The organism is Variovorax sp. GW821-FHT09A10 (genome assembly GCF_059418385.1).
Genome location: NZ_JBWKPT010000001.1, coordinates 1,271,888 through 1,327,505, shown reverse-complemented (window position 1 = coordinate 1,327,505; position 55,618 = coordinate 1,271,888). Strand labels below are relative to the sequence as shown.

Genomic DNA, 55,618 nt, shown 5'->3' with positions numbered 1-55,618 from the left:
GATGCGCCCCATCCGCGGCCGCAAGATCGGCGCGATCTTCCAGGATCCGCTGACCTCGCTGAACCCGCTGTACACGGTGGGCCGCCAGCTCATCGAGACCATCCGCACCCACCTGCCGGTGACCGAGTCGGAGGCGCGCAAGCGTGCCATCGGCCTGCTGCAGGACACCGGCATTCCCGCCGCCGAACAGCGCATCGACCACTTCCCGCACCAGTTCTCGGGCGGCATGCGCCAGCGCGTGGTGATTGCGCTCGCACTCGCCGCCGAGCCCAAGCTCATCGTGGCCGACGAGCCGACCACCGCGCTCGATGTGTCGATCCAGGCGCAGATCATCCAGCTGCTCAAGCAGGTCTGCAAAGAGCGTGGTGCGGCAGTGATGCTCATCACGCACGACATGGGCGTGATCGCCGAGACCTGCGACCGCGTGGCCGTGATGTATGCGGGCCGCATCGCCGAAATCGGCCCGGTGCACGAGGTGATCCACCAGCCCGCGCACCCCTACACCTCGGGCCTGATGGCGTCGATCCCCGACATGACGAGCGACCGCGAACGGCTCAACCAGATCGACGGCGCCATGCCGCGGCTCAATGCCATTCCGACCGGCTGCGCCTACAACCCGCGCTGCCCGCGCACCTTCGCACGCTGCCTGACCGAACGGCCCGAGCTGATGCATGCAGGCGCCACGCGCGCCGCCTGCTGGCTGCACGACGCCGCCGACCCGCATGCGGGCCGAGCTGAGATCGCCGCCCAGCACCACGACGCCCTGGCGGCCGGCGAGCGCGCCACGCCCGAGGCGGCCGAACCCCTCGCGGAGGTGACCCGATGAGCGCCGTGATCGAACCCCGCAAGGACGCCGCGGCAGCAAAGACCGGCGAGCCGCTCGTGGTCGCGCACGACCTCGCGCGCACCTTCGACGTCTCGCCGCCCTGGCTCAACCGCGTGCTCGAACGCAAGCCGCGCGTGCTGCTGCACGCGGTCGACGGCGTGAGCTTCTCGATCGAGCGCGGCAAGACGCTCGCGCTGGTCGGCGAATCGGGCTGTGGCAAGAGCACCGTGGCACGCCTGCTGGTCGGCCTCTATGCGCCGACCCGCGGCGGCCTGCAGTTCGACGGGCAGGACGCGCACGCCGCGTTCAAGACGCCCGAAGGCCGGCAGCTGCGCCGCCGCATCCAGATGATCTTCCAGGACCCCTACGCGAGCCTCAACCCGCGCTGGATCGTCGAGGACATCATCGGCGAGCCGCTGCGCGAGCACGGCATCCTGAGCGACAAGGACGCGCTGCGCCAGCGTGTGGGCGAGCTGCTGCAGTCGGTCGGTCTCTCGCCGCTGGACATGAGCAAGTACCCGCACCAGTTCTCGGGCGGCCAGCGCCAGCGCATTTCGATTGCGCGCGCGCTCGCCACGCAGCCCGAGTTCCTGGTGTGCGACGAGCCCACCTCCGCGCTCGACGTGAGCGTGCAGGCGCAGGTGCTCAACATCATGAAGGACCTGCAGCGCGAGCAGGGCCTGACGTACCTGTTCATCTCGCACAACCTCGCCGTGGTGCGCCACGTGGCCGACCAGGTCGGCGTGATGTACCTGGGCCGGCTGGTCGAGGTGGCGGACAAGCAGAAGCTCTTCGCCGAGCCGCAGCATCCGTACACCCGCATGCTGCTCGACGCGATCCCGCAGATGAAGCACACCGGCCGTGCGCGCACGCCGGTGCAGGGCGAGGTGCCGAATCCGCTGAACCCGCCGACGGGGTGTGCCTTTCATCCGCGCTGCCCGCATGCCAATGCGCGCTGCTCGTCGGAGCGACCGTCGCTGCTGAGCTTGAAGGGCGTGCAGGTGGCCTGCCACGCGGTGGAGGAAGGCCGTTTGTGAGTGAAGGCGGCAGTCCGCAGGGTTGGCCGGCGGACTTTCCGTACCGGCCGCACCTGCGCTTCTGCTCGTTGGGCAATGAGAACGTGCAGGAGGTGATGGAGGGCTTTCGCCTCGCCTGCGAACGCCTCGGCTACACCACAAGCATCGCGCCAGGGCCGGGTGTCGACAACGACGACATCAATCTCTTCTTCTTCGCGATGGGCCTGAGCCTGCCCTCGGACGACGAGCTGCCGCCGAACGCGATCGTCGTCAACTTCGAGCCGGCCCTGCCTGCGTTGCTCGCGGAGATGCCCGGCTACCAGCGGCTGCTGCAGCGCGCCCACGTGTGGGAGTACAGCCTCGAGAACATGGTGCACCACCCGGCGCTGGGCATCCATCGATCCGACTACGTGGGCCCGGGCTTCGAGCCGCTGGCCACGCCGCTGGTGCCGGCGTCCGAAGTGCTGGACGATGCGCAGCAGGACATCGACGTCATCTTCTTCGGCGAGACGACGCCCCGGCGGCTGCAGGTGCTGGAAGCGCTGACGGCCGCCGGATTGCGCGTGGCCTATCCCTTCGGCAAGGCATGGACGCCAGCGCAGCGCGACGCCTTGCTGCCGCGCGCCAAGGTCGGACTGAACATGCGCAAGGCCGATCACTCCAGCACCGTCGAGCTGCCGCGCCTGTCGATCCTGCTGCGGCATCGCAAGGCCGTGGTGTCGGAGCTGTATCCGCATTCCGAGATTCCGCAGGTGCTGCGCGACGCGGTCGAAGGGTGCACGAAGGACGAGCTGGTCGAGCGTGTGCGCGCACTGGTGGCCGATGCGCCACGGCGGCGCGCACTGGAAATCGCCGGGCCGCGGGCGCTGCAGTCCTTGCCGCCGCAGCATGAGGTGCTGGCGGGTGCGATGCAGCGCTATCTCGCGGCGGCTCGGCAGCGATGGGTGGGGCAGCAGGCGCTGAACGATGGTGGACCTGCTTCGCAGGTGTCGGTCTTGATGGTGACGCGCGACGACGAAGCGAACGTTGCAGAGGCCCTGGCATCGATCGCCGAGCAAGGCCTCGCACCGCACCAGATCATCGTTGTGGACGACGGCTCCACCGACGCCACTGTCGACGTGGTTCGCGCGCGCATGGTCGCCGATCCGCGGCTGGCCGGGTTGCTGCTGTTGCAGGCGTCCGTCCCGATGGGTTGGGCGGCGGCCGCGCAATGGGGGCTGATGCAGGCGTGCGGCGATGCGCTGGCCTTGTGGTCGCCGACTGTGTGCTATGCGCCCGAGCGCTTGCAGGTGCAGTCCGCGTTCCTGCGGACGTCGCCGGAGGTCGGGGCGGTCGGTGCCTGGTACACCCGCGATGGCGGCGCAGAACCGCCGATGCAGCGGCTGCCGGAGATGCATGACCAGATCATGGCCGCGCTGCTGGCCCACTTGCCGCACGAACAACCGTTGCTGATGGGCGGCCTGATGCTGTCGCTGCCCCGCATCCAGCAACGCGGGCTCGGCTTCGACGCCACGCTCGGCCGGTTCGCATGGCTCGGCCTGCTGCTGGAACTGGTGCGCGGCGGTGCGCGGCTCGCCAACCTCGGCATGAGTCTGAATCATCCGGCGAGCCGTCATGTCACGGGCCTCGCGGAAACCGATGTGATGGCGCTGGCCCATGTGCGCGAACGCCTGCTGCCGCTGGTCTTCCCCGACGTGCCGTCCGCCGATGCGCAGCGGCTGGCCCGGCTCTACGGCCAGCAATGGGCGCCCGATGCCGACGATGCCACGGCGCTGCTGCGCGACATGGCGAGCGCCTGCGAGCGGCAGGGCGACGTCCACGCGACCACCGTGCTGTGCGGCGAGAGCCTGCGCGTGCTGGCGGTGTATGCGGAGAACGGGCGACTGGCGCCGGGCTACCTGGACACGCTGATGCGCGAGCCCTTGCTGCGCGATTTCCTGGCGCCGCTGGGCGAGCGCCTGCGTGCATTCGTGCCGTGAACCAGGGACCTTGCGCCGCACGGTGTGCGTAAACGCACTTTCCCAGCCTTCACTCTGTTGCACAGTCCCGGGTTGGCCCCGAATCCACACCCCCTGACACGATGATCTCCACCCCGATGACCCGCCTGCTCGGCCGCCGCGGCTTTCTCATGGGCTCGGCGCTGGGCGCCACCGCCGCGCTCGCGTCGATGACCGGGATCGCGCACGCGGCCGGCGCAGCATCGGCGCGCCGCATGCCCGTCATCTTCATCGGCCACGGCTCGCCGATGAACGCGCTCGCGGACAACGCCTTCACGCGCCGCCTTGCGGCCTGGGGCCGCGAACTGCCGCGCCCCACGGCGATCCTCAGCGTGTCGGCGCACTGGCTTAGCCAGGGGGCGACCGGGGTCACGATGCAGACGCGGCCCAAGACGATCCACGATTTCGGCGGCTTCCCGCAGGCGCTGTTCGACATCGAGTACCCCGCGGCCGGTCATCCTGCACTGGCGCGCGAAGCGATCGGTGCCGTCAAGCAGACGCCCGTGATCGCCACCGAGCAGTGGGGGCTGGACCACGGCACCTGGAGCGTGCTGAAGCACCTGTACCCGAAGGCCGACGTGCCGGTCTTCCAGCTCAGCATCGACTACGACAAGCCGGCGGCGTTCCATCATGCGGTGGGGCGCGACCTGTCAGCCTTGCGCGACCAGGGTGTGCTCGTGATGGGCAGCGGCAACGTGGTGCACAACCTGCGCGCCACCGACCGTGGCACGCCCGACGGGCCCAAGGCGAGCCGCCCGTGGGCGCAGTCGTTCGACGATGCGGTGAAGGCCGCGCTGGCCGGCCGGGACGACCGTGCGCTGATCGGCTACGAGAAACTGGAGGGGGCGTCGACCGCCGTGGCCACGCCGGACCACTACTTCCCCTTCCTGTATGCCCTGGGCGCTGCGGCGCCGGGCGAGCGCGCAAAGACGGTCTACGAAGGCTTCCAGTCGGGCACGCTCGGCATGCGCTGCCTTCAGTTCGGCTGAAGGAAGGCCGCGCAGCCTTGCTGCGTTACTGCTCCTCGCCCCAGGCGAAGCCGTCGCGCGCGATCATGGCGCTCGACGCGCTGGGGCCCCAGGTGCCGGCTGCATAGGGGCGCGGGCCGCCGTCGGACTCCCACGAGTCGATGAGCGGCTCGACCCAGCGCCAGGCTTCTTCCTGCTCGTCGCTGCGCACGAACAGGTTCAGGCGCCCGTCGATCACGTCGAGCAGCAGGCGCTCGTAGGCGCCCACGCGTTCGGCGCCGAAGCGCTTGTCGAAGTCCAGGTCGAGCTGCACCGGCGCCAGTTGGGCGGCGCTGGCGTGGCCGTTGCCGCCGCGCTGGCGGTTGTCCTGCGCTTGCGCGAGCATGTGCAGTTCCAGTCCGTCCTTCGGCTGCAGGTTGATCACCAGCTTGTTCACGTTGCCCGCCGGCGCGCGGTAGATGGCGTGCGGCGTGGGGCGAAAGTTGACCTCGATGCGCGCGTCGCGCGAGGCCAGCCGCTTGCCGGTGCGGATGTAGAAGGGCACACCGGCCCAGCGCCAGTTGGCGATCTCGGTGCGCAGCGCCACGAAGGTCTCGGTGCGGCTGTCGGGGTTCACGCCCGGCTCGTCGCGGTAGCCCTGCACCCGCTCGCCGTAGGCCGTGCCGGCCGTGTACTGGCCGCGCACCGCGTGCAGGCCGAGCGTCTCGGGCGTCCAGGGCTTGAGGGCGCGCAGCACCTTGAGCTTTTCGTCGCGGATGGCGTCGGCGTGCGCGTTGATGGGCGGCTCCATGGCCACGGCGCACAGCAGCTGCAGCGCGTGGTTCTGCACCATGTCGCGCAGCGCGCCGGTCTGGTCGTAGAAGGCGCCGCGCTTTTCCACGCCCAGGTCCTCGGCCATGGTGATCTGGATGTTGGCGATGTGCTCGCGGCGCCAGATGGGCTCGAACAGCGCATTGCCGAAGCGCATCGCGAACAGGTTCTGCACCGAAGGCTTGCCCAGGTAGTGGTCGATGCGAAAGACCTGCTTTTCCTCGAGCACCTTGCCCACCGCGGCGTTGATGGCGCGGTTGGAGGCCAGGTCGTGGCCCAGCGGCTTCTCGAGCACGACGCGGGTGCGCGGGCCGTTGAGCCCGGCGGCGGCGATCTGCTCGACCACCTGCGTGAAGAGCGCGGGCGCCGTGGCCACGTACATCACGACCGTCTTGGCGTCGCGCTGCTTGAGCAGGTCGGCCAGGCTGGCGTAGTCGGCGGGCTTGGACAGGTCCATGCGCAGGTAGTGCAGCATGGAGGCGAACTTCTTGAACTCTTCGGGGGAGGGGCGCTTGGCGCCTTCGACGGCGCTGAAGCGCGACTGGATCAGCTCGCGGTACTGGTCGTCGGACAGGTCGTCGCGTGCCACGCCGACGATGCGCCCGTCCTGCGGCAGGCTGCCGTGCCTGAAGGCCTGGAACAGCGCAGGCATCAGTTTGCGCCACGCAAGGTCGCCAGTACCGCCGAACAGAACGAGATCGAAGCTCATGAGAAAACTTTCCTTTTGTCTGGATGCAGAGCAGGCCGTGTGCCAGTCGCGATGGTACTTCTACCGATTCGGCACACCTGTACTAAAGCTACGCTGACCCAAGGCCGCAAGGCCTTTTTTTATTGCCGAGGCAGGGGAATACCAATGAAGAAGCTTTTCACGGCAGCCGCGCTGCTGGGTCTGTCGGCCGCAGCGTCGGCGCAAACCGTCAACGTCATCTGCTCGGTCCAGGCCGAGTGGTGCAACGTGATCTCCACCGTCTACGCCCGCACCACGGGCGTGCGCATCAACATGGCGCTCAAGGGCTCTGGCGAGGCGCTGGCCCAGCTCATCGCCGAGAAGGACAACCCCAAGACCGACGTCTGGTTCGGCGGCACGGGCGACCCGCACCTGCAGGCGGCCGAGCAGGGGCTTACGCTCGAATACAAGTCGCCCACGCTCACGCAGCTGCATCCCTGGGCCCAGCAGCAGGCCAAGCAGTCGGGCTACAAGACCGTGGGCATCTACTCGGGCCCGCTGGGCTTCGGCTACAACCCCGAGCTGCTGGCCAAGAAGAAGCTGCCCGTGCCCAAGACCTGGGGCGACCTGCTCAAGCCCGAGTACAAGGGCGACATCCAGGTGGCCAACCCCGCATCGAGCGGCACGGCCTACACCATGATCGCCACGCTGGTGCAGCTCATGGGCGAGGACAAGGCCTTCGACTACCTCAAGGCGCTGCACAAGAACGTGGGCCAGTACACGCGCTCGGGCACCGGCCCGATCAAAGCGGTGGCGCGCGGCGAGACCGCGATCTCCATCAGCTTCGTGCACGACGGCCCCGGCGAGAAGATGCAGGGCTTCCCCGTCGAAACCATCACGCCCAGCGACGGCACGGGCGCCGAGATCGGCTCCATGAGCATCATCAAGGGCGCGCGCAACCTCGATGCGGCCAAGAAGTTCTACGAATGGGCGCTCACGCCCGCCGCGCAGGAGCTGGGGGCCGCCAACAAGCAGTTCCAACTGCCCAGCAACGCGAGCGCCAAGCTCGACCCGCGCATTCCTGACTTCAAGAAGATCAAGTTCATCAACTACGACTACGCCAAGTACGGCGCCAGCGCCGAGCGCCGCCGCCTGATCGCGCGCTGGGAAAAAGACGTCAACTCGCTGCCGCGCTAAGTGCAGGCGCGTTCCAACGAAGGCGCGCCGGCCAACCCGGCGTCCCTGGCCGCCGCCCGGCGCGCGCGGCGCTGGATCTGGGCCTGGGTCGCGCTGGGCCTGGCGGCTTACCTCGTGCTGCCCTGGTATGCGATCCAGGATTCGACCTGGTACGAAGCCGTTCCGCAGGTGTTCGGCAGTGCAGAAGGTGCCAACGGCCTGATGCAGGCGGCCACGCAGGGCCGCAGCTGGCTCTTCATCGGGCTGGCCGGGCTGCTGCTGTGCGCCGTCGGTGCGGCCTTGCCGGCCGGCAAGGCGCAGGGGCGCTGGCTGCTGGCGGGCGGCGCGATCGGCGCCGTCGGCCTGGCCGTGGCGGGTTTCACCATCGGCGCGCGCGGCTGGAGCGTCGCGGCGCTCAACACCCAGTTCGGCGAGTTGGCGGTCAACCAGTTCGGCATCGGCGCGGGCGGCTTCGTGGCGCTCACGGCGCTGGTGCTGCTGGCGGCCTTCGGCATGGCGCGGCTCGGCCTGTTCAAGGGCGACCTGTTCGTGGCTGCCTCGGTCGTTGGCTGCGGCGTGCTGATGGCGCTGTTCATCGCCTACCCGGTGAGCCGGGCGCTGTCGGGCGCCTTCTTCAACGAAGACGGGCAGTGGTCGATCACGGCCTTCGCGGCGCGCGTGTTCACCGAGCGCATCTGGGGCCTGGGTTGCCTGGCGGGCGGGGTGCGCTGCGGCGTGGCGTGGAACACGCTGGTGCTGGCGCTGCTCACCGCGGCCGGCACCACCTTCCTGGGCACGCTGATGGCGCTGATGGCCGAGCGCGGCAACCGGCGCGGACAGGGCGTGCTGCGGGTGCTGGCGCTGCTGCCGATCATCACGCCGCCGTTCGTCGTCGGCCTGGGGCTGATCCTGCTGTTCGGCCGCGCGGGCATCGTCAACCAAGTGCTGGAGAACGTCTTCGGCATCGAGCCCACGCGCTGGTTCTACGGCATGCCGGGCGTGCTGGTGGCACAGCTGTTCGCCTTCACGCCCATTGCCTTCATGATCATGCGCGGCGTGGTGCAGGGCATCGCGCCCAGCCTGGAAGAAGCCGCGCAGATGCTGCGCGCCGACCGGCGCCGCGCCTTCTTCACTGTGACGCTGCCGCTGCTCAAGCCCGGGCTGGCCAACGCCTTCCTGGTCGGCTTCATCGAGAGCATTGCCGACTTCGGCAACCCGGTGGTGGTGGGCGGGCAGTTCTCGGTGCTGTCGACCGACATCTTCTTTGCCATCGTCGGCGCGCAGTACGACCAGGGCCGCGCCGCGTCGCTGGCCTGGGTGCTCACGCTGTTCGCGCTCGGCGTGTTCGCGCTGCAGCGCGGGCTGCTCGGCAAGCAGAACTACACGACGGTGAGCGGAAAGGGCGACGCCGGTATCGCGATGGCGCTGCCCGACGGCGTGCGCCGCACCATCCAGTGCATCGCGCTGCCGTGGATCGCCTTCACCGCCGTGGTCTACCTGTTCGCCTTCGCGGGCGGCTTCGTGCAGACCTGGGGGCGCGACTACAGCTTCACGCTGAACCACTTCAAGAGCGCCTTCGCGCTGGAGTGGGGCCAGTTCGGGCTGGTGTGGGCCGGCACCGCGTGGAATTCGCTGATCACCACGCTGAAGCTGGCCGGCATCTCGGCGCCGATCACCGCGGCGCTGGGCCTGCTGATCGCCTGGCTGCTGGCGCGCAACGAGTTCAAGGGGCAGGGCGCCTTCGAGTTCGGCGCGCTGCTGGCCTTTGCGATCCCGGGCACGGTGCTCGGCGTGAGCTACATCCTGGCCTTCAACGTGCCGCCGTTCGAACTCACGGGCACCGGGCTGATCATCGTGCTGTGCTTCATGTTCCGCAATCTGCCGGTGGGCGTGCGGGCGGGCACGGCGGCCTTCAAGCAACTCGACCGCTCGCTCGACGAAGCCTCGCTGATGCTGCGCGCCTCGACCTCGCAGACGCTGTTCAGGGTGGTGCTGCCGCTACTCAAGCCGGCGCTGGTGGCCGCGCTGGTCTACAGCTTCGTGCGCGCCATGACGACGGTGAGCGCCGTGATCTTCCTGGTCACGGCCGAGAACGAACTGGCCACCACCTACATCATCGGCCGCGTCGGCAATGGCGACTACGGCATTGCGCTCGCGTACTGCACGGTGCTCATGGTGCTGATGTCGCTGGCGATTGCGCTGGTGCAGTTCGTGGTGGGGGAGCGCAAGCTGGGACGGCGCGGGGCGACACCCCCGCATCAGGGACATCACAAAATGGAAAGCCTCTCGGCATGAACGGCATCGAATTCCGCAACGTCACCAAGCGCTACGGCACCGACAAGAACGGGCCGATGGCCGTCAAGGGCATCAGCTTCGAGGTGCCCGTGGGCACGCTCACCACCATCCTCGGCCCCTCGGGCTGCGGCAAGACGACCACGCTGCGCATGATCGCGGGGCTCGAATCGCCGACCTCGGGCTCGATCTTCATGGGGGGGCGCGACGTCACCACGCTCGGCCCGGGCGAGCGCAACGTGAGCATGATGTTCCAGAGCTATGCGCTGTTCCCGCACATGAACGTGATCGAGAACGTGGGCTACGGCCTGCGCATGAGCGGCGTGAAGAAGGACGAGGCCACGGCGCGGGCGCGCGAGGCGCTCCGGGGCGTGGGCCTGGTCGGCTTCGACGAGCGCCTGCCCAGCGAGCTGTCGGGCGGCCAGCAGCAGCGCGTGGCCCTGGCGCGCGCGCTGGTGCTCGAACCGGCGGTGCTGCTGTTCGACGAGCCGCTGTCCAACCTCGACGCCCGCCTGCGGCGCGAGATGCGCGAGGAGATCCGCTCGCTGCAGCAGCGCCTGAAGCTCACCGTGGCCTACGTGACGCACGACCAGAGCGAGGCGCTGGCCGTGAGCGACCAGATCATCGTCATGGACCACGGCGTGATCGCCCAGCGCGGCACGCCCGAGCAGCTCTACGGCCGGCCCGAGAGCGAGTTCGTCGCCGGCTTCATGGGCGAGGCGATGGTGTTCCCGGCCGTGGCGCAGGCCGACGGCAGCGTCACGCTCGGCCCGCTGCGGCTGCAGCCGCGCTACGCGGTGGCGCCCGGCACGGTGAAGGTGGCGGTGCGGCCCGAGGCCTGGGACATCGGCGCGCTCGACGGCCTGCCCGCCACGCTGCGCAAGTCGGCGTACCTGGGCAGCTTCTACGAATACGGCTTCGACACGCCGCTGGGGCCGGTCTTCGTGGTCTCGACCGACCTGTCGCGCCCGCTGGCGGCCGGCACGCAGACCACCCTGTCGCTCGGAACCCATGGCGTGAGCGTGGTGCCCGGCGCATGAAACAATGGCGCCATGAACGTGGTTTTCGATCTTGGCGCCGTGCTGTTCGCCTGGGAGCCGGCACGGCTGGTCCAGGCCCATCTCCCCTCTCACGCCCCCACTGACGCCGCCGCCGCGGCCCTGGGCCGGGCCCTTTTCCATCACGACGACTGGACCGGCTTCGACTGCGGCACCCGCACGCTGGACGATGCCATCGCCCGCATGTCGGCGCGGCTGGCGCTGCCGGCCGAGTCGCTGCACGCCATGCTCGACGGGCTCGGGGAGCGGCTGGCGCCGATCGACGTCACGGTCGCGATGCTCGAAGAGCTGCTCGTGCAGCGCGATGCTGGCGAGCCGCTGCGGCTGTACTACCTGTCGAACATGCCCGTGCCGTTCGCCCGCGCCCTCGAGCGCCGGCACGCCTTCATGCGGCGCTTCGACGGCGGCGTGTTCTCGGGCGACGTGAAGTTCCTCAAGCCCGAGCGCGAGATCTACGAGCTGCTGGCCATGCGCCACGGCCTCGAGCCCGAGCAGACCGTGTTCATCGACGACTCGGCCGCCAACGTCGAGATGGCCCGCGCCTTCGGGTGGCACGCCATCCACTGCACTGCGCCGGCCATGCTGCCGTCACAGCTGCAGCGCTACCTGCCGGTGAGCACGACCTTGTCGGTGTCGAACCCCAGGCTGCGGGCGTAGTCCAGCTCGGCCTGCAGCGCGTCGTCCTCCAGGCGCGGCGCGCGCGACAGCACCCAAAGGTACTCACGGTCGGGCGTGCCGACCAGTGCCATCTGGTAGTCGCGGTCGAGCTTCAAGATCCAGTAGTCGCCCCACACCAGCGGCAGCCAGCCCATCCAGGCAGGGGCGAAGCGCACCTGCAGCCGTCCCGCGCCGGGCTGGCCGGCCACGGGCACCACGCGCGCGCTGCCGATGGCCTCGTCGAAGTTGCCGTCGTCGCGCACGCAGCGGTTGCGCACCTGCACGGTGCCGTCGGGCTGCGGCGTGTACTCGGCGCTCACCGGGCCGGCGCACTGTGTCTGGAAGCGGTTGGGCAGCCGCGCCTGTTCGTGCCAGACGCCGGCATAGCGGTGCAGGTCGACCGGCGCCACCACCTGCAGCGGCGCGCGCATCAGCGGGGCGCCGTCGGCCGGGCCGGCAGGCCGGGCACGGGCGGTGCGCGCGGCGCCCAGCGCAAGCCAGGTGGCCACGCCGCCTACGACGAAGGCGGTGGCCATGGCGCCGATCGCGTGGCTGGTGCGGCGGTCGTCGAAGGGGCGGCCGGTGGCGGGTTGGGGGCGAGGGGTCATCGGAGCTCCTGGAAAAGGTCGTTCGGCGTGGATGCCGCGTCAGGTTCAGGGTGCCCCCGGCCGCGGCCGGCTGCCGTCAGCCAGGGACCACAGCCCCTGTAGGGCAGGGCGGCCGACAACCCTTCGCGCTGCAGGCCGATGGAGCTTCGCGAAAACCCGTGCTACGGTTCGCATGAAAACATCGACCGCCGCGCAACTGCGTGCAGGACTTGTCACACCCCTCCCCGGATAATTGATTTCATGAACCAACTCGATGCACTCCGCCAGTGGACCACCGTGGTTGCCGACACCGGTGACTTCAAGCAGCTCAGCATTTCCAAGCCGCAGGACGCGACCACCAACCCGTCGCTGATCCTCAAGGCCGTGCAGAAGGCCGAGTACCGGCCGCTGCTCGACGCGACCGTGAAGGCCCACGCCGGCAAGCCGCTCGACGAGGTCATCGACCGCCTGCTGGTGCGCTTCGGCACCGAAATCCTTTCCATCATCCCGGGCCGCGTGTCCACCGAAGTCGACGCCCGCCTGTCGTTCGACACCGCCGCCACCGTGGCCCGTGGTGAGCGCATCGTGGCGCTGTACAAGGCCGAAGGCATCGACACCGAGAAGCGCCTGCTGATCAAGGTCGCCTCCACCTGGGAAGGCATCGAGGCTGCGCGCCTGCTCGAGCAGAAGGGCATCCGCACCAACCTCACGCTGCTGTTCTCCTTCGCGCAGGCCGTGGCCTGCGGCGCGGCCGGCGTGCAGCTCATCTCGCCCTTCGTGGGCCGCATCTACGACTGGTACAAGAAGTCGGCCGGTGCGAAGTGGGACGAAGCCGCCAGCGCGGGCGCCAACGACCCCGGCGTGAAGTCGGTGCGTGAAATCTTCAACTACTACAAGCAGCAAGGCATCAAGACCGAGGTCATGGGCGCGAGCTTCCGCAACGTGGGGCAGATCCAGGCGCTCGCCGGTTGCGACCTGCTGACCATCAGCCCCGAACTGCTGGCCGAGCTGGCCGCGAGCAACGAGCCGCTCACGCACGCGCTCGACGCCAAGGCTGCCGCGAGCGGCAACGCAGAGAAGGTGAGCTACGACGAAGCCGGCTTCCGCTTCGCGCTCAACGAAGACGCCATGGCCACCGAGAAGCTCGCCGAAGGCATCCGCGCCTTCGCAGCCGACGCCGTGAAGCTCGAAAAGCTCATGCAGGAAAGCGGCAAGTAAACATGACCATGACCCTGCGCTGTGACCGCGCGCCGGCCTGGGCGCAACTGCAGTCCAGCTTCGACACGGCCGGCCGCCAGTTCGACCTTCGCCATGCCTTCGTGGACGACGCCGGGCGCTTCGCGCGCTTCAGCCAGGAGGCGCCGCACGTCTTCGCCGACCTGTCGAAGAACCTGATCGACGCGCGCACCGAGGCGCTGCTGTTCACACTGGCGCGCGAATGCGGCCTCGAAGCCCACCGCGACGCCATGTTCGCGGGCGCGCACATCAACAACACCGAAGACCGCGCCGTGCTGCACACGCTGCTGCGCGCGCCGGCCGACGCGGCCACCGGCCGCCAGACGGCCCATGAGTTGCGCGAGGTGCACGCCACGCTCGACGCCATGCTGGCCTACGCCGAGAAGGTGCGCAGCGACCACACGATCACCGACGTGGTCAACATCGGCATCGGCGGCTCCGACCTCGGCCCGCAAATGGCGGTGCTGGCGCTCGCGGAGTTCGTGGCGCCGGGCAAGCGCTTCCACTTCGTCTCGAACGTCGACGGCCACGAGCTGGCGGGCGTGCTCAAGGGCCTGGCGCCCGAGCACACGCTGTTCCTGGTCGCGTCGAAGACCTTCACCACGGCCGAGACGATGACGAACGCGCGCTCGGCCAAGCGCTGGTACGAGCAGTCGGGCGGCACCGACATCGCCGGCCATTTCGCCGCGCTCACCACCAACGTCGAGGCCGCGAAGCAGTTCGGCATCGACACCACCTTCGGCTTCTGGGACTGGGTGGGCGGGCGCTATTCGCTGTGGTCGGCCATCGGCCTGCCGATCGCGCTGGCCATCGGCGCCGACGGCTTTCGCCGGCTGCTGGCGGGTGCGCATGCGATGGACGAGCACTTCCGCACCGCGCCGCTCGAGCAGAACCTGCCCGTGCGCCTGGGCTTGCTCGACGTCTGGTACCGCAACTTCCACCGCTTCACGAGCCGCAGCATCGCGCCGTACCACAGCGCCCTGAAGCGCGTGCCGGCCTACCTGCAGCAGCTCGAGATGGAGAGCAACGGCAAGCAGGTCGATGCGAGCGGCGCGCCGCTGGCCTTCGGCACCTCGCCCGTGCTCTGGGGCGAGCCCGGCACCAACGGCCAGCACGCCTACTTCCAGATGCTGCACCAGGGCACCGACGTGATCCCGCTCGAGTTCATGGCGGTGCGCGACGCCTCGCACGACCTCGAAGGCCACCATTCCAAGCTGCTGGCCAACGCGCTCGCGCAGGCGCAGGCGCTGATGGTCGGCAAGCTCGACGAAGGCGGTCACAAGAACTTCCCGGGCAACCGGCCGAGCACCTTCTTCGTGTTCGAGAAGCTCACGCCCGAAGCACTGGGCGCCTTCCTCGCGATGTACGAGCACCGCGTGTTCACCAGCGGCGCGCTGTGGGGCATCAACAGCTTCGACCAGTGGGGCGTGGAGCTCGGCAAGGTGCTGGCGCGCGACATCGAACCGCGCCTGGCCTCGGGCGATGTCTCGGGGCTCGATGCCTCGACGGCCGGCCTGCTGCAGCGGCTGAGCGCCTGACGGCACACGTCACCGCAAGGCTTGCGAGCCTTGGCCAAAGGCTCTATTCACTAGGCCTTTAGGCCATTGGTTTGCAGTGTGGTGGCCGGTTTGGCCGAGTTTGTCGTTGCACAGTGCGCCGATATGATGGCCCTGGGGAAATTTCCCTGGGATTCATCAAGAGGAGCGAGTCAATGGACTTTCAAACAGCGGTCAAGACGTGCATCGCCAAGTACACCGACTTCAGCGGTCGTGCGTCGCGTTCGGAATTCTGGTGGTTTTTTCTGGCCCAGATCGGGGTGCTCGTCGTGACGAGCCTGATCCATCGCTATGTGTACGCCATCGCAGCGCTGGGCCTCCTGCTGCCGGGGCTCGCAGTGGGTGCACGCCGCCTGCATGACATCGGCAAGAGCGGCTGGTTCCTGCTGCTGTCGATCATCCCGCTGATCAACCTGGTGCTGATCTACTTCGTCGTTCAACCGACGCAGCCCGAGACCAACGCCTACGGCGCGCCACCAAGCGCCTGAGCTGCTTTCCTCTCCGACGAGGGCCGCGCAAGCGGCCCTTTTTCTTTGGGCTGCGGCCGACGCTTCGACACACGCTGCATTGCCGAAGTCGCGATGTGAGCCAGCGCACGTTAGGGCACAGCGCCCGCCGTGGGTTGGCTGGCTTCGAAGGCCTGTGGGCAGGAGCGCGTCGATATGATCTGCCGGGGGAATTTCCCCGGGGACCTGTCAAGAGGAGAGAGTGAATGATGGATTTTCAAACCGCAGTCCAGACGTGCCTGCGCAAGTACGTCGATTTCAGCGGGCGGGCGTCGCGGTCGGAATTCTGGTGGTTTGCATTGGCGCAACTGGTCGTCCTTTTCTCGGCGAACCTGATTCATGATTTCGTGGGCTTCATCGTGGGGTTGGCGTTGCTGTTGCCCTCGCTGTCTGCGGGGGCGCGCCGCTTGCACGATGTGGACAAGAGCGGCTGGTTTCAATTGCTCCTGATCATTCCGCTCATCAATCTCGTGGTGATCTTTTTCTGGGTCGGGCGGTCGCAGCCCGAGGCCAATAGCTACGGCGAGCCGCCGAGCGCCTGAGCTTTTTTCCTTCGAAGGGCCGCACACGCGGCCCTTTTTCTTTGGGGCACCAGGTGGCTCAGGCCACTGTCGCCTCGACGGACGCAGGCGCCGGCGCGCCGCTTGCCATCCGCACGCACAGGTCGAAGGCTTGCTGCAGTCCTTCGATCTGCGCCATGCCCTGGCCGGCGATGTCGAAGGCGCTGCCGCTGGCCGAGGTGGCTACGGGCACGGGCAGGCCGCCGTGCAAGGTCACGCCCTGTTCGAAGCCCATGAGCTTCATCGCGATCTGGCCCTGGTCGTGGTACATCGACACCACCGCATCGACATCGCCGCGCCGTGCGCCGATGAACACGGTGTCGGGCGAGAACGGGCCGCGCGCGTCGTGGCCTTCGGCGCGCAGCTGTTCGATGGCGGGCGCGATGATCTCGATCTCTTCCATGCCGATCGAGCCGCCGTCGCCCGCGTGCGGATTGAGCCCGGTCACGGCGATGCGCGGGTGTGCCACGCCGGCGCGGCGCAGTGCCGACGCGATGATCTTCACGGCGTCGCGCACGCCTTCCACGGTGATGTGCCGGGCCACGTCCTTCAGCGGGATGTGCGAGGTCACGCGCGAGGTCCACAGCGACCCGGTGAGGTTGAACTCGCAGACGAAGCCGGTGACCGCGAAGCGCTCCTGCATGTAGCGCAGTTCGTCTTCGTGCACGAGGCCGCCCAGGCGCAGCGAATGCTTGTTGAGCGGCGCGAAGAGGATCGCGTCGGCCTGGCCGTTACGCACGGCCTGCGTGGCCAGCTCCAGTGCTTCGAACGAGGCCCGGCCCGAGCGCTCGTTCGACGCGCCGAGCACCGGTTCCTCGCCTGCCATCCAGTCGCGCACGAGGAGGCTCGGACGGCCGTCCTCGAAGCGCAGGCTGTCGAGGGTGTTCACCTGCAGCGGGGCCAGCTTCGCGCCCGCCACGCGCTCGCCCGCGGCCAGCACGACGGGATCGGCGATCAGCAGCACGCGCGCGGCGTCGAGGTTGCGCTGGCGCGCGAGCAGCTTCACGGCCATCTCGGGGCCGACGCCGCTGGGGTCGCCCAGCAGCACGGCGATGCGGGGTTTGGCGGAGGTCACGCGCGGGGTGGAGGAGGGGATGGGCATGGTCGGGTGTCTGAGAAAAAGAAGGAGGAAGGGACGGCCTCACTCGGCCTTGATGCGCGCGTCGCGCACGAGCCGGCCGTAGTGATCGAACTCCTGCCGGTTCATCGCAGCGAAAGGTTCGCCGGTCAGCGTGCCGGGCTCGCCGCCCAGGGCCTTGATGCGCGACTGCACGTCCGCCAGGCCCATCGTGCGCGTGAGTTCGGCGCTCAGCCGCTCGACCGCCGGACGCGGCGTGCCGGCCGTCACGTACAGGCCGTACCAGGTCGATACGTCGGCGCCCTTGACGCCTTGCTCGGCGAGCGTGGGCACGTCGGGCAGCTCGGGCGAGCGCTGCGGCGCGCTCACGGCCAGCGCGCGGAACTTGCCGGCGCGGATCTGGCCCATGGCCGAGGAGGTGCTGTCGAACATCATCTCGACCTCGCCCGAGATGATGTCGATGTGCGCCTGCGAGCTGCCCTTGTAGGGCACGTGGATCGAGCTCATGCCCGTGGCCAGGTTGAAGGCTTCGCCGCCCACGTGCTGCGTGCTGCCGATGCCCGACGATGCGTACTTGAAGCCGCCGGGCTTCGCGGCCATCGCGGCCAGCAGGTCCTTCACCGACTTGTAGGGCGAGCTGGCCGACACCACCAGCACGTTGGGCATCACGGCCACGAGGCCGATGGGTTGCAGGTCTTTCAGCGGGTCGTACTTGAGCTTGAGGATGTGCGGCGCCACGGCCTGCGCCGTGTTGGTGGCCAGCAGCAGCGTGGCGCCGTCGGCTGGTGCGCGGGCCGTGAGTTCGCCGGCGATGGTGTTCGATGCGCCGGGGCGGTTCTCCACCGTCACGGGCTGCTTGAGCACGGGCGCGAACTTGTCGGCCAGCACGCGCGCGAGGATGTCGGTGCCGCCGCCGGGCGAGGCGCCGACCAGGATGCGCAGCGGCTTGTCGGGGTAGGCCGGCTGCGCGCCCGCATTCAGGCAGGCGGCCAGCGCCAGCAGCGCCGCCAGGCCGACACCGCGGGCCAGGGGAAAGAGGGTCATCGCGTCGTCTCCTGCTTGTTGTGGGCCCGAGCCTACGGAGCTTCGGTCGCGCGATCCAATCGAAAAAGGCCGAAGCTCCATATACTTTTGTGCATGAAACCCGGCCTCACCGACGCCTCGCTGATGCTGCATGTGAGGCCGCGCCAGCTGCTTTTGCTGGCCCGGCTCGATGCGCACCGCCACCTCGGCCGCGCGGCCGAGGCCATGAACATCAGCCAGCCGGCCGCCACCAAGCTGCTGCAGCAGCTGGAGGAGTCGCTGGGCGAACAGCTCTTCGAGCGCCTGGCGCGCGGCATGGCGCCCACGCCCTACGGCGAGATCCTGATCCGCTATGCCCACCGCGTGCTCAGCGACTTCGGCACCGCCCGCGAGGAAATGCTCGCGCTGCGCTCGGGCCTGAGCGGCGCGCTGCGCGTGGGCAGCGTGCCGGGCGCCGTGTCCGGGCTGCTGGCGCCGGCGCTGGTCGAATACCATCTGCGCCATCCGCAGGTGGCCGTGTCGGTGGTGGTCGAGACCAGCGACCTGATGCAGGCGCAGCTGGAGCAGGGCGACGTCGACCTCGTGCTGGGCCGCCTCACCGACGGCCACGACGAGGCCAAGTACGCGAGCGTGCCGCTCCTGGGCGAGTCGCAGGTGGTCGTGGTGCGCGCCGCGCACCCGGTGTTCGAGCGCGCGGCCACGGTCACGCTGGCCGAGATGGCGAACTGGTCGTGGGTGCTGCAGCCGCCGGGCTCGCCGCAGCGCGGGCGCTTCGAGGCGGCGATGCGCGAGGCGGGCATCCAGGCGCGGCTGGACATCATCGAAACGGCATCGCCCATCGCCATCACGGCGCTGCTGGAGAACTCCGACATGGCCGCCGTCATGCCGGCCTCGCAGGCCAGCCACTACGCCCGGCTGGGCGTGCTGCGCACCGTGCCGGTGGAGCTGCCGGTGCGCGTGCCGCCGATCTGCCTGATCACCCGCGAGGACCGCGCGCTGTCGCCGGCGGCGGCGCAGTTCCGGCGCCAGCTGCTGGGCGGCGGCGGGCACGCATGAGAACTTCAGACAGACAGTTTTCCATCCTGAATTGCATCAACTAGGGATTTCACTAGCCAACTGGTGCATGAGAGTACTGGTGGTGACTCTCGAAATACCAAAACTGCAAGCGCGTTTCTCCAGAATCCGGGCACGGCGACCACGATACCGAGGCGTCGCTCACCCAAGGAGACACCATGAAGCGCTTTCTGAAAGCGGGCCTCGCCCTCGCACTCATCGGCACGGGCCTTGTGTCCCACGCCGCCCCCACCGAACTCGTGATCGCGACCGTCAACAACGGCCACATGATCGAGATGCAGAAGCTCACGCCCTTCTTCGAGAAGGCGAACCCCGACATCAAGCTCAAGTGGGTCACGCTCGAGGAAGGCACGCTGCGCCAGCGCGTGACCACCGACATCGCCACCAAGGGCGGCCAGTTCGACGTGATGACCATCGGCCTGTACGAAGCGCCGATCTGGTCGAAGAAGGGCTGGCTGCAGCCCATCGCCACCGATGCCGCCTACGACGCCGACGACCTGCTGCCCGCCATCCGCGCCGGCCTGTCGCACGAAGGCAAGCTGTACGCCGCCCCGTTCTACGGCGAGAGCTCGATGCTCATGTACCGCAAGGACCTGGCCGACAAGGTCGGCTTCAAGATGCCCGAGCAGCCCACCTGGGCGCAGGTGAAGGAGCTGGCCGGCAAGATCCATGACCCCAAGGGCGGCCTGTACGGCATGTGCCTGCGCGGCAAGCCGGGCTGGGGCGACAACATGGCCTTCCTGACCACGCTGGTCAACACCAACGGCGGCCAGTGGTTCGACATGCAGTGGAAGCCGCAGATCGACACCAAGCCCTGGAAGGACGCGATCGGCTTCTACGTCGACCTCATGAAGGCCTACGGCCCGCCGGGCGCCTCGGCCAACAGCTTCAACGAGAACCTCGCGCTCTTCAACGAAGGCAAGTGCGGCATGTGGGTCGACGCGACCATCGCGGCCTCGTTCATCAGCGATCCCAAGCAGTCGAAGGTGGCCGACAAGGTGGCCTTCGCGCAGGCACCCGTCGCCGTCACGCCGAAGGGCGCCAACTGGCTGTGGACCTGGAACCTGGCCATTCCCGCCAGCTCGACCAAGGGCGCTGCCGCGCAGACCTTCGTGAAGTGGGCGACCTCCAAGGAGTACGTCAACCTCGTCGCCAAGGAGCACGGCTGGGGCACGGTGCCCACCGGCACGCGCAAGTCGACCTACGCGAACCCCGAGTTCCAGAAGGTCGCCAAGTTCGCCGCCGCCGAGAAGAAGGCCATCGACAGCGCCAACCTCAGCGACAGCACCCTGCCCAAGTCGCCGTACGTCGGCGTGCAGTACGCGGCCATTCCCGAGTTCCAGGCCATCGGCGTGGCGGTGGGTCAGCAGATGAGCGCGGCGCTGTCGGGCAAGGTCACGGTCGACCAGGCGCTGAAGACCTCGCAGCTCGCGGCCGAGCGCGAAATGAAGAAGGCCGGCTACTACAAGTAAGCCACGCTTCTTCCCCTCTCCCCGCGGGGAGAGGGCCGCAGCCTGAGAGGAACAGACCATGAAAAGACTCCTGCCCCGCGCCCTCATGGCGCCCGCCGTGCTCACGCTCTTCCTGTGGATGATCGTGCCGCTGCTGATGACGTTGTACTTCTCCTTCGTGAACTACAACCTCATGCAGCCCGGCGAACGCACGTTCGCGGGCATCGAGAACTTTCACTACTTCGTCACCGACCCCGACTTCTGGCCGGCCACGTGGAACACGCTGCTGCTCATCGGCAGCGTCATCGTCATCACGGTGGTGTTCGGCGTGCTGCTCGCGCTGCTGGTGAACGAGCCCTTCCCGGGCCGCGGCATCGTGCGCGTGCTGCTGATCTCGCCGTTCTTCGTCATGCCCGCAGTGAATGCGCTGCTGTGGAAGCACATGATGATGAACCCCATCTACGGCATCCTGGCCGACGTGTGGCGCTTCTTCGGCGCGCAGCCGGTCGACTGGCTCACCGACGTGCCGCTGTTCTCGGTGATCATCATGGTGGCCTGGCAGTGGCTGCCCTTCGCCTGCCTGATCTTCATCACCTCGCTGCAGTCGCTCGACCACGAGCAGATGGAAGCCGCGCGCATGGACGGCGCCAGTTCGTTCCAGCGCTTCTTCTATCTCACCATTCCGCACCTGGGCCGCCCGATGGCCGTGGTGATCATGATCGAGATGATCTTCCTGCTCAGCGTGTTCGCCGAGATCGCCATCACCACCAACGGCGGCCCGGGCAACGAGAGCACGAACATGACCTACATGATCTTCAAGCAGTCGCTCATGAACTTCGACGTGGGCGTGGCGTCGGCCGGTGCGCTGTTCGCGGTGGTGCTGGCGAACATCGTCGCGGTGTTCCTCATCCGCATCATCGGCAAGAACCTCGACTGAAGGAACGACCATGCAACCCAGCAACTTCCTTCCCCAGCTGCTGCGCACCGTCGGTGCGTGGGCCGTGGCACTGCTTCTGTTCTTCCCGCTCGGCTGGCTGTTCCTCACGGCCTTCAAGACGGAGCTGCAGGCCATTCATGTGCCGCCGCTGTTCATCTTCGAGCCCACGCTCGACAACTTCGGCGAGGTGCAGCGCCGCAGCGACTACCTGCTGTACGCGCGCAACTCGCTCATCACCAGCCTGGGCTCGACCATCCTGGGCCTGCTGATCGCCGCGCCCGCCGCGTACTCGATGGCGTTCTTTCGCACGAAGAAGACGCGCGACATCCTCATGTGGATGCTCTCCACCAAGATGATGCCGGCTGTCGGTGCGCTGGTGCCGATCTACGTGCTGGCTCAGACCGCCGGCATGCTGGATTCGCTCACCGCGCTCACCATCGTTTTCACGCTGTCGAACCTGCCGATCATGGTGTGGATGCTCTACAGCGCCTACAAGGACATTCCGAACGAGATCCTCGAGGCCGCGCGCATGGACGGCGCGAGCCTGTGGACCGAGTTCCGCCACGTCGTGATGCCGCTGTCGGTCGGTGGGCTCGCATCGACCGGCCTGCTGTGCCTGGTGCTGAGCTGGAACGAGGCCTTCTGGGCGTTGAACCTCACCTCCGCCAAGGCCGGCACGCTGGCCACGCTCATCGCCTCGTACTCCAGCCCCGAAGGCCTGTTCTGGGCCAAGTTGTCGGCCGCGTCGCTGATGGCCATCGCGCCCATCGTCGTGTTCGGCTGGTTCAGCCAGAAGCAACTGGTGCAAGGCCTGACCTTCGGCGCCGTCAAGTAAAGAAAGGGAGACATCTCATGGCCTACCTCGAACTCAAGAACATCAAGAAGAGCTTTGGTGACGTCAACATCATCAAGGGCGTCGATCTCGAAATCCAGAAGGGCGAGTTCATCGTCTTCGTCGGGCCTTCGGGCTGCGGCAAGTCGACGCTGCTGCGGCTGATCGCGGGGCTCGAGCCGATCACCAGCGGCAACCTGCTGCTCGACAGCAAGGACATCACCTGGACGCCTTCGGGCAAGCGCGACCTGGCGATGGTGTTTCAGAGTTACGCGCTGTACCCGCACATGAGCGTGTACGACAACATGTCCTTCGCGCTGAAGCTCGCGGGCGTGGCCAAGGACGAGATCAGGACCAAGGTCGAGTACGCGGCCAAGACGCTGAACCTCACGCAGTACCTCGACCGCACGCCCAAGGACCTGTCGGGCGGCCAGCGCCAGCGCGTGGCCATCGGCCGCGCGATCGTGCGTGCGCCGAAGGTGTTTCTCTTCGACGAGCCGCTGTCGAACCTCGATGCGGCGCTGCGCGGCAACACGCGCGTCGAGATCCACAAGCTGCACCGTGCACTGGGCGCGACCACCATCTACGTCACGCACGACCAGGTCGAGGCCATGACGCTGGCCGACCGCGTGGTGGTGCTGAAAGACGGGCTCATCGAGCAGGTCGGCACGCCGCTGGAGCTGTACGACCGCCCGGCCAACCAGTTCGTCGCGCAGTTCATCGGCATGCCGTCGATGAACATGGTGGCGGCGAGTGCCATCCCGAGTTTTTCCGCCGCGACCGGCGGGCGCCTGCCCAGCGACGGCTTCCTGGGCGTGCGCCCCGAAGGTCTGCGCGTGCATCCGAAGCAGGGCGCGGCCCCCGGCGTGCCGGGCCGCGTCGAGCTCATCGAGGCGCTGGGCGCCGACACGCTGATCCACGTGGACGTGGGTGGCGTGCCGCTCATCGCGCGCCAGAACGAGCGCACGCCGCTGCAGGCTGGTGACGACGTGGCGGTCGAGCTCGACCCGTCCGTGCTGCACCTGTTCAGCCGCGAAGGCCGCGCTGTCGCCGCCTGACCCGACGACCCTCACTTTCAACGGACCTTCCCCGTGACCCTCGCAGCAGCGGGCCTCGTGCCCACCCCACCGGCGCCTTCGGAATTCACGGTGCTTCACCTCGGCCTCGGCTCGTTCCATCGCGCCCACCAGGCCGTCTACCTGCAGCGGCTGATCGATGCGGGCGACACCCGTTGGTCGCTGTCGGGCGCCAACATCCGGCCCGACATGGCCGAGGTCGTCGCGGCGTTGCAGGCCCAGGGCGGGCGCTACACGCTCGAGACGGTGTCGCCCGCGGGCGAGTACCGCTACGAGCTGATCGAGGCGATCCGCGAGGTGCTGCCCTACGAGCCCTCGCTGGCCCCGGTGATCGCACGCGGCGCCGCGCCGTCCACGCGCATCGTCTCCTTCACCGTGACCGAGGCCGGCTACTACCTCGACACCAAGGGCCGGCTCGACCTGTCGTTCGCCGACCTCGCGGCCGACATCGAACGCGCACGGCGCGGCGAGGCCGGCGAGACGATCTACGGCGCGGTCTGCGCGATCCTGCGGGCACGGCGCGCCGCGCAGGCGGGCCCCGTGACGCTGCTGAACTGCGACAACCTGCGCCACAACGGTGACCGCTTTCGCGCGGGCCTGCTCGAGTTCATTGCGCTCGTCGGCGACGCGCCGCTGCAGGCCTGGGTCGATGCCAACACCCGCTGCCCGAACGCGATGGTCGACCGCATCACGCCGCGCCCACCGCCAGAGCTGCGCGCGCGCGTGCGCGCCGCCACGGGCCGCGACGACGGCGCGGCGGTCACGGGCGAGAGCTTCATCCAGTGGGTGATCGAAGACGACTTCATTGCCGGCCGGCCCGACTGGGGGCGCGTGGGCGTCGAGCTGGTCGAATCGGTGCAGCCTTACGAAGAGGCCAAGATCCGCATCCTCAACGCCACGCACAGCTGCATCGCCTGGGCCGGCACGCTGGCGGGGCTGGGCTTCATCCACGAAGGCACGCACGACGCGGCCATCCGCCAGATGGCCTTCGACTACGTGACCGACGACGTCATCCCGTGCCTGAGCCCGAGCCCGATCGATCTGGCGGCCTACCGCGACGTGGTGCTCGACCGCTTCGGCAACCCCGCGATCCGCGACACCAACCAGCGCGTGGCGGCCGACGGCTTCTCGAAGATCCCGGGCTTCATCGCGCCGACCGTGCGCGAGCGCCTGGCAGCCGGGCAGGGCATCGACAGCGTGGCGATGCTGCCCGCGCTGTTCCTCGCGTTCCTGCAGCGCTGGCACAAGGGCGCGCTGCCCTATGCCTATCAGGACCAGAGCATGGACGATGCCGTGGCCCACGCCATGTGCGACGCGGCCGACCCCGTGGCGGCGCTGTGCGCCGATGCCGGGCTGTGGGGCAGCCTCGCGGGCGATGCGCGGCTGGTCGATGCGGTGCGTCGTGCCGGCGAGCGCGTGGCGCGTTTCATCGAAGAGAAGGGCACCTCATGAGCGGCCGCCTGCGGGACCGCCATGTGCTGCTGACCGGTGCCGGCGGCGGCATCGGCCTGGCCGTCGCCGAGGCCTGCATCGCCGAGGGCGCGCGCTGCAGCGTGATCGACCGCGCGACCGCCGCGCCTGAGGCCGTGCGCGCGCTGCAGCAGGCCCACCCCGACACGCTCGCCTACATCGCGGCCGACGTGACCGACACGCAGGCCATCGCGCACATGCTGGCCGAGGCGCAGGTCGCCTTCGGCCCCGTCCACACGCTGTTCAACAACGCCGCCGTGTTCGACCTCGCGCCGCTGCTCGACAGCGACGAGGCCTCGTTCGACAAGCTCTTCGCCGTCAACGTGAAAGGCATGTTCTTCGTGATGCAGGCCGTGTTGCGCCACATGGTCGAGGCCGGCACGCCGGGCGCGTCGGTCATCAACATGGCCTCGCAGGCCGGGCGCCGCGGCGAGGCGCTGGTGTCGCACTACTGCGCGACCAAGGCGGCCGTCATCAGCTACACGCAGAGCGCCGCGCTGGCCATGGCGCCGCACGGCATCCGCGTCAACGGCATCGCCCCCGGTGTGGTCGACACGCCGATGTGGGACCATGTCGACAGCCTGTTCGCCAAGGCCGAAGGGCTGGCGCCGGGCGAGAAGAAGCGGCGTGTCGGCCTCGCCGTGCCGCTCGGGCGCATGGGCGTGCCGGGCGACATTGCAGGGGCGGCGGTGTTTCTCGCCAGCGACGAGGCGCGCTACATCACGGCGCAGACCCTCAATGTCGATGGTGGCAATGTCATGAGCTGAACCCCCTCTTTCGCATGAACGACGATTTCCATCTGTACCTCGACAGCGCCGATCTGGCCGAACTGCAGGCTTGCCTGCCGCACCCGGTGGTGCACGGCGTGACGACCAACCCGACGCTGCTGCAGCGTGCGGGCGTGGGCCGCGCCGATGTGCCCGATCTGCTGAAGCGTTGCATCGACCTGGGCGCGCGCCAGGTGCAGGCCCAGGTGTATTCGAGCGAGGTCGACGGCATGCTGGAGGACGCCGCGTTCCTGCTGCCGCAGTTCGACCGCGGCCAGCTCGTCATCAAGATTCCCGCCACGCGCCAGGGCCTGGATGCCGGCGCGCGGCTCATCGCCCAGGGCGTGCCTGTCACCTGGACCGCCGTGTACGCGCCCGAGCAGGCGCACTTCGCCGCGCAATTGGGCGCGGCCTATGCGGCGCCGTACCTCGGCCGGCTCGAAGACGCCGGCATCGACGGGCTCGCGCTCATCGCGCAGATGCAGTCGCTGGTCGCGCAGCGGCCTTCGTCCCGCACGCGGCTGCTGGTGGCGAGCATCCGTTCGCGCGCGGCGTACCTGGCGCTGCTCGGGCTGGGCGTGGGCGCCATCACCATCCCGCCGCGCCTGTTTGCCGAGCTGCTCGATCATCCCGCCACCCTGGCTGCCGAAGCGGGTTTCCTGGCCGACGCCCGCGCCTTGCCCTGACAGAAGAAGAAAATCCAAGCACCATGCGCATTGCACTCACGGGCGAGGCCCTGATCGATTTCACCGCCGCCGAAGGTGGCACCCTGGCGTTCCTCGGCCATGAAGGCGGCTCGCCGCTGAACACGGCCGTGGCCTGCGCGCGGCTGGGGCAGCCGACCGGCTTTCTCACGCAGCTGTCGACCGACCTGTTCGGCGAGCGGCTGGTGGCTTTTCTCGAGCGCAACGGCGTCGACACCCGGCTCATTTTGCGCAGCGACGCACCGTCGACGCTGGCCTTTGTCGAGCGCACGCCGCAGACCAACCGCTACGCCTTCTACACACGGGGCAGTGCCGACGCCACCTGGGCGCCCGAGCCGCTGCCGCAGCTGCCGGCGGAATGCCGCTTCCTGCACTTCGGCTCGATCTCGTTGCTGCAGGAGCCGGCGTCGTCGCGCATCGCCGACCTCGTGGCCGCCCACACGGGGCGCTGCGTGATCGTGTTCGACCCCAACGTGCGGCCCAGCCTGATCCCGGACATGGCCGCCTACCGCGCCCGCGTCACCGAGTGGTTCGCCATGGCCGACCTGGTCAAGCTCAGCGACGAAGACGCCGCGCTGCTCGCCCCCGGGCGGCCGGTCGATGCGCTCGCGGCCGAGTGCCTCACCGCTGGCGCGCGCGCCGTGATCGTCACGCGCGGCGGTGCCGGTGCCACGCTGTGGCGCACCGGCAGCGCGCCGCTCACCGTGGCCGCGCCGCGTGTCGAGGTGGTCGACACCATCGGCGCGGGCGACACCTTCACCGCCGGGCTGTCGGTGGCGCTGCTGGCGCATGGCGTCGAGCACCCGGCGCAACTGGCCGAACTCGGCGACGACGCCTGGCGCGCCGTGATGCGCTTTGCCGCCACCGCCGCGGCCCTGAACTGCACCCGCGAGGGCGCCGATCCACCGACGCTGGAAGCCGTTCGCACGGCGCTTTCGCAGGAAGACAACGAGGCCGTCGCTTCCCGGCCCTGATCGACCCGTGCCGCCATGACCACGACCACCCGCAAACGCGCGATCCCGCGCCAACGCCAACCCGAGCTGGAGCGCGATTTCGCGCGCTCCCCGTCGCTGGGCTACGAGGCCCCGGAAGAAACCGGCCTGGTGCGCTGCCTCGCGCACGGCTTTCCGAGCCCGCTGGTGCGTTGGCACTTCCATGAAGACTACGAGCTGCACCTGATCACCGAGACCTCGGGCAAGGCCTTCATCGGCGACTGGATCGGGCCGTTCCAGCCCGGGCATCTCGTGCTGTGCGGGCCGCGGCTGCCGCACAACTGGATCTCGCTCGATGTGCCCGAAGAAGGTGCGGCCGGGCGCGACCGCGTGATCCAGTTCCGCCACGAGCCCATCGAGCGCGCAGCCGCCGAGATTCCCGAACTGCGCGACGTGATGCCGCTGCTCGACCGCGCGCGCCACGGCATCGAGTTCTTCGGCATGTCGGCGCAGGCGCTGGCGCACTGGGACGCCATCAAGGCCGCGCGCGGCGTGCGCCGCCTGGGCCTGTTCTGCGAGTTCATGGCCGACCTGGCGCAGTGCACCGACTACCGGCTGCTGTCGAGCGTGCAGATGCAGGGCGTGCAGGGCAGCGACGGCGATGCGCAGGTCGACCAGATCAACGACATCGTGAACCGCATCACCAACAACATGACCGACTCGATCTCGATGTCGGACGTGGCCGCCGAGCTGGGCATGAGCGAGAGCCGCTTCAGCCGCTTCTTCCGCCGCTCGACGGGCAACAGCTTCACCGACTTCGTGAACCGCGTGCGCATCAACAGCGCCTGTCACCTGCTGATGCAGACCGACCACTACGTGACCGACATCTGCTACCAGGTGGGCTTCAACAACGTGGCCAACTTCAACCGGCGCTTTCTCGAAATCAAGGGCATGACGCCCAGCGAGTTCAGGCGCCAGGCCGACACGCGCTTCGGCTGACTTCTTTCAAGGCGAACGCGCCCGCTCCGAAGGCGCCATCAGGGAGACCATCTTGTATCTGGGACTCGACCTCGGCACGTCCGAGCTCAAGGCATTGCTGCTCGCGGACGATCACCGCATCGTCGGCGTGGCACGCGCGCCGCTCACGGTCGACCGGCCGCAACCGCTGTGGTCGGAACAGGCGCCCGCCCAATGGTGGCGGGCGCTCGAGGCCGTCATGGCCGAGCTGCGCACCACGCATGCGAAGGCGCTGGCGCAGGTGCGCGCCATCGGCCTGTCGGGCCAGATGCATGGCGCCACGCTGCTCGACGCGGCAGGCGAGGTGCTGCGCCCGGCCATTCTCTGGAACGACGGCCGCAGCGGCGCGCAGTGCGAGGCGCTCACGCGCGCCGTGCCGCGCCTGGGCGAGATCGCCGGCAACCTCGCGATGCCCGGCTTCACTGCGCCCAAGCTGCTGTGGGTGCGCGAGCACGAGCCCGGGGTCTTCGCCCGTGTGGCGCGCGTGCTGCTGCCGAAGGACTGGCTGCGCTTCATGCTCAGCGGCGAGGCGGTCAGCGAGATGTCCGACGCGGCCGGCACGCTCTGGCTCGACGTGGGCGCGCGCGACTGGTCCGACCAACTGCTCGCCGCCACGGGGCTCACGCGCGATCACATGCCGCGGCTGGTCGAAGGCAGCGAAGTCTCCGCGCTGCTCAAGCCGGAACTGGCGGCGCGCTGGGGGCTGCGCGAGGGCGTGAAGATCGCCGGCGGCGCGGGCGACAACGCCGCCAGCGCGGTCGGCATGGGGCTCGTGGAGCCGGGGCAGGGCTTCGTCTCGCTCGGCACCTCGGGCGTGGTGTTCGTCTCGACCGACCGCTTCCTGCCGAACCCCGCGCAGGCGATGCACGCCTTCTGCCATGCGCTGCCTAGGCGCTGGCACCAGATGTCGGTGATGCTCTCGGCCGCCAGCGCGGTGAGCTGGGCGGCGAAGACCTTCAAGTTCGCGGACGAAGCGGCGCTGCTTGAAGCCGCAGCCTCGGTCGCGTTGACGGATCGGGCGCGTTGCCCGCTGTTCCTGCCGTACCTGTCGGGTGAGCGCTCGCCGCACAACAATCCGAATGCGCAGGGCACGTTGTTCGGCCTGACGCATGCACACGGCCCTGCAGAGATCGCCTATGCCGTGGTCGAGGGCGTGAGCTTCGGTCTGCGCGACGGCTTCGACACGCTGCGCCTGCCAGCAGACATGCCGCTGCGCGAAGTTGCGCTCGTGGGTGGCGGCGCGCGCAGTGTGTGGTGGGGGCAGTTGCTGGCCGACATCTTCCAGGTGGAACTCACGCTCTACGCAGGCAGCGAGACCGGCGGAGCACTCGGTGCGGCTCGGTTGGCGTGGCTGGCCGATGGGGGCACTGTGGCCGAGGTGTGCACGCTGCCGCCGGTCAAGCAGACGCTGACGCCTTCATCCGAAGGGGCCAGTGGGCACAAGACGCGTCACGCGCGTTTCCAGGTGCTCTACATGGCGCTGCGCGATCAATTCCGCTAGCCGACGCAACAAACCGAGCGCCCATAAAAAAACCCGTCGCAAGACGGGTTTTTTATTTCGCGAAACACCGCGGAACCGGCTTTGCCGGGCCGCAGGTGTTGCCCCCGGTAGGGGGTTGGCGTAGCGGACACGAAGTGCCGCGCAGCCTGGGGGCGAGCGAAATTACATGCCCATGCCGCCCATGCCGCCCATGCCACCCATGTCAGGCATACCGCCGCCACCGCCGGCTTCGTCCTTCGGAGCGTCAGCGATCATGGCTTCGGTCGTCAGCAGCAGCGAGGACACCGAAGCGGCGTTCTGCAGTGCGGTGCGGGTGACCTTCGTCGGGTCCAGGATGCCCAGCTCGAGCATGTCGCCGTACGTGTCGTTCGCAGCGTTGAAGCCGTAGTTGCCCTTGCCGGCCAACACAGCGTTCACCACCACCGAGGCTTCGCCGCCGGCGTTGTTCACGATTTCGCGCAGGGGGGCTTCGATGGCCTTCAGCACCAGCTTGATGCCGGCTTCCTGGTCGGCGTTGTCGCCCTTGACCGAGTCGCCCACAGCTTGCTTGGCACGCAGCAGAGCCACGCCGCCGCCAGCCACAACGCCTTCTTCCACTGCAGCGCGGGTGGCGTGCAGGGCGTCTTCGACGCGAGCCTTCTTTTCCTTCATTTCGACTTCGGTGGCAGCGCCAACCTTGATCACTGCCACGCCGCCGGCCAGCTTGGCCACGCGCTCTTGCAGCTTTTCACGGTCGTAGTCGCTGGTCGCTTCTTCGATCTGAACGCGCACTTGCTTCACACGGGCTTCGATGTCACCAGCAGCGCCAGCGCCGTCGATGATGATCGTGTTTTCCTTGCCCACTTCGATGCGCTTGGCTTGACCCAGGTCGGCCAGCGTCACCTTTTCGAGCGTCAGGCCCACTTCTTCAGCGATGACCTTGCCGCCCGTCAGGATGGCGATGTCTTCCAGCATGGCCTTGCGGCGGTCGCCGAAGCCAGGAGCCTTGACAGCCACAACCTTCAGGATGCCGCGGATCGTGTTCACGACCAGCGTAGCCAGGGCTTCGCCTTCGACTTCTTCGGCAATGATCAGCAGCGGACGGCCAGCCTTGGCGACTTGCTCCAGCACCGGCAGCAGGTCACGGATGTTGCTGATCTTCTTGTCGAACAGCAGCACGAAGGGGTTGTCGAGCAGCGCCGATTGCTTCTCGGGGTTGTTGATGAAGTAGGGCGACAGGTAGCCGCGGTCGAACTGCATGCCTTCGACGACGTCGAGTTCGCTGTCCAGCGACTTGCCGTCTTCCACGGTGATCACGCCTTCCTTGCCGACCTTGTCCATCGCGTCAGCGATGAGCTTGCCGATGGTTTCGTCGCTGTTGGCCGAGATGGAGCCGACTTGCGCGATTTCCTTGGAGGTGGTGGTGGGCTTGGAAGCCTTCTTCAGCTCGGCGACCAGGGCCGTGACAGCCTTGTCGATGCCGCGCTTCAGGTCCATCGGGTTCATGCCGGCAGCCACCAGCTTGAAACCTTCGCGAACGATGGCTTGTGCCAGGACCGTGGCGGTCGTGGTGCCGTCACCAGCGTTGTCGCTGGTCTTGGAGGCCACTTCCTTCACGAGCTGGGCGCCCATGTTCTGCAGCTTGTCCTTGAGTTCGATTTCCTTGGCCACGGACACACCGTCCTTGGTCACGGTGGGGGCGCCGAACGAACGCTCGAGCACCACGTTGCGGCCCTTGGGGCCCAGGGTCACTTTGACTGCGTTGGCCAGGATGTTGACACCCTCGACCATGCGTGCGCGGGCTTCGCCGCCGAAGACTACGTCTTTTGCTGCCATGATGAATTAACTCCGAATGGATTGAATTGGGATGAGATCGAAAGAGAGGAGAAGAATTACTTCTCGACGACTGCGAACAGGTCGTCTTCCTTCATCACGAGCAGTTCGTCGCCATCGACCTTGACGGTCTGGCCGCTGTACTTGCCGAACAGGACGCGGTCGCCGACCTTGACGGTCAGTGCGGCCAGTTCGCCCTTGTCGTTGCGCTTGCCCGGGCCCACGGCCAGGACTTCACCCTGATCGGGCTTTTCGGCGGCTGCGTCGGGGATGACGATGCCGGAGGCGGTCTTGGTTTCGCTGTCAACACGCTTGACGATCACGCGATCGGCCAAAGGACGAAGTTTCATTGCATCTCCTGGAAGGGTAAGAAACGGGTTTGTTTGTGGTCGGGCGCCGGAGAAACCGGCGACCTGTCGACTGGATGGGAGGGCTGTTAGCACTCGTCAGCAGCGAGTGCTAATCATAAGGGCATTCGATGACCTTTCAAGAGCGTGGCCCTTGCCCTCGTCTCGCACGGCGGTGCTTTTCCGGGGAAACCCCGGGCTGCCGGGTGCCATCGGTCGGAACGTTTGGGGTTCTTTTGTCCGGGTGAAATGAAACCGCTCAGACCCGTGCAGGGGCCGCGCGCGGATTGCTTCTTTGTAATCCGCGTGATCGGCGATTGACGGGGCGGGCTTCCTAGAGTCGCGGCACGCCAGCACGCAGCACCGGATGGATGTGCGCGCAGGCCGCCCGATCCACCCTTCCAATCTCCAAGGACACCATGGCTCTCACCTTCCGCAACACCGTTTTCGCTGCCTTGGCCGCACTGGCCGCGGCCGGCGCTTCCGCCTCGGGCACCCATGCCGGTGGCCACGACCACGATGCCGAAGCCGCCGTCGGCAAGCCCGGTGTGGCCGCCAAGGTGACGCGCACGGTCCAGGTCGACATGACGGATTCGATGCGCTTCACGCCGGCGGACATCAAGGTCAAGCAGGGGGAGACGGTGCGCTTCGTCGTCAAGAACTCGGGCGTCCTGAAGCACGAGCTTGTGCTCGGAACCGAGAAGGCGCTCAAGGCGCACTACGACGCGATGAAGAAGAACCCCGAGATGGAGCACGCCGATCCGAACATGGTCACGCTGGCCGCAGGCAAGACCGGCGAGATCGTCTGGCAGTTCACCCAGGCCGGCAAGGTCGACTTCGGCTGCCTGCAGCCGGGCCACTACGACGCCGGAATGAAGGGCGCGGTGCTGGTGGGCAAGGCCGGCAAGTAAGAAGCAAGAGAAGAGGTGGCCGCGTACCGGACACGCACGCAGCCGCCCGGCACGCTCAGAACTTCGCGCGCAGCGTCAGCTGCACCTCGCGCCCCGGTCCGGGCAGGATCAGGTTGTCCACGCTGCCGTGGGCCGAGACGTAGTACTTGCGGTTCGCGATGTTCTTCAGGTTCAGCGCGATCTCGTAGCGCTCTGTCTTGTAGCTGGCCGCGAGGTCGGCGGTCAGGTACGAGGGCAGCGTGACGAGGTTGCTCAGCGACGCGTAACGCGCACTGACGTAGTTCAGGCCGCCGCCGGCGCTGAAGCCGTGGCCGAGGTCCTTCATGGCCCACACGAAGGCCGAGTGGCGCGGCGTGAGGGCGGCGGTCTTGCCCTGCACCGGGATCGCGGCGCCCACGGGCAGCTGCAGCGAACTCACGGTGGCGAGCGATTGGGTCATCTTCGCGTCGAGGTAGGCATAGCCCGCACTCACGTCCCAGCGGCCCGGCAGGCGGCCGTTGAGCGCGAGCTCCAGGCCGTTGGTGCGCTGCGTGCCGACGTTGATCTGGCGGCGCGGGTTGTTCGGGTCGGTGTTCTTGATGCCCGAGCGCTCCAGGTTGAACAGCGCGGTCGTGAGGTTCAGCCCGCCGTCGAGCAGGTCGAACTTGGCGCCGATTTCCTTGTTGACGGTGATTTCGGGCGCGTTGTCGATGTTGCCGGTGGACAGCGCGAAGTTCTCGCCCGAGGGCTGGAACGAGCGGCTGTACGACACGTAGTACGACTGCACCGTGTCGGGCTGCCACACCACGCCGGCGCGCGGGCTGAACTTGCGGTCGGTGCGCTCCAGCGGCGCGAGCTTGCGCTCGAAACTGGTGTCCTGCTTGAACACGTCGTAGCGCCCGCCGATCAGCGCCTTCCAGTGCGGTGCCAGCGTGATCTGGTCCTGGAAGTAGACGGCCGCGGTCTTGAACTCGCTATTGCTCGGGATCGCGCCGTCGGCGAGGTAGGTGGCCAGCGGGATCGGCAGCGGGTCTGCCACCGGGCTGAACAGGTTCACGCGCTGCGCTCCCGTGGCGGAAGACACGCTGAACAGCCGCTTGCGCTGCACGCCGAACTCGGCGCCGACCAGCCACTCCTGCTTGAAGCCGCCCAGGTCGTTGCGCCAGGTCAGGTCGGTCTGGTTGAACCAGCCGCTCTCGTCGCGCTCGACGATGCCGCGCGTGCGGCCCACCGTCAGGCGCACGGGGTCGGTGGTGCCGCTGGGCAGCGTGTTGTTGCGGTCCAGGGGGTAGCTGGAATAGCGCGTGGTGTTGCGCAGGCTCAGCGCGTCGCTGAAGCGGTGGTTCAGCGTGGCGGTGAAGGTCTGCACTTTGCTGGTCACGGTGTCGTCGCGCTTGCCGTGCGCGGAGCCGTAGTAGGCGCCGATGGGCACGTCGACCGGGCGGCCGTTGAGCGCCGGGATGCCGAAGTCGGTGAGGCGCTGGTCGCGCAGGTTGGTGTATTGCAGCAGCAGGTCGGTCTGCGGGCTGAACTTGATCGCCAGCGAGGGTGCGATGTTGTGGCGGTCGGTGAACTGCTGGTCGCGGTAGCTGTCCGACTGCTCGCCCGCCACGTTCAGGCGGAAGGCCATGTTCTCGCCGATGGGCGTGTTCAGGTCGATCGTGCTGCGCGTGTAGTGGTGGCTGCCCAGGCCCAGCGAGACCTCGCCGAAGCGGCGCTCGAACACGGGCTTCTTGGTCACGCGGTTGATCAGGCCGCCCGAGGAGCCGCGGCCGTAGAGCACGGCGGCCGGGCCCTTGAGCACCTCGATGCGCTCGGTGTCCGAGAGGTCGCGGAAGTACAGCGCGTCGTCGCGCACGCCGTCGACGAACCAGTCGGAGATGCCGCTGAAACCGCGGATCACGACCTGGTCGCGCTGGCCGTCGCCGTGATTGAAGCTCACGCCCGGCACGTTGCGCAGGGCGTCCTGCATCGACACGGCGCCCTGGTCGCGCAGCAGCTGTTCGGGCAGCACGTTGACGGTCTGCGGCACGTCGCGCAGCGGCGCGCTGCCCTTGGTGGCGGTGCTGGTGGCGGCGGGGGCGTAGCCCTTGTCGTCCTCGGCGCTGACGGTGACTTCCTTCAGGGTCGAGGCGCTGGCCTGTGCCAGCGCGACGCCCGACAGCGACGCGAGGGCGGCGCCGGCCAGCAGCGAAAGGGGCCACAGCGGGCGCGAGGGAGAGGCGGTGCGGTAGGCGCGGGAAGAGGGCTTCATGTTGTCCAGTTTTTTTAAGGCGGCGGCACCACGCACGGCGGGCCGCGCACGCACACGCACCGCCCTGTCGTCCACGCGACGAAGGGCGATGTCGTGCCTTGCCTTGAAAAAATCTGGGTGAGGCGGGGGCCGCGCAGACGGAAGCTCCGTCGGCGGCACCCCTGGGTGACGGCCGCTGGGCGCGGCGGACTGAATTGTAAAGTTCTAGATGCGAGGTGTTCGCATTTGTGGTGCGGATGCGACGTGCGGCCGTGGGCTCACAGCTGGTCGGTCGGCACGAACCACGAGAACAGCAGCAGCTGCAGGCGCGTGAGCATGCTGGAGTCGGGCTCGCTGTCGAGCACCTCGTTGTGCACGTCGCCGGTGCCGATCCATTGCACGTTCTGGCCGTCGGGCTTGAGCACGACGCGGTACACGCCTTCCATGTCGTCCAGCTGGTAGGCGAAGAGCAGCGCCTGCGTGAGCTCGAAGCTGCGCACGCGCACGCCGAACTCGGTGTTCAGCAGGGCCGAACGCGGGTCGAGGTTCATCGAGCCCAGCAGCACCCACTGGCGGTCGACCAGCGCCAGCTTGGCATGCAGGCGTCCGCGCGCCTTCTTCAGCAGGCTGCGGAACTGGCCGCTGCGCTTGAGCTGCTGCGTGCTCACCTCGTACAGGTTCACGCCCAGCTTGAGCATGTCGACGCGGTAGCGGTTGTAGTTGATGTTGACCAGCGGCTCGTCGCTGTCGGCCAGCGAGTTGGTGACCACCGTGATGTTCAGGCCGTGGTCGCGGCCCATGCGGATGCGCTCCATGCCCTCGTCGCCGGGAATGAAGTAGGGCGAGATCACCACCACGTTCGACTTCGCGGCGCCCAGCATCTCGTGGAAGCGCTGCGCCAGCGACTCCTGCGGGCGCGCCATCGTGCCCAGGGCCTTGTTCGGGCTGTCGGCGGTGGCGGCGGCCTCGGCGCGGATCCAGCGCGTCTCGCCGATGTTGTCAAGCTGCGCGCCCAGCGGCAGGTCGCCCAGCAGGTCGGTGGCGGCCAGCGGGTCGGGCAGCGGCGCAAAGGCGGGCGAGGTCGCGGCGTCGAAGGCGGCCTTGAGCTCGTCGGGCGTGAGCGTCGTGCCGGCCATGCGCTGCAGCGGGTAGACCACGTCGCTGTTCCAGTAGGTGTCGAAGATCCCGGCCGACTGCGGCACCACCGGGCCGGCCAGCAGCAGCTCGAAGTCGATGAAGTTGGCGCTGTCGCTGCGCAGGAAATACTCGTCCGCGAGGTTGCGCCCGCCGGCGATGGCCAGGGCCCCGTCGGCGATGAACAGCTTGTTGTGCATGCGGTGGTTGAGCCGCCGGAAATCGCCGAAGAACTCCAGCCAGCGCATCGACGAATGGTCGCGGGCGTTCACGAAGGGGTTGAACAGCCGCACCTGCGCGTTGGGCTCGGCGGCCAGCCCGAGCAGCAGGCGGTCCATGCCCGCCGTGTAGAAATCGTCGAGCAGCAGGCGCACGCGCACGCCGCGCCGGGCGGCGTCGCGCAGTTCGCGCAGCAGCAGGCGGCCGGTCTTGTCGTTGCCGAGCTGGTAGGTCTGCACGTCGAGCGAGGCCCGCGCGCGGCGGATGAGCTCCAGCCGCGCATCGAGCGCGAACGAGGCCTCGATCAGCGGCCGCATGCTCGAGAGCCCGTCGGGCGGTGAATCGAGGCTGGCGGCGGCGCGGCCGAGCGGGGTGGCGGAAGAGGCGGGAATGGCGATCGAGGGCGGCCCGTCGGGCAGGCGCGGCGGCAGGCCGGCGCAGCCGGTGAGCACCAGCACGGCCAGCATCAGCGCCGGGCCGCGCAGCGCAGGAAACAACGAGGCGAGGAGCTTGAGCATGGGGCCTGTCAGCGCACGCAAACGGCGTGCGGGCGGGATCGTAGCTCGGCTGGTGCGGGCGTCCGCGGCGGTTTTGCAACGCTTCGCCCCCGTCTGCTGGAAAACCCGGGGACCGAGACTTTCTTGACAATAGAATGCGAATTGTTATCAATAGCGTTCAATGAACCATAAAAATATGGCAAGAATGAGGGCGCGGCGCAGGGCCGCTTCGGTGTTGGTGGGCTGCCTGGCGATCTACGCGCAGCAGCACGTTCTGGCGCAAACGGGCGGCACGGGTTCGCTCCCTGAAGTGCGCGTCGATGCCAATGCCGAAGCCGAAACCGCCACCTCGCCCGTGATCGGCTACCGCGCGAAGAACGCCGTCACCGCCACCAAGACCGACACACCGCTGTCGGAAACCCCGCAGGCCGTGACCGTGGTCACGCGCGACCAGATGGTCGACCAGGGCGCAACCAACCTGCAGGAGGCGCTCAACTACGCGGCGGGCGTGCGCTCCGACGCCTACGGTGTCGATTCGCGCACCGACTCGATCCGCGTGCGCGGCGCCAACCCCGACATCTACCTCGATGGCCTGCGCCAGGCCTACGGCTACTACACCAGCACCACGCGCACCGAGCCCTACACGCTGGAGCGCCTCGAAGTGCTGCGCGGCCCCTCGGGCATGCTGTTCGGCGCGGGCACCGCGGCGGGCGTGGTCAACATGGTCAGCAAGCGACCGCTGCAGGAGGCCCAGCGCGAGGTGGGCGTGCAGAGCGGCAGCTTCGGCCGCAAGCAGGTGCAGGCCGACCTCACCGGTCCGCTGAACGCCGACGGCTCGCTGTCGTACCGGTTGATCGCGCTGCAGCGCAAGTCCGATTCGCAAGTGGACAACGTGCCCGATGACCGCAGCGTGATCGCGCCCTCGCTCACCTGGCGGCCCAACGCGGCGACCTCGCTCACGCTGCAGGGCCTGTGGCAAAAAGACAGGAGCGGCAGCAGCTCGCAGTTCCTGCCGTGGGAAGGCACCTTGCTGCCGAACCCGAACGGCCGCGTGCCGAGCAGCCGCTTCATCGGCGAGCCTGGCGACTACTACAACAGCGAGCGCCAGACCTTCGGCTGGCAGTTCGAGCACAAGTTCAACGACAGCTGGACCGTGCGCCAGAACTTCCGCTACGCGAAGAACGAAAACGACAACCGCTACCACTACGGCGGCGCGTTCAGCGGCTTCGACAGCTGGTCGACCGACCCGGTCTTCAAGCGCGTGTTCCCCCGCTACTACGACAGCCAACTGACGCGCAACCGCACGCAGACGCTGGACAACCACGTCGAGGGCCACTTCCAGACCGGTGCGCTCCAGCACACGCTGCTCGTGGGCGCGGACTTCGCGCGCCAGCGCGAGAACGTCTGGGGCGGCACCACGGCCGACACCATCGACATCTATGCGCCGGTGTACGGCCACCTGGACGAACCCGAGCGCGTGGCGCGTCCGCGCACCCGCCAGCGCCAGACCGGCCTGTACCTGCAAGACCAGATCAAGCTCGACCACTGGATCTTCGTGGCCGGACTGCGCCATGACCGCGCCGTGTCCAGCGCCGCCGGCAGCGACGAGCAAAAGAGCAGCGCCACCACCAAGCGCCTGGGCGTGATGTACGCCCATCCCTCGGGCTGGTCGCCGTACCTGAGCTACAGCGAGTCGTTCACGCCGCAGTCGCCGCGCGAAGGCCGCATCTTCTCGCCGCTGCGCGGCGAGCAGTGGGAAGCGGGCCTGAAGTACGAGCCGAAGAACCGCGCCCTGGCCTTCAGCGCCGCGGTGTACGACCTGCGCGAGAAGAACCAGATCGTCGAAGAGCAGCCGAAGGTGTTCTCGCAGCGCGGCCTGACCAAGACCAAAGGCGTGGAGCTGGAAGCCAAGGGCTCGGTGGGCGCCAACCTCGACCTGATCGCCCACTACAACTACACCGACGCCGACGCGCAGATCGAAGGCCTGCCCAAGCACCAGGCCAGCTTCTGGGCCAAGTACAGGTTCTCGGTGGCCGGCATGAACGGCTTCTCGGCCGGCGCCGGCGTGCGCGTGATGAGCTCGTTCCGCGACACCCAGTTCGGCACCGGCCCGCGCATCCCGGGCGTGGCGCTGGCCGACCTGGTGTTTGCCTACGATACGGCCCAGTGGCGCTATGCGCTCAACATCAACAACGTGACGGACAAGGTGTACTTCAGCACCTGCCTGTCGCGCGGTGACTGCTGGTACGGTGCGCGCCGCAACATCGTGGCGAGCGCCACCTACCGCTTCTAGCCTTTTCCCACCCAACGACGCACGACGACATGGACAGCCGAAAGATCAAGACCTGGGCCTGGGTGCACAAGTGGAGCAGCCTTGTCTGCACGGTGTTCATGCTGCTGCTGTGCATCACCGGCCTGCCGCTGATCTTCCACCACGAGATCGGCCACCTGCTGGGCACCGAGGTCGAGGCGCCGAAGATGCCGGCGAACACGCCGCGCATCAGCCTGGACAAGGTGGTCGAGATCGGCCGCGCCAAGCACCCCGACCGCGTGGTGCAGTTCGTCTCGCAGCCCGAGGACGACGACGGCCTGTGGTTCGTCACGCTCACGCCCACGCCCGAACCCACCGAAGACTTCAAGTCGGTGGCGGTCGATGCGCGCACCGGCGTCGTGCTGGCGCAGCCGGAGTTCAGCCAGGGCTTCATGTACGTCATGTTCAAGCTGCACGTCGACCTGTTCGCCGGGCTGCCGGGCAAGCTGTTCCTGGGCTTCATGGGACTGCTGCTGCTGGTGGCCATCGTCTCGGGCGTGGTGCTGTATTCGCCGTTCATGCGCAAGCTCGACTTCGGCACGGTGCGGCGCGAGAAGCGTCCGCGCCTGAAGTGGCTCGACCTGCACAACCTGCTGGGCATCGTCACGCTGGTGTGGCTGTTCGTGGTGGGCTCGACCGGCATGATCAACACCTGGGCCGACCTGATCATCAAGTACTGGCAGTACGACCAGCTCAGCACGCTGCTCGCGCCCTACAAGAACGAGCCGGTGGTGCCGGTGGCCGAGCGCGGCTCGCTGCAGCGCTCGATGGAAGGCGCGATGCAGAAGGCGCCCGGCATGAAGCTGTCGTTCATCGCCTTCCCGGGCACCTCGTTCTCGAGCCCGCACCACACGACCTTCTTCCTGCGCGGCAACGAGCCCTTCACCTCGAAGCTGCTGCAGCCGGTGCTTGTCGATGCCAAGACGGCGCAGGTCACGGCGGCGCCGAAGATGCCGTGGTACCTCACGGCGCTGCTGGTGTCGCAGCCGCTGCACTTCGGCGACTACGGCGGCATGCCGATGCAGATCCTGTGGGCGCTGCTGGACATCGCGACCATCATCGTGCTGGGCAGCGGGCTGTACCTGTGGCTCAAGCGCGGCAACACGGTGCCGGCCCAGGCGACCACGACGATTGCGGCGCCCGCCACGGTATCGGGACAACAGCCTGACCCGGCACCGGCCATGAAGGTGCAGGCATGACGACGCACCACAAGGCACCGCACCAATCCTTCTGGCGCATGTGGGGCTGGCCCATCGTGCTGGGCGTGCTGACCACGGTCGGCCTGATCACCGCGCTGTTCAGCGACGGCGGCCTCGGCGACATGGTGGCCTGGGTGGGCCTGGGCGTTCCGGTGCTCGTGTGCGCCTGGTTCGGCTGGCGCCGCTCGCCGCGCACGGGTTCCCGCTAGGCGCAAGGGGCAGGGCACCGACGCAGAATCGGTGCCGATGAATGCCGCACTCTCCTATCCGCTTCGCCTGCTGATCCTGGGCGTTCCGTTGGCCGTGCACGGCCAGCAGCCCGCAACGCCGTCGGCCGGCACGCTGCGCGACGTCACCGTTTCGACGCCGCGCGGCACGCTGTCTCCGTTCCTCGTGCCCGGCTCGGTCGACCGCGTCGACGGCGACGAGATGCGCGACAGCCGGATGCAGGTGAACCTGTCCGAAAGCCTGGGCGCCGTGCCCGGCCTGCAGGTGCAGAACCGCATGAACTACGCGCAGGACCTGCAGCTGTCGGTGCGCGGCTTCGGCGCGCGCTCGACCTTCGGCGTGCGCGGCGTGCGCCTGTACGTCGACGGCATCCCGGCCACCTTGCCCGACGGACAGGGGCAGACCTCGAACATCGACATCGGCTCGGTCGACCGCGTCGAAGTGCTGCGCGGGCCGTTCTCGGCGCTGTACGGCAATTCGTCGGGCGGCGTGGTGCAGGCGTTCACGGCCTCGGGGGAGGGCGCGCCGCGCCTGTCGTACTCGCTGGCGGGCGGCAGCTTCGGCAGCTGGCGCCAGTCGCTGCAGCTCAGCGGTTCGCAGGGCGCGGTCGACTACCTGCTCGGCGCGAGCCACTTTCGCACCGACGGCTGGCGCGAACAGAGTGCCGCGCGGCGCAACATCGCGAACGGCAAGCTGGGCGTCGCGCTCGACAACGGCGACAAGCTCACGCTGGTGCTCAACAGCGTGCGCATCGAGGCGCAAGACCCGCTGGGCCTGACGGCCGAGCAGATCGCGCAGGCGCCGCGCAAGGCACCGCTCGCGCTGCAGTACGACACGCGCAAGACGGTCGAGCAGACGCAGGTTGGCCTGCGCTACGAGCGGCGCCTCAGTGCCGAGCAGGCGCTGCTGTTCATGGTCTACGGTGGCGAGCGCAAGACCGTGCAGTTCCAGTCGATCCCGCCGTCGGCGCAGCAGAGCCCGCTGCATGCGGGCGGCGTGATCGACCTCTCGCGCCAGTACGGCGGCGTCGACCTGCGCTGGACCGCCGCGCTGCAGCTGGCCGACCGGCCCTTCGACCTCGTGGCGGGCCTGGGCTACGACAGCCTGCGCGAGCGCCGCCGCGGCTACGAGAACTACCAGGGCTCCACGGCCGCGCCCCTGTTGGGCGTGCAGGGGCGGCTGCGTCGCAACGAGCGCAACGAGGTCTGGAACCTCGATCCGTATGCGCAGGCCGCCTGGCGCTTCGCCGAGCGCTGGACGCTCGAGGCCGGCGTGCGCCGCAGCCGCGTGCATTTCGATTCGCACGACCTGTACATAGCTGGCGCCAACCGCGACGACAGCGGCAGCGCGAGCTACAGCAAGACTCTGCCCGTGGCCTCGCTGCGCTACCAGGCCACACCCGATCTCGCGGTGTACGGCTCGGTCGGCCGGGGCTTCGAGACGCCGACGCTCAACGAGCTGTCGTACCGTCCGGGCGGCGCCAGCGGGCTCAACTTCGGGCTGCGGCCTTCGGTGAACGACAGCCTCGAAGTGGGCGCGAAGGCGCGGCTGGCCGGCGGCCTGCTGACGGCGGCGCTGTTCCACACCCGCACGCGCGACGAGATCGTGACCGCCACCAACAGCGGCGGCCGCGCCACGTTCCAGAACGCGGGGCGCACGCGGCGCAACGGCTTCGAGCTGGGTTGGCAGCACGAGACGGCCGACCACTGGCGCACGCAGGTGGCCTACACCTGGCTGGACGCGACCTACCGCGATGCGTTCTGCTCGCCGTCGCCCTGCGCGGGCGGCAACGCGGTGAACGCGGGCAACCGCATCCCGGGCATCGCGCGCCAGTCGCTCTTCGCCTCGCTCGGCTGGGTACCGCCCGAGGGCTGGCGCGCGGGTGTCGAGATGCGCGCGCTGAGCCGCATCCAGGCCAACGACCTGAACACCGCGAGCGCGCACGGCTACGCCGTGGCGGCGCTGTATGCCGGCTACCTGAAGAAGTGGGAGCGCTGGGACTTCAACGCCTTCGCGCGCGTCGACAACCTGTTCGACCGGCGCTACATGGGCTCGGTCATCGTCAACGAAGGCAATGCGCGCTTCTACGAGCCCGCGCCGGGCCGCAACTGGACGGTGGGCCTGAGCGGCGCGTACCGCTTCTGAAGAACGCGCCATGAAATGAAAAGGCCCGCCGCCCCGAGGGGACGGCGGGCCTTGAGACCCGGTATCGCCGTGCTTACTTGAGGCCGGCCGCAGCGCGCAGTGCAGCGGCTTGCGTCGTGGCTTCCCAGGTGAACTCGGGCTCTTCGCGGCCGAAGTGGCCGTACGCGGCGGTCTTCTGGTAGATCGGGCGCAGCAGGTCGAGCATCTGGATGATGCCCTTCGGACGCAGGTCGAAGTGCTCGCGCACCAGCTCGGCGATCTTCTCGTCGGGGATCACGCCGGTGCCTTCGGTGTAGACCGTGATGTTCATCGGTTGGGCCACGCCGATGGCGTACGCCACCTGGATCTGGCACTGGCGCGCCAGGCCGGCGGCCACGATGTTCTTGGCCACGTAGCGCGCGGCGTAGGCGGCCGAGCGGTCGACCTTCGACGGGTCCTTGCCCGAGAACGCGCCGCCGCCGTGCGGGCAGGCGCCGCCGTAGGTGTCGACGATGATCTTGCGGCCGGTGAGGCCGCAGTCGCCCTGCGGGCCGCCGATGACGAAGCGGCCGGTCGGGTTGATCAGGTAGCGCGTGTTCTGCAGCCATTCCTTGGGCAGCACGGGCTTGATGATCTCTTCGATGATGGCTTCGTTGAACGAGGCCTTCATCTTGGTCGGCGTTTCGCTCTGGTCGGGGCTGTGCTGCGTGGAGAGCACCACGGTGTCGATGCTGTGGGGCTTGCCGTCCACGTAGCGCATCGTGACCTGGCTCTTGGCGTCGGGGCGCAGGAAGGGCAGGCGGCCGTCCTTGCGCAGCTGGGCCTGGCGCTCCACGAGGCGGTGCGCGTAGTAGATCGGCGCGGGCATCAGCTCGGGCGTCTCGTCGCAGGCGTAGCCGAACATCAGGCCCTGGTCGCCGGCGCCGGTGTTCAGGTGGTCGTCCGAGGCGTGGTCCACGCCCTGGGCGATGTCGTTGGACTGCTTGTCGTAGCAGACCATCACCGCGCAGCCCTTGTAGTCGATGCCGTACTCGGTGTTGTCGTAGCCGATGCGCTTGATGGTGTCGCGCGCGACCTGGATGTAGTCGACGTGCGCGTTGGTCGTGATCTCGCCGGCGAGCACCACGAGGCCGGTGTTGGTCAGCGTTTCGGCGGCGACGCGGCTGCGGGGATCTTGTTCGAAGATCGCGTCGAGGATCGCGTCCGAGATCTGGTCCGCGACCTTGTCGGGATGGCCTTCGGAGACCGATTCGGAGGTAAAGAGAAAGTCGTTCGCCACTGTAGTCACTCCTTGAAGTTCAATTGGCGCGTTGCCAACTCTGCGGAGCCCTGGCGAACGCTTTAGCAGATGTCGATGAATCGACGGGACACAATCGCATTCGCGCTTGTGGGTGTCGCCCTGCAAGTTGTTCCGTAACTCGGCGACAATTTGCATTCTATTCGAGCCGCGCAATACCATGCGCGCGCGTCCGCCTTTTGACCCTCCCTGACTCTCTCCCCCTCCCCGTTCAATGATCACCCTGTTCCGCCTGCTTGCCCGCGTGCCGATGCCGTTGATGCATCGGCTCGGCGCCTTGCTGGGATGGCTGGTCTGGTGGTGCGCGCCGGACTACCGCCGCCGCTTCAAGGCCAACGCCGAGAGCGCCGGCTTCTCGCCCGCGCAGTACCGTCCCGCCATCGCCGCCGCCGGCCACATGGCGTCCGAGCTGCCCTGGCTGTGGCTGCGCCCGCAGGGCGAGAGCGTGCTGACGCGCGTGGTGCGCTGGGAAGGCGTCGAGGCCTTCGAGGCCGCGATGCGCGCGAAGAAGGGCGTGATCCTCGTGGCGCCGCACCTGGGCAGCTGGGAGATGTGCGGCCAGGCCATCGGCGAGCGCTTTCTCGCGGACTTCGGGCCGATCACCGCGCTGTTCCGTCCGGCGCGCAAGAAATGGATGGCCGACCTGATCGCGGCGGGCTCGCGCGACCGGCCCGGCCTGCAGACCCTGCCGACCAACAACACCGGCGTGCGCGGCCTGATCCGAACGCTGCGCAGCGGCGGCTACACCGGCATCCTGCCCGACCAGGTGCCGCCGCTGGGGCAGGGCGTGTGGGCGCCTTTCCTCGGCCGCCCCGCCTACACCATGACCCTGCTTCCCCGTTTGGCCCAACAGACCGGCGCCGCCTGCTTCCTCAGCGTGTGCGAGCGCCTGCCGCGCGGCGCGGGCTACGTGATCCGCTTCGAGCCGATCGTCGGCACCGCGCTCACCGACCCCGCGGCTTCGATTGAAGACGCCGCTGCTGCCATGAACGACGGCATCGGTCGCCTGATCCACAGCCTGCCCGGCCAGTACGTGTGGGATTACGCGCGCTACAAGGAGCCGCGCGGCGAACCCGCCGTGGTGGCTGCGGCCGGAGGGGCCGCGCCATGAGCCTCAGCTCCCGACTCGGTATCGGCTTCATGCGGGTGCTGGCACCGCTGCCCCTGCCGCTCGTGCGCGGCTTCAGCAAGGTGCTCGGCCGCCTGCTGCACACCATCGCCGTGCCGCGGCGGCGCGTGGTCGACCGGAACCTGGCCCTGTGCTTCCCCGGGAAATCGGAGGCCGAGCGCCGCGCCATCGCGCGCGAGACCTTCGTCTTCGTCGCGCAGTCATGGCTGGACCGCAGCTGGCTCTGGCATGCGCCCGAACAGGTGGTGAAGAGCCGGCTGAAGATCGTCGGTTCTGCGCCGGAAATCCGCGAGATCGCCGAGGGCGACGCGCCGATGATCCTGTTTGCGCCGCACTTCTACGGCCTCGATGCCGCGGCCACCGCGCTCACCATGCACACGGCGCGCCCCTCGGCCACGATCTACACGACCCAGCGCGACCCGATGGTCGATGCCTGGATCCGCGAAGGCCGCACCCGCTTCGGCGACGTGGCGGCGCTCAACCGGGTGGACGGCATCAAGCCCATCCTCTCGGGGCTGCGCAAGGGCGGTTTGCTGTACCTGCTGCCCGACATGGATTTCGGGCGCGACCAGACCATCTTCGTGCCGTTCTACGGCGTGCAGGCGGCCACCGTGCCCTCGCTGTCGCGCTTTGCGCGGCTGGGCAAGGCCAAGGTGGTGCCGGTAGTGGCGAAGCTCACGCCGGGCGGCTACGAGATCCAGGTGCTGTCGGCGTGGCAGAACTTCCCGACCGACGACGTCGAGGCCGACACGGCGCTCATGAACGAGCGCCTGCAGGGCTACATCGACACGATGCCGTCCCAGTACTACTGGGTGCATCGCAGGTTCAAGACCCGCCCGGAAGGCGAGCCCCCTATTTACTGATTGCGGGCGAGGAAGCCCTCGATCTCGCGCGCGACCAGTTGCGGCTGCTCGTGCACGATCCAGTGGGTGGCGTTGGGCACCTTCTTGACCTCGAGCTTCGGCACGTAGTCTTCCAGCCCCTCGAGCAGGCCGGGCAGCAGCGCCGCGTCGTCGAGCGCCCAGAACACGAAGGTCGGCATGGTCACCGTGAGGCGTTCGCGCGGCAGCACCGGGATGCTGTCGACAGTCTGGCCCGGTAGCGGCGGCTTCATCGGCGTCACGCGGTACAGGTTGCAGGCGCCCGTGAGGCCCGCGCTCCAGACCTCGCGGTACTGCTGCTTCACTTCTTCGGTGAGCCAGCCGAAGCCGTCCGGGCCGGCCTTCATCAGCAGGAAGAAGGGCCACATGCGCTTGAAGTCGTCGGCCGCGAGCAGGGCTTCGGCATCGGGGCGCGCCAGGAAGTGCATGTAGGCGCTGGCCTGCTGCTGCGCCGGGTTGTTGCGCAGCTCGCGCGTGAACGTGCCCGGGTGCGGCGAATTGATGATGACCAGCTTGCCGACCTGCTGCGGGAAGGCGTTGGCGTAGCCCCAGGCGAAGGCGCCGCCCCAGTCGTGGGCCACCAGCGCGGCCATGGTGCCGTCGGCGCTCTCGGTGGCCACGAGCTGCTGGATGTCCTGGATCAGCAGGTGGGCCTTGTAGTCGGCCACTTCCGTGGGCGCGCTGGACTTTTCGAAACCGCGCAGGTTCGGCGCCACGCAGCGGTAGCCGCCGTGGGCCGGGTCCGAGAAGTAGGCGAGCAGCTCGTCCCAGATGAACGCGGCCTCGGGAAAGCCGTGCAGGAACACCATCAGCGGCTGTCCCGGCTTGCCGGCGGCGCGGCAGCTCAGGGTGGTGCCGTTTGGCAGGCTGCGTTGGAAGGTCTCGATCATGCTTCGTGTCTCCTTGGGTTGACTGTCGCTATTGTTTTGATAGTGAACTTCGCAGGCGAGGCGCTCGATGCAGCCGGTTCCTCTAGCGCATCAGGCGTCTTCGGCCGGTGGTGGCGTGGGCGCTGCCGGTGCTGCTGCGGCGTCGTCGGGATGCACCCAGCGCCACAGCAGCTCGGCCGCCTCGCCGACCCCTTGCTTCTTCAGGGCCGAGAACAGTTTGACCTCGCCGCCGCCGGCGTTCAGTCGCGTAATCGACAGCACCTTGGCGGCTTCGGTGCGGGTGAGCTTGTCGGACTTGGTCAGCAGCACCAGGAATTTCAGGCCTTGCTCGACGCGCGGACGGATCACGTCGAGCAGGATCTCGTCGAGCTCGGTCAGGCCGTGGCGCGGATCGCACATCAGGACAACCCCGCGCAGACTTTCGCGCGTCATGAGGTAGTTGCCCATCACGCGCTGCCAGCGCAGCTTGGCTTCCTTCGGCACAGCCGCGTAGCCGTAGCCGGGCAGGTCGGCCAGCACGGCGTCGTCGACCTTCTGCTTGCCGATGCCGAACAGGTTGATGTGCTGCGTGCGGCCGGGCGTCTTCGAGGCAAAAGCCAGACGCGTCTGCTGTGTCAGGGTGTTGATGGCGGTCGATTTGCCGGCGTTGGAGCGGCCCACAAAAGCGATCTCGGGCAGGTCGACCGGGGGCAGGTGTTCCAGCTGCGGAGCGCTGGTCAGGAAGTGGGCGGTGTGCAGCCAACCCAGGGCCACGCGCTCGCGTTCAGCGACCTGCGGGTCCACGGCAGGGGCCGCGCGGGGAGGATAAGCGGCGGACTTGGCGCGCGGGGAGGTCATCTATGGGCTTTCGGAACGGGGCGCCATTGTAGAATCGCGGGGTTTTGCGCCATAAATTCGAAGCCCCCGATATGAAGTTGTTTGCCAATATTCTGCTTGCAGCCCTCATGGGCGTCGCAGCCAGCGCGAGTTTTGCAGCCGATGAGCATGCCGCTGCCCCCGCAGCGGCAGCCGCCAAGCCGGCCAAGCCCGATCCCGCCAAGGGCGACACGCTGTTCAATGCGACGCCGGCCAACAGCCAAAGCTGTGCTTCCTGCCACAACGCGGACGGCAACTCGGCCATCGCAGCCAACCCGAAGCTGGCGCAACAACACCCCGAATACATCCTCAAGCAGCTGCAGGACTTCAAGTCCGGCAAGCGCAAGAGCGCCATCATGAAGCCGCTGGCGTCGGCGCTGTCCGAAGACGACATGCGCAACATCGCCTGGTTCGTCGGCTCCAAGAAGATCAAGCCGGGCTTCTCGAAAGAGAAGGACACGGTCGCCCTCGGCGAAAAGATCTACCGCGGCGGCATCGGCGATCGCCAGATCCCCGCCTGCGCCGGCTGCCACAGCCCGAACGGTGCCGGCCTCCCGGCCCAGTACCCGCGCCTGGGTGGCCAGCACGCCGACTACACCGTGACCCAGCTCGTGGCCTTCCGCGACAACGTCCGCCTGAACAGCTCGCCCATGAACGGCGTGGCCGCCAAGCTCAACGATCGCGAAATCAAGGCTGTCGCCGACTACATCGCCGGCCTGCGCTGATTTCCGCTGTCGCGCTGTCCAGCGTGAACTAACCGCCGATAAAAATCCCAAACAAAGGGCGGGCCGATCCAGGAGGATGGCCCGCCCTTTTGTTTTTTTCTCCTTTCCTGGTTCCCTTCCGATGACCGTTTCCACCCATGGCCTTCGCGTGCATCGCGGCCCGCAGCTGCTTCGCGCCGCGGTGGAACTGCTGTCGTCGATGCGCTTCGCGATCGCGCTGCTGACGGTCATCTGCATCGCCTCGATCATCGGCACCGTGCTCAAGCAGCATGAGCCGATCAACAACTACATCAACCAGTTCGGGCCCTTCTGGGCCGATCTGTTCCGCGCGGCCCGGCTCGACTCGGTCTACAGCGCCTGGTGGTTCATGCTGATCCTGCTGTTCCTGGTGATCAGCACGTCGTTGTGCGTCGCGCGCAACACGCCGCGCATCCTGATCGACCTGCGCACCTTCAAGGAAGACATCCGCGCACAGAGCCTCAAGGCCTTCGGCCAGCGCGCCGAAAACCGCCTGACGGAAACGCCCGACGTGGCGGCCAACCGCATCGGCCAACTGCTGGTGAGCGGCGGCTGGAAGGTCAAGCTGCAACAGCGCCACGCCAGCGCCGACGGCAAGGCCGCGGCGGGCTGGATGGTCGCGGCACGCGCCGGCGGCGCCCACAAGCTGGGCTACATCGCGGCCCATAGCGCCATCGTGCTGGTGTGCATCGGCGGCCTGCTCGACGGCGACCTCGTCGTGCGCGCCCAGACCTGGCTCAACGGCAAGAGCGTGTTCACGGGCGGCGGCATGATCGCCGACGTGGCGCCCGAGCACCGCCTGTCGACCGCCAACCCGACCTTCCGCGGCAACATCCTCGTGCCCGAAGGCGGGCGGGGCAACGTGGCCATCCTGAACCAGGCCGATGGCGTGCTGCTGCAGGAGCTGCCGTTCACCATCGAGCTGAAGAAGTTCATCGTCGACTACTACTCGACCGGCATGCCCAAGCTGTTCGCCAGCGAGGTGGTGCTGCACGACCGCGAGAGCGGCGAGCAGGTGCCCGCGCGCATCGAGGTGAACCACCCGGCCAGCTACAAGGGCGTGGAGATCTACCAGTCGAGCTTCGACGACGGCGGCTCCACGGTGAAGCTCAAGGCGGTGCCGATGGCGGCGGCGGCCAAGCCCTTCGAGGTCGAGGGCATCATCGGCGGCCCGAGCACCGAGATCACCAACGGCAAGGACAAGCTCACGCTCGAGTACGCCGCGCTGCGCGTGATCAACGTCGAGAATTTTGCCGACGGCGGCGCCATGGGCAGCGGCGCCGACGTGCGCAAGGTCGACCTGCGCCACGGCATCGAGTCGCGCCTGGGCGCCGCCAACAAGACCAACAAGCCCAAGGTGCTGCGCAACATCGGCCCGAGCATCGGCTACAAGCTGCGCGACGCGTCGGGCCAGGCGCGGGAATACCAGAACTACATGGTGCCGGTCGACGCCGGCGACGGCCAGCCGGTGTTCCTGCTGGGCATGCGCGAGAAGCCTGAAGACCCGTTCCGCTACCTGCGCGTGCCGTCGGACGAGCAGGGCTCGATGGACGGTTTCGTGCGCATGCGCACCGCGTTGGGCGACCCCGCCACGCGCGAGCGTGCCGTCGAGCGCTACATCGCCAAGGCGACCGACCCGAAGCGCCCGGAGATGGCCGAGCAGCTGCGCGTGTCGGCCGCCCGCGCGCTGGCGCTGTTCTCGGGGGCCGAGCGCGCCAAGGCCGACGCCGCGTCGCAGGGCGGCTGGCAGGCGATTGCCGAGTTCATGGAAGCCAACGTGCCCGAGGCCGAGCGTGAGCGCGCCGGCACGGTGCTGGTGCGCATCCTCAACGACGTGCTGTTCGAAGTGCTCAACCTGAGCCGCGAGGGCGCCGGCCTGGCCGCGCTGCCGAACGACGAGAAAACCCAGGGCTACCTGACGCAGGCCGTGCTGGCCCTGAGCGACGCGCACTTCTACCCGGCGCCGGTCGCGATGATGATGACCGACTTCACCCAGGTGCAGGCCAGCGTCTTCCAGGTGGCGCGCGCCCCTGGCAAGAACATCGTCTATCTGGGGTGTCTGTTGCTGATCGTCGGTATTTTTGCCATGCTGTACGTGCGCGAGCGCCGCCTGTGGGTGTGGCTGACACCCGGCGGCGGCGCCTCTGGAGACAACGACGGCCGCGACACCAGCGCAACCGTCGCCACGATGGCGTTCTCGGTCAACCGCAAGACCCTGGACAGCGATCGCGAATTCGAGCATCTGAAGCACAAGCTGCTCGCCCTGAAGAAAGAAGAACCGGCGTCACCATGAACACCACGACCCTCACGCTCCACGAAAGCTGGCTCTCCCGCCGCAACCTGTTCGACTGGGTGTTCGCGGCGCTGGTGCTGGCCGGCGGCGCGTTCGCCTTCATGCGCCACGCCGCCTCGATGGACAGCTACGAAAAGCCGATCCTCGTGGCGGCGCTGGTCTCGGTCATCGGCATCTGCTGGTTCTGGCGCCCGCTGCGGGTGCTGGCGCTGGTGGTGGCCGCGGCCTCGCTGCTGGCCATCAGCTCCTACCAGGGCGACCTGGCGCGCGCCGACTCGGTGTTCTGGCTCAAGTACTTCCTGTCGAGCCAGTCGGCCATCCTCTGGATGAGCGTGCTGTTCTTCATGAGCACGCTGTTCTACTGGATCGGTTTCGTCGCCGGCAAGCAGCAGGCCGACACCTTCGACCTGATCGGTTCCCGCCTGGCCTGGGCGGCCGTGACCATGGCGCTGATCGGCACCATGGTGCGTTGGTACGAAAGCCACCAGCTCGGTCCGGACATCGGCCACATCCCGGTGAGCAACCTGTACGAAGTGTTCGTGCTGTTCTGCTGGCTGACGGCCGCGTTCTACCTGTACTTCGAAGAGCGCTACAACACGCGCGCGCTGGGCGCGTTCGTGATGTTGGTGGTCAGCGCGGCGGTCGGCTTCCTGCTCTGGTACACGATCGTGCGCGAGGCGCATGAGATCCAGCCGCTGGTGCCCGCGTTGCAGAGCTGGTGGATGAAGCTGCACGTGCCCGCCAACTTCATCGGCTACGGCACCTTCGCGCTCGCAGCCATGGTGGCTTTCGCCTACCTCATCAAGGAACAGGCCAACGAGACCCGCTGGTACAAGCTCACGCCGATCTGGCTGCTGGGCGCGGCGCTGTGCTTCGTGCCGGTGGCCTTCCGCCAGCGCGTGCAGGAAGCCGGCGGCAGCTACTGGGTGATCTACGCGGGCATCTCGGCGCTGATCGCCGCGGGCATCCTGCTGGGGCGCAAGCGCATCGCGGCGCGCCTGCCGGCCAACGAGGTGCTCGACGACGTCATGTACAAGTCGATCACCGTCGGCTTCGCCTTCTTCACCATCGCCACCGTGCTCGGCGCCCTGTGGGCGGCCGACGCCTGGGGCGGCTACTGGAGCTGGGACCCGAAGGAAACCTGGGCGCTGATCGTCTGGCTCAACTACGCGGCCTGGCTGCACATGCGCCTCGTGAAGGGCCTGCGCGGCACCGTGGCCGCCTGGTGGGCGCTGGCCGGCCTGGCCGTGACCACCTTCGCCTTCCTTGGCGTGAACATGTTCCTGAGCGGTCTGCACAGCTACGGCACGCTCTGAGCGCAGGTTCTGCGCCTTTCGCGAAGAATTGAAACCACGCGCCGCCATGGCGCGTAACCAAACCAGGGCATGTCACGAACTACCCTGAGCACAACGATTCACGCGAAAGGCCTGTCATGTCGTTCCCTTCCCGTTCGCACCGTCGCGACACCCGCGGTTTTGTCCATCCGCTGTCGAGCGAGATCACGCCGCGCGCGGCCTACGAAGGCCGGCGCGACCTGCTCAAGCTGATGGCCGGCGGCGCGGCAGGCGCCGCGCTGGCTGGCTTTGCGGGGCGCGAGGCCTTCGCCCAGGCGACCGGCCCGCACAAGCTGGCCTTGCTGCCGGGCGCCAAGTCGGCCGTGCCGGGCGCGCAGACCATGGAAAAGCTCACCGACTACAAGGACGCGAGCAGCTACAACAACTACTACGAGTTCGGCGTCGACAAGGGCGATCCGGTGAAGAACGCCGGCACCCTCAAGACGCGGCCGTGGACCGTGGAGGTCGAGGGGCTGGTCAAGAAACCGGGCAAGTACGGCATCGAAGACCTGCTCAAGCTCAGTGCGCAGGAAGAGCGCATCTACCGCCTGCGCTGCGTCGAGGGCTGGTCGATGGTGATCCCGTGGGTCGGCTACTCGCTGGCCGAGCTCATCAAGAAGGTCGAGCCGCAGGGCAATGCCAAGTTCGTCGAGTTCGTGACGCTGGCCGACCCGAAGACCATGCCCTTCGTCGGCTCGCGCGTGCTCGACTGGCCCTACACCGAGGGCCTGCGCATGGACGAGGCGATGCACCCGCTCACGCTGCTGGCCTTCGGTATGTACGGCGAGGTGCTGCCCAATCAGAACGGCGCGCCGGTGCGGCTCGTGGTGCCATGGAAGTACGGCTTCAAGTCGGCCAAGTCGATCGTCAAGATCCGCTTCGTCGAGAAAGAGCCGAGCACGGCCTGGAACAAGGCGGCGGCGCAGGAGTACGGCTTCTATTCGAACGTGAACCCGAACGTCGACCACCCGCGCTGGAGCCAGGCGACCGAGCGCCGCATCGGCGACGGCGGCGGCCTGTTCGCGAAGCGGCGCAAGACCGAGATGTTCAACGGCTACGAGGCACAGGTCGGCCAGCTCTACGCCGGCATGGACCTGAAGAAGAACTACTGAGCGGGCGCGCCCGCCCGGTCGTTGCGCCATGCTGAACAAGCTGCTCATGCACCCGGCGACCAAGCCGGTCGTCTTCCTGCTGTGCCTGCTGCCGTTCGCGCGGCTGGCCTTCGGCGCCTTCACCGACGGGTTGGGCGCGAACCCCGCCGAGTTCCTGATCCGCGCGACGGGCGACTGGACCCTGCGGTTCATCTGCATCGTGCTGGCGGTGACGCCGCTGCGCGTGATCGCCAAGCTCAACGCGCTGGCGCGGCTGCGCCGCATGCTGGGCCTGTTCGCGTACTTCTATGTGGTGCTGCACCTGCTGTGCTACAGCTGGTTCGACATGGGTTTCGAGTGGGGCGACATCGCCAAGGACATCGCCAAGCGACCGTTCATCCTGGTGGGCTTCTCGGCCTTTGTGCTGCTGACGCCGCTGGCGGCCACGTCGTTCAACCGCGCGATCAAGGCGATGGGCGCCAAGCGCTGGCAGCTGCTGCACAAGCTGGTCTACGTGATCGCGGGGCTCGGGCTGCTGCACTTCTTCTGGATGCGCGCGGGCAAGAACAACTTCGCCGAAGTGTTCGTCTACGCCGCGATCATCGGGGTGCTGCTGGCGTGGCGCGTGTGGAACTTCGCGCGCAAGCGCCAGGCCCGACCTGCAGTGGCCGTGCGCGGCGGCGAGAAGCCGCTGCGCACCGGCTGAGACCGGATCAGCCGTCGATCTCGGCCCGCAGCTGGTCTTCCATCGTCTCGCGACGGCGGATCAGCTTGGCGCTGGCGCCGCTCACCAGCACCTCGGCGGCACGGCCGCGCGTGTTGTAGTTGCTGGCCATGCTCATGCAGTACGCACCCGCCGACAGCACGGCCAGCAGGTCGCCGGCCACCACGTTGAGTGCGCGGTCGCGGCCGATCCAGTCGCCGCTTTCGCAGACCGGGCCCACCACGTCGTAGGTCGGCGCGTCGCCGGCGCGCTCGCGCAGCGGCACGATCTTCTGGAAGGCCTGGTACATCGCGGGGCGCGGCAGGTCGTTCATGGCCGCGTCCACGATGCAGAAGTTCTTGTCTTCGCCGGGCTTGGTGTAGAGCACCTCGGTCACGCACACGCCGGCGTTGCCGACCAGCGAACGGCCGGGCTCGATGACCAGCTTGCGCTGGCCGAAGCCGCGCGCGTCGAGCTTGGCGAGCAGCTGCTGCCACAGTGCATCGGCCTTGGGTGGCACTTCGCCGTTGTAGTCGATGCCCAGGCCGCCGCCGAAGTCCAGGTGATGGATCGGCACGCCGGCTGCCTCGATGGCTTCCACCAGGTCGAGCACGCGGTCGCAGGCGTCCAGGTAGGGCGAAGCTTCGGTGATCTGCGAGCCGATGTGGCAGTCGATGCCGACCACCTCGAGGCCCGGCAGCCGGGCGGCGTGCTGGTAGGCCTGCACCGCGCGGTCGTGCGCGATGCCGAACTTGTTGCCCTTGAGGCCCGTGGAAATGTACGGGTGCGTCTTCGGATCGACGTTCGGATTGATGCGGATGCTGATCGGTGCGCGCACCTTCTCGGCCAGCGCCACCTCGTTGAGCACGTCGAGCTCGGCTTCGCTCTCGACGTTGAAGCAGGCGATGCCGGCCGCCAGGGCCTGGCGCATCTCGGCGCGCGTCTTGCCGACGCCCGAGAAAATGATCTTCTTCGGATCGGCACCCACGGCCAGCACGCGCGACAGCTCGCCGCCCGAGACGATGTCGAAACCGCAACCGGCCTCGGCGAAGACGCGCAGCACGCCGAGCGAGGAATTGGCCTTCATCGCGTAGCAGATCAGCGCCTCGCGGCCCTCGAAGCCGCGCTGGTAGGCGGCCAGGGCGTCGAGCATCCACTGCTTCGAATAGACGAACAGCGGCGTGCCGTGCGTGCGCGCCAGCGCGTCGAGCGCGACGCCCTCGACGTGCAGGGCGCCGTCGCGGTGGGCGATATGGGGGTGGCCGGGCAGAGGGGTGTTCGTCGTCATTTCTGGGGAGAGGTGGGGGCGCTGCTCGCTGCGGCGGGCTTCGGGGCCGCTTCGTCGGAGGCTTTGGAGCCACCGGGCGTGAGCAATTGAGGCAAGGTGGCGCGCTGGGCGGCCGCCGGATCGGTCGGCAGGAAGAGCGCACCGCGCTGTCCGCACGCCGCAAGGCCGGCCGCGCTGGCGGCAAGGCAGACCATGAGCGCGGTGCGGGCGCGAGCGCTCACTAGAATTTGGCGAACATTCAACATGCTGAAATTGTAATGACCGACACCGAGTACATGGACCACGCCGAGGCGGCACTTGCCGCCATCGAGCAGGGCTGCGACCGCATCAACGACGCGACCGACGC

The 55,618-nt window shown here is 68.1% G+C and carries 49 protein-coding genes (2 of these 49 cut by a window edge); 36 read left to right on the top strand and 13 right to left on the bottom strand.

Annotation, left to right across the window (positions count from 1 at the left end):
* The 4 genes from AC07Q9_RS06340 to ygiD form a co-directional block, all read left to right on the top strand.
* On the top strand, window positions 1-826 hold the 3' portion of the coding sequence (locus tag AC07Q9_RS06340; RefSeq protein WP_495301699.1) for an ABC transporter ATP-binding protein. The gene continues 245 nt to the left of window position 1, outside the view; 826 of the gene's 1,071 nt are visible here — the last part of the coding sequence; the start codon falls outside the window, past its left edge; its stop codon occupies window positions 824-826.
* Entirely contained in the window at window positions 823-1,863 is a 1,041-nt protein-coding gene (locus AC07Q9_RS06335) for an ABC transporter ATP-binding protein (protein WP_159278461.1), read from the top strand. Before AC07Q9_RS06340 ends, AC07Q9_RS06335 begins: the two co-directional genes overlap by 4 nt.
* An 83-nt stretch (window positions 1,864-1,946) precedes the next feature.
* The gene (locus tag AC07Q9_RS06330) at window positions 1,947-3,821 is read left to right on the top strand and encodes a glycosyltransferase family 2 protein (protein ID WP_495308088.1); all 1,875 of its coding nucleotides are present in this window, start codon (window positions 1,947-1,949) and stop codon (window positions 3,819-3,821) included.
* 101 nt (window positions 3,822-3,922) lie between these two features.
* Entirely contained in the window at window positions 3,923-4,828 is a 906-nt protein-coding gene (gene ygiD, locus AC07Q9_RS06325) for a 4,5-DOPA-extradiol-dioxygenase (RefSeq protein ID WP_495308085.1), read from the top strand.
* Window positions 4,829-4,853: 25 nt separating this feature from the next.
* Here the strand turns inward: ygiD and zwf are convergent, their stop codons facing one another.
* Window positions 4,854-6,326, bottom strand: a complete 1,473-nt coding sequence (zwf, locus tag AC07Q9_RS06320) for a glucose-6-phosphate dehydrogenase (RefSeq protein ID WP_070059994.1) — start codon at window positions 6,324-6,326, stop codon at window positions 4,854-4,856.
* Window positions 6,327-6,470: 144 nt separating this feature from the next.
* Here zwf and AC07Q9_RS06315 point away from each other — a divergent pair, with 144 nt between their 5' ends.
* The 4 genes from AC07Q9_RS06315 to AC07Q9_RS06300 are packed head-to-tail and all read left to right on the top strand — an operon-like array spanning window position 6,471 to window position 11,467.
* Entirely contained in the window at window positions 6,471-7,481 is a 1,011-nt protein-coding gene (locus AC07Q9_RS06315) for an ABC transporter substrate-binding protein (RefSeq protein ID WP_495308083.1), read from the top strand.
* Window positions 7,482-9,755 carry an ABC transporter permease gene (locus AC07Q9_RS06310; RefSeq protein ID WP_495308080.1) on the top strand — a complete coding sequence of 758 codons (2,274 nt, stop codon included), beginning with the start codon at window positions 7,482-7,484 and terminating at the stop codon, window positions 9,753-9,755.
* Window positions 9,752-10,792: an ABC transporter ATP-binding protein gene (locus AC07Q9_RS06305; protein WP_095743724.1), complete on the top strand. Its 1,041-nt coding sequence runs from the start codon at window positions 9,752-9,754 to the stop codon at window positions 10,790-10,792. Before AC07Q9_RS06310 ends, AC07Q9_RS06305 begins: the two co-directional genes overlap by 4 nt.
* A gap of 12 nt (window positions 10,793-10,804) precedes the next feature.
* Entirely contained in the window at window positions 10,805-11,467 is a 663-nt protein-coding gene (locus AC07Q9_RS06300; protein ID WP_062472655.1) for an HAD family hydrolase, read from the top strand.
* Here the strand turns inward: AC07Q9_RS06300 and AC07Q9_RS06295 are convergent.
* Window positions 11,413-12,075 carry a lipocalin family protein gene (locus AC07Q9_RS06295; RefSeq protein ID WP_495308076.1) on the bottom strand — a complete coding sequence of 221 codons (663 nt, stop codon included), beginning with the start codon at window positions 12,073-12,075 and terminating at the stop codon, window positions 11,413-11,415. The genes AC07Q9_RS06300 and AC07Q9_RS06295 overlap by 55 nt on opposite strands.
* Window positions 12,076-12,315: 240 nt before the next feature.
* On the opposite strand from AC07Q9_RS06295, the gene tal reads away from it, so the two are divergent.
* The 4 genes from tal to AC07Q9_RS06275 all read left to right on the top strand — a co-directional run bounded on the left by tal (window position 12,316) and on the right by AC07Q9_RS06275 (window position 15,894).
* Window positions 12,316-13,272, top strand: a complete 957-nt coding sequence (gene tal / locus AC07Q9_RS06290; RefSeq protein WP_095743726.1) for a transaldolase — start codon at window positions 12,316-12,318, stop codon at window positions 13,270-13,272.
* Between the two features lie 2 nt (window positions 13,273-13,274).
* The gene (pgi, locus tag AC07Q9_RS06285; RefSeq protein WP_495308074.1) at window positions 13,275-14,828 is read left to right on the top strand and encodes a glucose-6-phosphate isomerase; all 1,554 of its coding nucleotides are present in this window, start codon (window positions 13,275-13,277) and stop codon (window positions 14,826-14,828) included.
* A gap of 173 nt (window positions 14,829-15,001) precedes the next feature.
* Window positions 15,002-15,334: a DUF805 domain-containing protein gene (locus tag AC07Q9_RS06280; protein WP_489059052.1), complete on the top strand. Its 333-nt coding sequence runs from the start codon at window positions 15,002-15,004 to the stop codon at window positions 15,332-15,334.
* Window positions 15,335-15,561: 227 nt separating this feature from the next.
* Window positions 15,562-15,894: a DUF805 domain-containing protein gene (locus tag AC07Q9_RS06275; RefSeq protein WP_495308071.1), complete on the top strand. Its 333-nt coding sequence runs from the start codon at window positions 15,562-15,564 to the stop codon at window positions 15,892-15,894.
* Between the two features lie 58 nt (window positions 15,895-15,952).
* Here AC07Q9_RS06275 and AC07Q9_RS06270 read toward each other — a convergent pair whose 3' ends face one another.
* Together AC07Q9_RS06270 and AC07Q9_RS06265 are read right to left on the bottom strand one after the other, a co-directional pair.
* Window positions 15,953-17,014 (bottom strand): 4-hydroxythreonine-4-phosphate dehydrogenase PdxA, encoded by a 1,062-nt coding sequence (locus AC07Q9_RS06270; protein ID WP_495308069.1) that lies wholly within the window; start codon window positions 17,012-17,014, stop codon window positions 15,953-15,955.
* Between the two features lie 39 nt (window positions 17,015-17,053).
* Complete coding sequence (locus AC07Q9_RS06265) at window positions 17,054-18,034, bottom strand: Bug family tripartite tricarboxylate transporter substrate binding protein (RefSeq protein ID WP_495308067.1); 981 nt, start codon at window positions 18,032-18,034, stop codon at window positions 17,054-17,056.
* 93 nt (window positions 18,035-18,127) lie between these two features.
* Here AC07Q9_RS06265 and AC07Q9_RS06260 point away from each other — a divergent pair, with 93 nt between their 5' ends.
* The 11 genes from AC07Q9_RS06260 to xylB all read left to right on the top strand — a co-directional run bounded on the left by AC07Q9_RS06260 (window position 18,128) and on the right by xylB (window position 29,774).
* The gene (locus tag AC07Q9_RS06260) at window positions 18,128-19,069 is read left to right on the top strand and encodes a LysR family transcriptional regulator (protein WP_495308065.1); all 942 of its coding nucleotides are present in this window, start codon (window positions 18,128-18,130) and stop codon (window positions 19,067-19,069) included.
* 176 nt (window positions 19,070-19,245) lie between these two features.
* Window positions 19,246-20,559, top strand: a complete 1,314-nt coding sequence (locus tag AC07Q9_RS06255) for an ABC transporter substrate-binding protein (RefSeq protein WP_492679525.1) — start codon at window positions 19,246-19,248, stop codon at window positions 20,557-20,559.
* Between the two features lie 58 nt (window positions 20,560-20,617).
* Window positions 20,618-21,475 (top strand): carbohydrate ABC transporter permease, encoded by an 858-nt coding sequence (locus AC07Q9_RS06250; protein ID WP_495308062.1) that lies wholly within the window; start codon window positions 20,618-20,620, stop codon window positions 21,473-21,475.
* A 10-nt stretch (window positions 21,476-21,485) separates the two neighbouring features.
* Entirely contained in the window at window positions 21,486-22,310 is an 825-nt protein-coding gene (locus tag AC07Q9_RS06245; RefSeq protein WP_013539656.1) for a carbohydrate ABC transporter permease, read from the top strand.
* Between the two features lie 17 nt (window positions 22,311-22,327).
* Complete coding sequence (locus tag AC07Q9_RS06240) at window positions 22,328-23,365, top strand: ABC transporter ATP-binding protein (RefSeq protein ID WP_495308060.1); 1,038 nt, start codon at window positions 22,328-22,330, stop codon at window positions 23,363-23,365.
* 90 nt (window positions 23,366-23,455) lie between these two features.
* Window positions 23,456-24,835, top strand: coding sequence for a D-arabinitol 4-dehydrogenase (gene dalD / locus AC07Q9_RS06235; RefSeq protein ID WP_495308236.1), 1,380 nt, complete (start codon window positions 23,456-23,458; stop codon window positions 24,833-24,835).
* Window positions 24,832-25,620 carry an L-iditol 2-dehydrogenase gene (locus AC07Q9_RS06230; RefSeq protein WP_495308058.1) on the top strand — a complete coding sequence of 263 codons (789 nt, stop codon included), beginning with the start codon at window positions 24,832-24,834 and terminating at the stop codon, window positions 25,618-25,620. The genes dalD and AC07Q9_RS06230 overlap by 4 nt, the downstream gene beginning before the upstream one ends.
* Window positions 25,621-25,634: 14 nt before the next feature.
* Entirely contained in the window at window positions 25,635-26,306 is a 672-nt protein-coding gene (locus AC07Q9_RS06225; RefSeq protein WP_495308056.1) for a transaldolase family protein, read from the top strand.
* 23 nt (window positions 26,307-26,329) lie between these two features.
* Window positions 26,330-27,298 (top strand): carbohydrate kinase family protein, encoded by a 969-nt coding sequence (locus tag AC07Q9_RS06220; protein ID WP_495308054.1) that lies wholly within the window; start codon window positions 26,330-26,332, stop codon window positions 27,296-27,298.
* A gap of 15 nt (window positions 27,299-27,313) precedes the next feature.
* Complete coding sequence (locus AC07Q9_RS06215; RefSeq protein ID WP_062471853.1) at window positions 27,314-28,255, top strand: AraC family transcriptional regulator; 942 nt, start codon at window positions 27,314-27,316, stop codon at window positions 28,253-28,255.
* Between the two features lie 52 nt (window positions 28,256-28,307).
* A complete protein-coding gene (gene xylB / locus AC07Q9_RS06210; RefSeq protein ID WP_495308052.1) occupies window positions 28,308-29,774 on the top strand; it encodes a xylulokinase in 1,467 nt (488 codons plus the stop codon).
* Between the two features lie 162 nt (window positions 29,775-29,936).
* Here xylB and groL read toward each other — a convergent pair whose 3' ends face one another.
* On the bottom strand, window positions 29,937-31,589 hold the full coding sequence (gene groL, locus AC07Q9_RS06205) for a chaperonin GroEL (protein WP_489059035.1): 1,653 nt from the start codon (window positions 31,587-31,589) through the stop codon (window positions 29,937-29,939).
* Window positions 31,590-31,645: 56 nt separating this feature from the next.
* Window positions 31,646-31,936 carry a co-chaperone GroES gene (locus tag AC07Q9_RS06200; protein WP_056572926.1) on the bottom strand — a complete coding sequence of 97 codons (291 nt, stop codon included), beginning with the start codon at window positions 31,934-31,936 and terminating at the stop codon, window positions 31,646-31,648.
* A gap of 416 nt (window positions 31,937-32,352) precedes the next feature.
* On the opposite strand from AC07Q9_RS06200, the gene AC07Q9_RS06195 reads away from it, so the two are divergent.
* Complete coding sequence (locus AC07Q9_RS06195) at window positions 32,353-32,844, top strand: cupredoxin domain-containing protein (protein WP_495301715.1); 492 nt, start codon at window positions 32,353-32,355, stop codon at window positions 32,842-32,844.
* Between the two features lie 55 nt (window positions 32,845-32,899).
* On the opposite strand, the gene AC07Q9_RS06190 is transcribed toward AC07Q9_RS06195, so the two are convergent.
* Window positions 32,900-35,077: a TonB-dependent receptor gene (locus tag AC07Q9_RS06190; RefSeq protein ID WP_495308050.1), complete on the bottom strand. Its 2,178-nt coding sequence runs from the start codon at window positions 35,075-35,077 to the stop codon at window positions 32,900-32,902.
* 257 nt (window positions 35,078-35,334) lie between these two features.
* Window positions 35,335-36,927, bottom strand: a complete 1,593-nt coding sequence (locus AC07Q9_RS06185; RefSeq protein ID WP_495308048.1) for a phospholipase D family protein — start codon at window positions 36,925-36,927, stop codon at window positions 35,335-35,337.
* Between the two features lie 175 nt (window positions 36,928-37,102).
* On the opposite strand from AC07Q9_RS06185, the gene AC07Q9_RS06180 reads away from it, so the two are divergent.
* The 4 genes from AC07Q9_RS06180 to AC07Q9_RS06165 are packed head-to-tail and all read left to right on the top strand — an operon-like array spanning window position 37,103 to window position 42,789.
* Entirely contained in the window at window positions 37,103-39,199 is a 2,097-nt protein-coding gene (locus tag AC07Q9_RS06180; RefSeq protein ID WP_495308046.1) for a TonB-dependent siderophore receptor, read from the top strand.
* 29 nt (window positions 39,200-39,228) lie between these two features.
* Window positions 39,229-40,416, top strand: coding sequence for a PepSY-associated TM helix domain-containing protein (locus AC07Q9_RS06175; protein WP_495308044.1), 1,188 nt, complete (start codon window positions 39,229-39,231; stop codon window positions 40,414-40,416).
* Window positions 40,413-40,625 (top strand): hypothetical protein, encoded by a 213-nt coding sequence (locus AC07Q9_RS06170; RefSeq protein WP_495308042.1) that lies wholly within the window; start codon window positions 40,413-40,415, stop codon window positions 40,623-40,625. The genes AC07Q9_RS06175 and AC07Q9_RS06170 overlap by 4 nt, the downstream gene beginning before the upstream one ends.
* A gap of 37 nt (window positions 40,626-40,662) precedes the next feature.
* Window positions 40,663-42,789 carry a TonB-dependent receptor domain-containing protein gene (locus tag AC07Q9_RS06165; RefSeq protein WP_495308040.1) on the top strand — a complete coding sequence of 709 codons (2,127 nt, stop codon included), beginning with the start codon at window positions 40,663-40,665 and terminating at the stop codon, window positions 42,787-42,789.
* A gap of 73 nt (window positions 42,790-42,862) precedes the next feature.
* On the opposite strand, the gene metK is transcribed toward AC07Q9_RS06165, so the two are convergent.
* Window positions 42,863-44,047: a methionine adenosyltransferase gene (gene metK, locus AC07Q9_RS06160; RefSeq protein ID WP_062471813.1), complete on the bottom strand. Its 1,185-nt coding sequence runs from the start codon at window positions 44,045-44,047 to the stop codon at window positions 42,863-42,865.
* Between the two features lie 232 nt (window positions 44,048-44,279).
* Between metK and AC07Q9_RS06155 the strand changes: the two genes are divergently transcribed.
* Complete coding sequence (locus AC07Q9_RS06155) at window positions 44,280-45,176, top strand: lysophospholipid acyltransferase family protein (RefSeq protein ID WP_495308038.1); 897 nt, start codon at window positions 44,280-44,282, stop codon at window positions 45,174-45,176.
* Window positions 45,173-46,057 carry an LpxL/LpxP family acyltransferase gene (locus AC07Q9_RS06150; protein WP_495308036.1) on the top strand — a complete coding sequence of 295 codons (885 nt, stop codon included), beginning with the start codon at window positions 45,173-45,175 and terminating at the stop codon, window positions 46,055-46,057. The genes AC07Q9_RS06155 and AC07Q9_RS06150 overlap by 4 nt, the downstream gene beginning before the upstream one ends.
* Here AC07Q9_RS06150 and AC07Q9_RS06145 read toward each other — a convergent pair.
* A complete protein-coding gene (locus tag AC07Q9_RS06145) occupies window positions 46,051-46,965 on the bottom strand; it encodes an alpha/beta fold hydrolase (RefSeq protein ID WP_489059017.1) in 915 nt (304 codons plus the stop codon). The two genes, AC07Q9_RS06150 and AC07Q9_RS06145, sit on opposite strands and share 7 nt — an antisense overlap.
* 90 nt (window positions 46,966-47,055) lie before the next feature.
* Window positions 47,056-47,802 carry a ribosome biogenesis GTP-binding protein YihA/YsxC gene (gene yihA, locus AC07Q9_RS06140; RefSeq protein WP_495308034.1) on the bottom strand — a complete coding sequence of 249 codons (747 nt, stop codon included), beginning with the start codon at window positions 47,800-47,802 and terminating at the stop codon, window positions 47,056-47,058.
* Between the two features lie 71 nt (window positions 47,803-47,873).
* Here yihA and AC07Q9_RS06135 point away from each other — a divergent pair, with 71 nt between their 5' ends.
* The 5 genes from AC07Q9_RS06135 (at window position 47,874) to msrQ (ending at window position 53,987) form a co-directional block, all read left to right on the top strand.
* A complete protein-coding gene (locus tag AC07Q9_RS06135; protein ID WP_070059954.1) occupies window positions 47,874-48,545 on the top strand; it encodes a c-type cytochrome in 672 nt (223 codons plus the stop codon).
* Between the two features lie 121 nt (window positions 48,546-48,666).
* Window positions 48,667-50,856 carry a cytochrome c biogenesis protein ResB gene (locus AC07Q9_RS06130; protein WP_495308033.1) on the top strand — a complete coding sequence of 730 codons (2,190 nt, stop codon included), beginning with the start codon at window positions 48,667-48,669 and terminating at the stop codon, window positions 50,854-50,856.
* Window positions 50,853-52,172 (top strand): c-type cytochrome biogenesis protein CcsB, encoded by a 1,320-nt coding sequence (gene ccsB, locus AC07Q9_RS06125; RefSeq protein WP_495308031.1) that lies wholly within the window; start codon window positions 50,853-50,855, stop codon window positions 52,170-52,172. Before AC07Q9_RS06130 ends, ccsB begins: the two co-directional genes overlap by 4 nt.
* A gap of 116 nt (window positions 52,173-52,288) precedes the next feature.
* Window positions 52,289-53,302 carry a protein-methionine-sulfoxide reductase catalytic subunit MsrP gene (gene msrP / locus AC07Q9_RS06120; protein WP_495308029.1) on the top strand — a complete coding sequence of 338 codons (1,014 nt, stop codon included), beginning with the start codon at window positions 52,289-52,291 and terminating at the stop codon, window positions 53,300-53,302.
* A 31-nt stretch (window positions 53,303-53,333) separates the two neighbouring features.
* A complete protein-coding gene (gene msrQ / locus AC07Q9_RS06115; RefSeq protein ID WP_495308234.1) occupies window positions 53,334-53,987 on the top strand; it encodes a protein-methionine-sulfoxide reductase heme-binding subunit MsrQ in 654 nt (217 codons plus the stop codon).
* 7 nt (window positions 53,988-53,994) lie between these two features.
* Here msrQ and lysA read toward each other — a convergent pair whose 3' ends face one another.
* Window positions 53,995-55,272, bottom strand: coding sequence for a diaminopimelate decarboxylase (gene lysA, locus AC07Q9_RS06110; RefSeq protein ID WP_354347921.1), 1,278 nt, complete (start codon window positions 55,270-55,272; stop codon window positions 53,995-53,997).
* The gene (gene lptM, locus AC07Q9_RS06105) at window positions 55,269-55,517 is read right to left on the bottom strand and encodes an LPS translocon maturation chaperone LptM (RefSeq protein WP_489059008.1); all 249 of its coding nucleotides are present in this window, start codon (window positions 55,515-55,517) and stop codon (window positions 55,269-55,271) included. The genes lysA and lptM overlap by 4 nt, the downstream gene beginning before the upstream one ends.
* A 12-nt stretch (window positions 55,518-55,529) precedes the next feature.
* Between lptM and cyaY the strand changes: the two genes are divergently transcribed.
* A protein-coding gene (cyaY, locus tag AC07Q9_RS06100) for an iron donor protein CyaY (RefSeq protein WP_495308026.1) crosses the window boundary here: on the top strand, window positions 55,530-55,618 show its 5' end (the start). 247 nt of this gene lie beyond the right edge of the window; only the first 89 of its 336 coding nucleotides appear in the window; its start codon is at window positions 55,530-55,532; its stop codon lies beyond the right edge, outside the window.

What these genes read in the sequence shown, in the direction of transcription:
- AC07Q9_RS06335 (WP_159278461.1), top strand. Translation starts at nt 823, where the DNA reads ATGAGCGCCGTGATCGAACCCCGCAAGGACGCCGCGGCAGCAAAGACC.
- ygiD (WP_495308085.1), top strand. Translation starts at nt 3,923, where the DNA reads ATGATCTCCACCCCGATGACCCGCCTGCTCGGCCGCCGCGGCTTTCTC.
- zwf (WP_070059994.1), bottom strand. Translation starts at nt 6,326, where the DNA reads ATGAGCTTCGATCTCGTTCTGTTCGGCGGTACTGGCGACCTTGCGTGG.
- AC07Q9_RS06315 (WP_495308083.1), top strand. Translation starts at nt 6,471, where the DNA reads ATGAAGAAGCTTTTCACGGCAGCCGCGCTGCTGGGTCTGTCGGCCGCA.
- AC07Q9_RS06305 (WP_095743724.1), top strand. Translation starts at nt 9,752, where the DNA reads ATGAACGGCATCGAATTCCGCAACGTCACCAAGCGCTACGGCACCGAC.
- AC07Q9_RS06300 (WP_062472655.1), top strand. Translation starts at nt 10,805, where the DNA reads ATGAACGTGGTTTTCGATCTTGGCGCCGTGCTGTTCGCCTGGGAGCCG.
- AC07Q9_RS06295 (WP_495308076.1), bottom strand. Translation starts at nt 12,075, where the DNA reads ATGACCCCTCGCCCCCAACCCGCCACCGGCCGCCCCTTCGACGACCGC.
- tal (WP_095743726.1), top strand. Translation starts at nt 12,316, where the DNA reads ATGAACCAACTCGATGCACTCCGCCAGTGGACCACCGTGGTTGCCGAC.
- pgi (WP_495308074.1), top strand. Translation starts at nt 13,275, where the DNA reads ATGACCATGACCCTGCGCTGTGACCGCGCGCCGGCCTGGGCGCAACTG.
- AC07Q9_RS06280 (WP_489059052.1), top strand. Translation starts at nt 15,002, where the DNA reads ATGGACTTTCAAACAGCGGTCAAGACGTGCATCGCCAAGTACACCGAC.
- AC07Q9_RS06275 (WP_495308071.1), top strand. Translation starts at nt 15,562, where the DNA reads ATGGATTTTCAAACCGCAGTCCAGACGTGCCTGCGCAAGTACGTCGAT.
- AC07Q9_RS06270 (WP_495308069.1), bottom strand. Translation starts at nt 17,014, where the DNA reads ATGCCCATCCCCTCCTCCACCCCGCGCGTGACCTCCGCCAAACCCCGC.
- AC07Q9_RS06265 (WP_495308067.1), bottom strand. Translation starts at nt 18,034, where the DNA reads ATGACCCTCTTTCCCCTGGCCCGCGGTGTCGGCCTGGCGGCGCTGCTG.
- AC07Q9_RS06260 (WP_495308065.1), top strand. Translation starts at nt 18,128, where the DNA reads ATGAAACCCGGCCTCACCGACGCCTCGCTGATGCTGCATGTGAGGCCG.
- AC07Q9_RS06255 (WP_492679525.1), top strand. Translation starts at nt 19,246, where the DNA reads ATGAAGCGCTTTCTGAAAGCGGGCCTCGCCCTCGCACTCATCGGCACG.
- AC07Q9_RS06250 (WP_495308062.1), top strand. Translation starts at nt 20,618, where the DNA reads ATGAAAAGACTCCTGCCCCGCGCCCTCATGGCGCCCGCCGTGCTCACG.
- AC07Q9_RS06245 (WP_013539656.1), top strand. Translation starts at nt 21,486, where the DNA reads ATGCAACCCAGCAACTTCCTTCCCCAGCTGCTGCGCACCGTCGGTGCG.
- AC07Q9_RS06240 (WP_495308060.1), top strand. Translation starts at nt 22,328, where the DNA reads ATGGCCTACCTCGAACTCAAGAACATCAAGAAGAGCTTTGGTGACGTC.
- AC07Q9_RS06230 (WP_495308058.1), top strand. Translation starts at nt 24,832, where the DNA reads ATGAGCGGCCGCCTGCGGGACCGCCATGTGCTGCTGACCGGTGCCGGC.
- AC07Q9_RS06225 (WP_495308056.1), top strand. Translation starts at nt 25,635, where the DNA reads ATGAACGACGATTTCCATCTGTACCTCGACAGCGCCGATCTGGCCGAA.
- AC07Q9_RS06220 (WP_495308054.1), top strand. Translation starts at nt 26,330, where the DNA reads ATGCGCATTGCACTCACGGGCGAGGCCCTGATCGATTTCACCGCCGCC.
- AC07Q9_RS06215 (WP_062471853.1), top strand. Translation starts at nt 27,314, where the DNA reads ATGACCACGACCACCCGCAAACGCGCGATCCCGCGCCAACGCCAACCC.
- groL (WP_489059035.1), bottom strand. Translation starts at nt 31,589, where the DNA reads ATGGCAGCAAAAGACGTAGTCTTCGGCGGCGAAGCCCGCGCACGCATG.
- AC07Q9_RS06200 (WP_056572926.1), bottom strand. Translation starts at nt 31,936, where the DNA reads ATGAAACTTCGTCCTTTGGCCGATCGCGTGATCGTCAAGCGTGTTGAC.
- AC07Q9_RS06195 (WP_495301715.1), top strand. Translation starts at nt 32,353, where the DNA reads ATGGCTCTCACCTTCCGCAACACCGTTTTCGCTGCCTTGGCCGCACTG.
- AC07Q9_RS06190 (WP_495308050.1), bottom strand. Translation starts at nt 35,077, where the DNA reads ATGAAGCCCTCTTCCCGCGCCTACCGCACCGCCTCTCCCTCGCGCCCG.
- AC07Q9_RS06185 (WP_495308048.1), bottom strand. Translation starts at nt 36,927, where the DNA reads ATGCTCAAGCTCCTCGCCTCGTTGTTTCCTGCGCTGCGCGGCCCGGCG.
- AC07Q9_RS06180 (WP_495308046.1), top strand. Translation starts at nt 37,103, where the DNA reads ATGGCAAGAATGAGGGCGCGGCGCAGGGCCGCTTCGGTGTTGGTGGGC.
- AC07Q9_RS06175 (WP_495308044.1), top strand. Translation starts at nt 39,229, where the DNA reads ATGGACAGCCGAAAGATCAAGACCTGGGCCTGGGTGCACAAGTGGAGC.
- AC07Q9_RS06170 (WP_495308042.1), top strand. Translation starts at nt 40,413, where the DNA reads ATGACGACGCACCACAAGGCACCGCACCAATCCTTCTGGCGCATGTGG.
- AC07Q9_RS06165 (WP_495308040.1), top strand. Translation starts at nt 40,663, where the DNA reads ATGAATGCCGCACTCTCCTATCCGCTTCGCCTGCTGATCCTGGGCGTT.
- AC07Q9_RS06155 (WP_495308038.1), top strand. Translation starts at nt 44,280, where the DNA reads ATGATCACCCTGTTCCGCCTGCTTGCCCGCGTGCCGATGCCGTTGATG.
- AC07Q9_RS06150 (WP_495308036.1), top strand. Translation starts at nt 45,173, where the DNA reads ATGAGCCTCAGCTCCCGACTCGGTATCGGCTTCATGCGGGTGCTGGCA.
- AC07Q9_RS06145 (WP_489059017.1), bottom strand. Translation starts at nt 46,965, where the DNA reads ATGATCGAGACCTTCCAACGCAGCCTGCCAAACGGCACCACCCTGAGC.
- yihA (WP_495308034.1), bottom strand. Translation starts at nt 47,802, where the DNA reads ATGACCTCCCCGCGCGCCAAGTCCGCCGCTTATCCTCCCCGCGCGGCC.
- AC07Q9_RS06135 (WP_070059954.1), top strand. Translation starts at nt 47,874, where the DNA reads ATGAAGTTGTTTGCCAATATTCTGCTTGCAGCCCTCATGGGCGTCGCA.
- AC07Q9_RS06130 (WP_495308033.1), top strand. Translation starts at nt 48,667, where the DNA reads ATGACCGTTTCCACCCATGGCCTTCGCGTGCATCGCGGCCCGCAGCTG.
- ccsB (WP_495308031.1), top strand. Translation starts at nt 50,853, where the DNA reads ATGAACACCACGACCCTCACGCTCCACGAAAGCTGGCTCTCCCGCCGC.
- msrP (WP_495308029.1), top strand. Translation starts at nt 52,289, where the DNA reads ATGTCGTTCCCTTCCCGTTCGCACCGTCGCGACACCCGCGGTTTTGTC.
- lysA (WP_354347921.1), bottom strand. Translation starts at nt 55,272, where the DNA reads ATGACGACGAACACCCCTCTGCCCGGCCACCCCCATATCGCCCACCGC.
- lptM (WP_489059008.1), bottom strand. Translation starts at nt 55,517, where the DNA reads ATGTTGAATGTTCGCCAAATTCTAGTGAGCGCTCGCGCCCGCACCGCG.